Annotated in this window: 44 protein-coding genes, 1 tRNA gene and 1 pseudogene (1 of these 46 cut by a window edge); 24 read left to right on the top strand and 22 right to left on the bottom strand. The window is 69.2% G+C overall.

Annotated elements, in window-relative coordinates; all coding sequences use genetic code 11:
• On the top strand, positions 1-1,062 hold the 3' portion of the coding sequence (locus ABB55_RS24865; RefSeq protein ID WP_054361223.1) for a DUF2865 domain-containing protein. 234 nt of this gene lie to the left of the window's left edge; the window shows 1,062 of its 1,296 coding nt (coding positions 235-1,296); its start codon lies beyond the left edge, outside the window; it ends in the stop codon at positions 1,060-1,062.
• On the opposite strand, the gene gltX is transcribed toward ABB55_RS24865, so the two are convergent.
• From gltX to ABB55_RS24850, 3 genes are all read right to left on the bottom strand, one after another.
• Positions 1,025-2,401 (bottom strand): glutamate--tRNA ligase, encoded by a 1,377-nt coding sequence (gltX, locus tag ABB55_RS24860; protein ID WP_152982179.1) that lies wholly within the window; start codon positions 2,399-2,401, stop codon positions 1,025-1,027. The genes ABB55_RS24865 and gltX overlap by 38 nt on opposite strands.
• 46 nt (positions 2,402-2,447) lie before the next feature.
• The gene (locus ABB55_RS24855) at positions 2,448-2,732 is read right to left on the bottom strand and encodes a hypothetical protein (protein WP_054361221.1); all 285 of its coding nucleotides are present in this window, start codon (positions 2,730-2,732) and stop codon (positions 2,448-2,450) included.
• 200 nt (positions 2,733-2,932) lie between these two features.
• Positions 2,933-4,657 (bottom strand): NAD+ synthase, encoded by a 1,725-nt coding sequence (locus ABB55_RS24850; RefSeq protein ID WP_083463925.1) that lies wholly within the window; start codon positions 4,655-4,657, stop codon positions 2,933-2,935.
• Positions 4,658-4,794: 137 nt separating this feature from the next.
• Between ABB55_RS24850 and ABB55_RS24845 the strand changes: the two genes are divergently transcribed.
• Positions 4,795-5,742 carry a GNAT family N-acetyltransferase gene (locus tag ABB55_RS24845; RefSeq protein WP_152982178.1) on the top strand — a complete coding sequence of 316 codons (948 nt, stop codon included), beginning with the start codon at positions 4,795-4,797 and terminating at the stop codon, positions 5,740-5,742.
• Positions 5,743-5,774: 32 nt separating this feature from the next.
• Here the strand turns inward: ABB55_RS24845 and ABB55_RS24840 are convergent, their stop codons facing one another.
• Together ABB55_RS24840 and ABB55_RS24835 are read right to left on the bottom strand one after the other, a co-directional pair.
• Positions 5,775-6,815: a PAS domain-containing protein gene (locus tag ABB55_RS24840; RefSeq protein WP_152982177.1), complete on the bottom strand. Its 1,041-nt coding sequence runs from the start codon at positions 6,813-6,815 to the stop codon at positions 5,775-5,777.
• 186 nt (positions 6,816-7,001) lie between these two features.
• Entirely contained in the window at positions 7,002-8,402 is a 1,401-nt protein-coding gene (locus tag ABB55_RS24835; protein ID WP_394367251.1) for a class II 3-deoxy-7-phosphoheptulonate synthase, read from the bottom strand.
• 310 nt (positions 8,403-8,712) lie between these two features.
• On the opposite strand from ABB55_RS24835, the gene ABB55_RS24830 reads away from it, so the two are divergent.
• On the top strand, positions 8,713-9,414 hold the full coding sequence (locus tag ABB55_RS24830; protein WP_083463924.1) for a GntR family transcriptional regulator: 702 nt from the start codon (positions 8,713-8,715) through the stop codon (positions 9,412-9,414).
• A gap of 140 nt (positions 9,415-9,554) precedes the next feature.
• On the opposite strand, the gene ABB55_RS24825 is transcribed toward ABB55_RS24830, so the two are convergent.
• From ABB55_RS24825 to rpiA, 4 genes are all read right to left on the bottom strand, one after another.
• Positions 9,555-11,516, bottom strand: coding sequence for a potassium transporter Kup (locus ABB55_RS24825; RefSeq protein ID WP_054361217.1), 1,962 nt, complete (start codon positions 11,514-11,516; stop codon positions 9,555-9,557).
• 295 nt (positions 11,517-11,811) lie between these two features.
• A complete protein-coding gene (gor, locus tag ABB55_RS24820; RefSeq protein WP_152982290.1) occupies positions 11,812-13,206 on the bottom strand; it encodes a glutathione-disulfide reductase in 1,395 nt (464 codons plus the stop codon).
• Positions 13,207-13,442: 236 nt separating this feature from the next.
• Entirely contained in the window at positions 13,443-13,940 is a 498-nt protein-coding gene (locus tag ABB55_RS24815) for a DUF2059 domain-containing protein (protein ID WP_054361216.1), read from the bottom strand.
• A 21-nt stretch (positions 13,941-13,961) separates the two neighbouring features.
• On the bottom strand, positions 13,962-14,651 hold the full coding sequence (rpiA, locus tag ABB55_RS24810) for a ribose-5-phosphate isomerase RpiA (protein ID WP_054361215.1): 690 nt from the start codon (positions 14,649-14,651) through the stop codon (positions 13,962-13,964).
• A 280-nt stretch (positions 14,652-14,931) separates the two neighbouring features.
• On the opposite strand from rpiA, the gene ABB55_RS24805 reads away from it, so the two are divergent.
• From ABB55_RS24805 to ABB55_RS30525, 3 genes are all read left to right on the top strand, one after another.
• Positions 14,932-16,722, top strand: a complete 1,791-nt coding sequence (locus ABB55_RS24805) for a methyl-accepting chemotaxis protein (RefSeq protein ID WP_152982176.1) — start codon at positions 14,932-14,934, stop codon at positions 16,720-16,722.
• Positions 16,723-16,993: 271 nt separating this feature from the next.
• Entirely contained in the window at positions 16,994-17,815 is an 822-nt protein-coding gene (locus ABB55_RS24800) for an ABC transporter permease (protein WP_054361213.1), read from the top strand.
• Positions 17,816-17,970: 155 nt separating this feature from the next.
• Positions 17,971-18,129 carry a hypothetical protein gene (locus ABB55_RS30525; protein WP_160321317.1) on the top strand — a complete coding sequence of 53 codons (159 nt, stop codon included), beginning with the start codon at positions 17,971-17,973 and terminating at the stop codon, positions 18,127-18,129.
• A gap of 122 nt (positions 18,130-18,251) precedes the next feature.
• On the opposite strand, the gene ABB55_RS24795 is transcribed toward ABB55_RS30525, so the two are convergent.
• From ABB55_RS24795 to ABB55_RS24780, 4 genes are all read right to left on the bottom strand, one after another.
• Complete coding sequence (locus ABB55_RS24795) at positions 18,252-18,863, bottom strand: hypothetical protein (protein ID WP_152982175.1); 612 nt, start codon at positions 18,861-18,863, stop codon at positions 18,252-18,254.
• Positions 18,864-19,076: 213 nt separating this feature from the next.
• A complete protein-coding gene (locus ABB55_RS24790; RefSeq protein WP_152982174.1) occupies positions 19,077-20,591 on the bottom strand; it encodes a caspase family protein in 1,515 nt (504 codons plus the stop codon).
• Between the two features lie 103 nt (positions 20,592-20,694).
• A complete protein-coding gene (locus tag ABB55_RS24785) occupies positions 20,695-22,092 on the bottom strand; it encodes a serpin family protein (protein WP_054361210.1) in 1,398 nt (465 codons plus the stop codon).
• A 153-nt stretch (positions 22,093-22,245) separates the two neighbouring features.
• Complete coding sequence (locus ABB55_RS24780) at positions 22,246-23,805, bottom strand: trypsin-like serine protease (RefSeq protein ID WP_054361209.1); 1,560 nt, start codon at positions 23,803-23,805, stop codon at positions 22,246-22,248.
• A gap of 534 nt (positions 23,806-24,339) precedes the next feature.
• Between ABB55_RS24780 and ABB55_RS24775 the strand changes: the two genes are divergently transcribed.
• Entirely contained in the window at positions 24,340-25,224 is an 885-nt protein-coding gene (locus ABB55_RS24775) for an OmpA family protein (protein WP_054361208.1), read from the top strand.
• A gap of 274 nt (positions 25,225-25,498) precedes the next feature.
• Here the strand turns inward: ABB55_RS24775 and ABB55_RS24770 are convergent, their stop codons facing one another.
• Positions 25,499-26,686: a DUF4384 domain-containing protein gene (locus tag ABB55_RS24770; RefSeq protein ID WP_054361207.1), complete on the bottom strand. Its 1,188-nt coding sequence runs from the start codon at positions 26,684-26,686 to the stop codon at positions 25,499-25,501.
• A gap of 211 nt (positions 26,687-26,897) precedes the next feature.
• Entirely contained in the window at positions 26,898-27,527 is a 630-nt protein-coding gene (locus tag ABB55_RS24765; RefSeq protein WP_083463921.1) for a DUF4384 domain-containing protein, read from the bottom strand.
• A 254-nt stretch (positions 27,528-27,781) separates the two neighbouring features.
• Between ABB55_RS24765 and ABB55_RS24760 the strand changes: the two genes are divergently transcribed.
• From ABB55_RS24760 to ABB55_RS24745, 4 genes are all read left to right on the top strand, one after another.
• Complete coding sequence (locus ABB55_RS24760) at positions 27,782-28,969, top strand: hypothetical protein (RefSeq protein ID WP_152982173.1); 1,188 nt, start codon at positions 27,782-27,784, stop codon at positions 28,967-28,969.
• A 244-nt stretch (positions 28,970-29,213) separates the two neighbouring features.
• Positions 29,214-29,289, top strand: a tRNA-Lys gene (locus ABB55_RS24755).
• 1,019 nt (positions 29,290-30,308) lie between these two features.
• On the top strand, positions 30,309-30,815 hold the full coding sequence (locus tag ABB55_RS24750) for a YciE/YciF ferroxidase family protein (protein ID WP_054361204.1): 507 nt from the start codon (positions 30,309-30,311) through the stop codon (positions 30,813-30,815).
• Positions 30,816-31,535: 720 nt separating this feature from the next.
• Complete coding sequence (locus tag ABB55_RS24745; protein ID WP_200912067.1) at positions 31,536-32,930, top strand: alpha/beta hydrolase family protein; 1,395 nt, start codon at positions 31,536-31,538, stop codon at positions 32,928-32,930.
• A gap of 208 nt (positions 32,931-33,138) precedes the next feature.
• Here the strand turns inward: ABB55_RS24745 and ABB55_RS24740 are convergent, their stop codons facing one another.
• Entirely contained in the window at positions 33,139-34,029 is an 891-nt protein-coding gene (locus tag ABB55_RS24740) for a nucleoside hydrolase (protein WP_160321316.1), read from the bottom strand.
• Between the two features lie 619 nt (positions 34,030-34,648).
• On the opposite strand from ABB55_RS24740, the gene pcaF reads away from it, so the two are divergent.
• Positions 34,649-35,854: a 3-oxoadipyl-CoA thiolase gene (gene pcaF / locus ABB55_RS24735; protein ID WP_054361202.1), complete on the top strand. Its 1,206-nt coding sequence runs from the start codon at positions 34,649-34,651 to the stop codon at positions 35,852-35,854.
• Positions 35,855-35,898: 44 nt separating this feature from the next.
• Here the strand turns inward: pcaF and ABB55_RS30010 are convergent, their stop codons facing one another.
• From ABB55_RS30010 to ABB55_RS24705, 6 genes are all read right to left on the bottom strand, one after another.
• Positions 35,899-36,633, bottom strand: a complete 735-nt coding sequence (locus ABB55_RS30010) for an aspartate/glutamate racemase family protein (RefSeq protein WP_054361201.1) — start codon at positions 36,631-36,633, stop codon at positions 35,899-35,901.
• Positions 36,634-36,640: 7 nt separating this feature from the next.
• Positions 36,641-37,945 carry a TRAP transporter large permease gene (locus tag ABB55_RS24725; RefSeq protein ID WP_054361200.1) on the bottom strand — a complete coding sequence of 435 codons (1,305 nt, stop codon included), beginning with the start codon at positions 37,943-37,945 and terminating at the stop codon, positions 36,641-36,643.
• The gene (locus ABB55_RS24720) at positions 37,942-38,532 is read right to left on the bottom strand and encodes a TRAP transporter small permease subunit (protein WP_054361199.1); all 591 of its coding nucleotides are present in this window, start codon (positions 38,530-38,532) and stop codon (positions 37,942-37,944) included. Before ABB55_RS24720 ends, ABB55_RS24725 begins: the two co-directional genes overlap by 4 nt.
• 306 nt (positions 38,533-38,838) lie before the next feature.
• Positions 38,839-39,897 (bottom strand): TRAP transporter substrate-binding protein, encoded by a 1,059-nt coding sequence (locus ABB55_RS24715; protein ID WP_054361198.1) that lies wholly within the window; start codon positions 39,895-39,897, stop codon positions 38,839-38,841.
• 187 nt (positions 39,898-40,084) lie between these two features.
• Positions 40,085-40,972 carry a polysaccharide deacetylase family protein gene (locus ABB55_RS24710; protein WP_054361197.1) on the bottom strand — a complete coding sequence of 296 codons (888 nt, stop codon included), beginning with the start codon at positions 40,970-40,972 and terminating at the stop codon, positions 40,085-40,087.
• Positions 40,969-41,739, bottom strand: coding sequence for a maleate cis-trans isomerase family protein (locus ABB55_RS24705; RefSeq protein WP_054361196.1), 771 nt, complete (start codon positions 41,737-41,739; stop codon positions 40,969-40,971). Before ABB55_RS24705 ends, ABB55_RS24710 begins: the two co-directional genes overlap by 4 nt.
• A 461-nt stretch (positions 41,740-42,200) precedes the next feature.
• Between ABB55_RS24705 and ABB55_RS24700 the strand changes: the two genes are divergently transcribed.
• From ABB55_RS24700 to ABB55_RS31040, 12 genes and pseudogenes are all read left to right on the top strand, one after another.
• Entirely contained in the window at positions 42,201-42,947 is a 747-nt protein-coding gene (locus ABB55_RS24700) for a GntR family transcriptional regulator (RefSeq protein WP_054361195.1), read from the top strand.
• A gap of 327 nt (positions 42,948-43,274) precedes the next feature.
• Complete coding sequence (locus tag ABB55_RS24695) at positions 43,275-45,692, top strand: GcvT family protein (RefSeq protein ID WP_054361194.1); 2,418 nt, start codon at positions 43,275-43,277, stop codon at positions 45,690-45,692.
• On the top strand, positions 45,689-47,272 hold the full coding sequence (locus ABB55_RS24690; protein ID WP_054361193.1) for a trimethylamine methyltransferase family protein: 1,584 nt from the start codon (positions 45,689-45,691) through the stop codon (positions 47,270-47,272). Before ABB55_RS24695 ends, ABB55_RS24690 begins: the two co-directional genes overlap by 4 nt.
• Positions 47,269-48,792 (top strand): HAL/PAL/TAL family ammonia-lyase, encoded by a 1,524-nt coding sequence (locus ABB55_RS24685; RefSeq protein ID WP_054361192.1) that lies wholly within the window; start codon positions 47,269-47,271, stop codon positions 48,790-48,792. The genes ABB55_RS24690 and ABB55_RS24685 overlap by 4 nt, the downstream gene beginning before the upstream one ends.
• Positions 48,793-48,991: 199 nt before the next feature.
• Positions 48,992-50,545 (top strand): ABC transporter substrate-binding protein, encoded by a 1,554-nt coding sequence (locus ABB55_RS24680; protein ID WP_054361191.1) that lies wholly within the window; start codon positions 48,992-48,994, stop codon positions 50,543-50,545.
• An 11-nt stretch (positions 50,546-50,556) separates the two neighbouring features.
• Positions 50,557-51,543, top strand: a complete 987-nt coding sequence (locus ABB55_RS24675; protein ID WP_244472118.1) for an ABC transporter permease — start codon at positions 50,557-50,559, stop codon at positions 51,541-51,543.
• On the top strand, positions 51,540-52,394 hold the full coding sequence (locus ABB55_RS24670) for an ABC transporter permease (protein ID WP_054361190.1): 855 nt from the start codon (positions 51,540-51,542) through the stop codon (positions 52,392-52,394). The genes ABB55_RS24675 and ABB55_RS24670 overlap by 4 nt, the downstream gene beginning before the upstream one ends.
• A 1-nt stretch (position 52,395) precedes the next feature.
• A complete protein-coding gene (locus tag ABB55_RS24665; protein WP_054361189.1) occupies positions 52,396-53,376 on the top strand; it encodes an ABC transporter ATP-binding protein in 981 nt (326 codons plus the stop codon).
• On the top strand, positions 53,373-54,395 hold the full coding sequence (locus tag ABB55_RS24660) for an oligopeptide/dipeptide ABC transporter ATP-binding protein (protein ID WP_054361188.1): 1,023 nt from the start codon (positions 53,373-53,375) through the stop codon (positions 54,393-54,395). The genes ABB55_RS24665 and ABB55_RS24660 overlap by 4 nt, the downstream gene beginning before the upstream one ends.
• A 39-nt stretch (positions 54,396-54,434) precedes the next feature.
• The gene (locus ABB55_RS24655) at positions 54,435-55,436 is read left to right on the top strand and encodes an ornithine cyclodeaminase family protein (protein ID WP_054362282.1); all 1,002 of its coding nucleotides are present in this window, start codon (positions 54,435-54,437) and stop codon (positions 55,434-55,436) included.
• Entirely contained in the window at positions 55,433-56,248 is an 816-nt protein-coding gene (locus tag ABB55_RS24650) for a phosphate/phosphite/phosphonate ABC transporter substrate-binding protein (RefSeq protein ID WP_054361187.1), read from the top strand. The genes ABB55_RS24655 and ABB55_RS24650 overlap by 4 nt, the downstream gene beginning before the upstream one ends.
• 1,144 nt (positions 56,249-57,392) lie before the next feature.
• Positions 57,393-57,671 (top strand): annotated as a pseudogene (locus ABB55_RS31040) (IS110 family transposase); the annotation flags it as partial.

The raw sequence follows: 57,671 nt of genomic DNA, 5'->3' as shown, positions 1-57,671 counted from the left end.
GCGCCGCAATGTCCCGCGATCCAGGCCAAGCTTGCCGAAATGCAGCGCAACCTCGAACAGCTCGAGGCCCGCGCGCGCGGCGCCCGCACCACCAGCGCCGGTGCGCCGCCGTCCGGCGAGGACCGTGCCCGCATCCTGACCGCCATGCGCCAGGCCGGCTGCGGCGCCGGCGGCTCCGTGACGGCGGGCGGCCCGATTCCGCCCGGCACCATCGCGGCCGGCCCCGGTCGCGCGACCCAGAACGGACCGGCCCCGATCGTCGCCGGTCCCGGCGAGCGCTATTTCACGCTGAATGGGCCCGGCGGCCCGCAAACCTATCGCGAGGATGCCAGCGGCCGGGTCACGCGCGTCGACAGCGTGCCGCGGGCGCGGGTTGCCGCGGTGCCACCGTCGCGCCCGGGCGGCGGCTTCTTCAGTTCGATCTTCGGCGAGCGCCCGCCGGGCGTGGCCGATCCGGACGATCCCTATGCGCGCGGACCGGAGCCGATCGACGGCGAAGGCCTGCCGCTCGACGACGGCGGCGCCTACCGCACCCTCTGCGTCCGCATGTGCGACGGCTACTACTTCCCGATCTCCTACTCGACCAGCCGCTCGCGTTTCAGCCTCGACGGCGACATCTGCCGGGCGCGCTGCCCGGGTGCGGAGACGCGCCTCTTCGTCCACAAGACCGGCCTGGACAGCGAGGCGGCGGTCTCCGCCGACGATGGCGAGACGCCCTATACGCGCATCCCCAATGCGCTGCGCTACCGCTCCGAAGTCGTCTCCGGCTGCGGCTGCGGCCGGCCGGATCCGGCGATGCTGCCGGTCAATGCCAGTTCGGACGAAGGCGCCAATTCCGGCTCCAACACCGTCCGGGTCGGCGACGTGCGCGACGACCTGCCAATCCCGCGCGCCAAGCCACGCTATGACGAGGATCCCGATACCCGCCTGAACGCGATCGCCAGCTTCATCCCGGCGCCGATCGCGACGATCCGGCCGCCGGCCTCGGCCGGCCTCGGCGGCGAGGGCAATGCGCCGCGCAGCGTCAGGGTAGTCGGGCCGAAGTTCTTCGCCAACCGATAAGCGGCAGGAGCTTCTTGAGCTCCGGTCCGTGGTCGACCCCGGTCAGGGCCCGGCGCAGCGGCAGGAACAGGTCGCGGCCCTTGCGCCCGGTCGCGGCCTGCAGCGCCTTGGTCCAGGTGCCCCAGGTGGTCTCGTCCCAAGGCTCCGGCGGCAGCATCGCCCGTGCCTGGGCGAGAAATGCGGTGTCGGCCGGCGTCGGCGCGGCCCCGGCCTCGCCTTCCGACGGGGGGACCATCTGCGGCCCTTCCACGACGATCCGCCACCACTGCGCCGCTTCCGGCACGGTGACGAGGTTCGGCCGGACCGCGTCCCAGAAGGCCCCCGGATCGATCCCGCTGGCGCCCGGAATGCCGAGGTCCGCCAGCCGCTCCGCAACCGCCTCGAAAGCGAGGCCGTGAACAAGGCGGGCATTCAGCGTGTCGAGTTCGTGCGGGTCGAATTTCGCGGTCGACATCGAGACCCGCGCCAGATCGACATGGCCGGCCAGTTCGGCGAGCGACCGGTAGGCGTGGATCTCCTCCGCCGAACCGATCAGTACGGAGAGCGAGGCGACGGCCATCGGCTCGTAGCCGGCCGCGCGCAGCGAGCCGATCGAGAGCGAGCCGAGGCGCTTCGACAAGGCCTCGCCAGACACGGTCGAGATCAGATTGTAATGCCCGAAGGCCGGGACCGGGCCGCCGAGCGCCTCGAAGATCTCGATCTGCACGCCGGTATTGGTGACGTGATCCTCGCCCCGGATGACATGGCTGATGCCCAGCGCGATGTCGTCGACGACCGAAGGCAGCGTGTAGAGATAGGTGCCGTCCTCGCGGATCAGCACCGGATCGGACAATGAGGCCGTATCGACGATCTGCTCGCCGCGAACCAGATCGGTCCAGGCGACCGACCGGCCGTCGAGCCGGAAGCGCCAATGTGGGCGGCGGCCCTCGGCGGCGAGCGCGGCATGCTCGGCCTCGGTCAGCTTGAGCGCGGCTCGGTCGTAGATCGGCGGCAGGCCGCGCGCCAGCTGGCGGCGGCGGCGGCGTTCCAGTTCGTCCGGCGTCTCGTAGCAGGCATAGAGCCGGCCCGCCGCCTTCAGGCGTTCGGCCGCCTGATCGTAGAGGTCGGTGCGGTCCGACTGGCTGAGCATCAGGTCGGGCCGGATGCCGAGCCAGGCGAGATCGTCGGCGATCGCGAGCTTCAGATCCTCGCGCGAGCGCTCGCGGTCGGTATCGTCGAAGCGCAGCACGAAGCGGCCGCCCAGGCGCAGCGCGAACAGGGCATTGAACAGGGCCGCGCGGGCATTGCCGATATGGATGCGGCCGGTCGGGGACGGCGCGAAACGAACGGTGACGGTCACGGATGGGATGCCTTGGAGGAGTTTCGCCGCCGGCGATCCTGCGCGATCAGCAGGCCGGCGAACGGGCGAACAGACAGAGGATGGCGACGATCAGGATCACCAGCGCGACATTGTTGAGGCCGGCGAGCCGACTGCGCGGCACCTCGTGCTTGGCGCCGTAGTGGCCGGTTCGGTAGAGGTTCAGCGGGACCAGCATCACGGAATGGCCGGAACCGGCCTCGCGGACGAGTCGGTGGCCGCCCAGGCCGACGATCACGAACAGGAAGCCAGCGAGCAGGAACAGGGCGGCGATCAGCAGGATCGAGGTGGTGCAGGACGAAAGGCCGAACATGGGACTCTCCGGGCGCGGCGCTGCGAGTGCCCGGACGTTAGCACCCTTGCTGCCGAAGAACGACGGCACAGGCAGAATTCGCGCCTGCGCGAAAACGCCTGGGCGAGCGGAAATGCGCGGGCCTCAAAGGCTTCAGGCGATCCTCGCATCGCGGATCTCAGGTCGGGTCGGCCCGATCCTAACCGGACTGGCCGAAGTCCTCAGAAATCGCCGGCATCGCCGCGCGGCAGCCGGGCCTTGACGCTGCGGCCGAAGGCGACCGGCAGGCCGGGATCGCGGAAGCCGTTGGTGATCGGATAGCGCCGGTCGCGGCCGAAATTCTTGCGCGTGATCTTCACGCCCGGCGCCGCCTGCCGGCGCTTGTACTCCGCCACCCGCAACAGGCTCTCGACCCGGCGCACCGTGTCGAGATCGTAGCCGGCGGCGGCGATCTCGGCGATCGGCGTCTCGTTCTCGACCAGGGCTTCCAGGATCGCGTCGAGCACCGGATAGGGCGGCAGCGAATCCTCGTCCTTCTGGTTCTCGCGCAGTTCCGCCGAAGGCGCCTTGTCGATGATGTTGACCGGGATCACCGTGCCGCCCGGGCCGCGCGCCCCCGTCGGCACCTGCGCGTTGCGCCAGCGGGCGAGCGCGAAGACCTGCATCTTGTACAGGTCCTTGATCGGATTGAAGCCCCCGTTCATGTCGCCGTAGAGGGTGGCGTAGCCGACCGACATCTCCGACTTGTTGCCGGTGGTCAGCACCATGGCGCCGAACTTGTTGGAGACCGCCATCAGGATCGTGCCGCGGGTGCGCGACTGCAGGTTCTCTTCCGTGATGCCGCTGGTGGTGCCGGCGAAGAGCGGCGACAGCAACTCCAGGAACCCTTCCACCGCCGGGGCGATCGGCACCGTGTCGTAGCGCACGCCGAGCGCCTCGGCGCAGGCCGCCGCGTCGGTCAGGCTTTCGCCGGAGGTGTAGCGGTAGGGCATCATGATGCAGTGGACGCGCTCAGGCCCGAGCGCATCGACCGCAAGCGCGGCGACGACCGCGGAATCGATACCGCCCGAGAGGCCGAGCACGACGCCCGGAAAGCGGTTCTTGTCGACATAGTCGCGCAGGCCCAGCATGCAGGCCGCCCAGTCGGCCTCCGCCCCCTCGGCGAGGCTCGCCATCGGGCCCTCGGTGCAGCGCCAGCCGTCCCCGTCCCGCTCGTAGACGACCAGCGCCACGGCCTCCTCGAAGGCCGGCATCTGGAAGGCCAGGCTGCGATCGGCATTGAGCGCGAAGGAGGCGCCGTCGAAGACCAGTTCGTCCTGGCCGCCGAGCTGGTTGGCGTAGATCAGCGGCAACCCGGTCTCGACCACGCGCGCGACGGCCACCTGCAGGCGCTCGTCCGTCTTGTCGCGCCAGTAGGGCGAGCCGTTCGGCACGATCAGGATTTCGGCACCGGTCTCGGCCAGGCACTCGGTGACCTCGTCGGTCCAGATGTCCTCGCAGATCGGCACGCCGATGCGCACGCCCTTGACCGTCACCGGCCCCGGCAGCGGCCCGGCGGCGAAGACCCGCTTCTCGTCGAAGGGACCGTAATTGGGCAGGTCGACCTTGTAGCGCACCGCTTCGATGCGCCCGCCCGCCAGCAGCGCCACCGCATTGTGCAGCCGTTCGCCGTCGCGCCAGGGCGAACCGATCAGGACCGCCGGCCCGCCGTCCGCGGTCTCGCCGGCCAGGTCCTCGACCGCGCGCATGCAGGCGGCCTGGAAGGCCGGCTTCAGCACCAGATCCTCCGGCGGATAGCCCGCAATGAAGAGTTCGGTGAAGACGACCAGATCGGCCCCGAGCGCGGCCGCCTTGGCACGGCCCCGGCGCGCCTTGACGAGGTTGCCGGCGATGTCGCCGACGGTCGGATTGAGCTGCGCGATGGCGATCTTCAGGCGGTCGGTCATGGTTCCGGATTTATCGCGCCGGCGCGGGAGCGGCAAGAGCGCGTCGGGGCGATCCGTTAAGGCAAAAACGCGGATCTTCACACGGCGCCGGACGGTTGCGCTATCGGTTGGTGCCGCCGACCGACCGGGACGCCTCGATGACCGCCGCCTTGACCATCGCCCGCGAACCGCGCGTCGATTTTGCCGAGACCGCCCGCATGGCCTCGGCGGCCTTCGGCCAGGCCTTCTCGCCCGCGGCTCTGGAATGGCTCTACCGGGACGCCTTCTCGCAGGGCGCGATCGTCATCGGGGTCTCGGCGCTCGGGCGGAAGGTCGGCCAGCTCGTGCTGCTGCGCCAGTCGATCCGCCATCGCGGCGGCCTGCACCAGGGCGTCCTGGTGGTCGACCAATGCGTCGAGCCCGGCCACCGTTCGGGTCCGCTGATGATCCGGATGTATCGCGAGGGCATGGCCCAGTGCCGCGCGGAGGGCATCCGCTTCATGCTCGGCGTGCCCAATGCGACCGCCGTGCCGGTCGTCGAGCGCTTCGCCAAGGCGCCGCCCTGCCACCGGCTGGAGGCGCGGACCGGCATCGGGCTCGGCTCGACGCGCGCCGTATTCCTGTCGCAGGATCTCGACCGCCTCGGCGGCGCCGAAATTCTGGCCCTGTTCGAGAACCACCTCGCCGACGAGCCGGGCGACGGGATCGTGTGGACCGCCGAGACGCTGCTGCGCCGCCTCGGCAACCCGCGGCACCGCTACGGCATCGAGGCGACCGACAACGTCCTCCTGCTGTCCCGCCGGGCACGGATGAGCGGGCTGCCGGTCCTGTGCATTCTGGGCCTGTTCGCCCGGCCGGGCGCCGAAACCATGGGCAGCGAGATCCGCGCCGCGATCGCGGCCGCATGCCGACGCAGCCGGCGCCCCGTCTTCGTCTATGCGGGGTTGAACCCGGCCATCGGCGCCGTGCCGGGCTTCGCCGTGCCGACCGCGCTGCGCCGATCGCCGCTCACGCTGCACATTCGCGACGACGGTCCCGCCGAGCCCGGCGGCGCAAGCTCGACCCGCCTCGACCGCTACGAGCTGATCGATTTCGACTACGGCTGAACCGGCCGCGGCAGAGCCGGTACGCGGCCCCCCTACCGGTAGAGATATTCCACGAACAGGAGGTCATCGTCAGGCTCGCCCATGCGGGCGATGCGGGCGCCCATCGGCAAGGCGACCGGCAGGATGTCGGCGCGCGGGTCCGGCGGCTGCACCCGAGCGACGGCCATCGGGCCGGCCACCTCGAAGAGATTGCGCACGCGATAGCGCGCGTTGTCGGCCAGATGCAGCATCTGCCGCGCCGGCCGGTTGGCGAATTTCAGGTCGGCCCCCGTCGCCGAGACGACCACCGCCGGATGGGCGAGATTCTCGAGCACGTCGAAGCGGCCCGCAGGCGCGGCCGGCGCGGGTGCACGCGCCGGACCGGCGGCGTTGACGACCAGGAGCCCGCCGCGCGGCCCCTGCGGCCCGAGCCAATAGGGCGTGGCGCGCCACATCGCGCGGCGCCCGTCGGCCAGGATGATCCGGCCGGCCGTCCCTGCACGGCGCGCGAAAGCCTCGGCGACGGCCTTCATCATATCGGCCGGCAACCGCTCCGCGGCCGCCGCCAGTGCCGCCGGCCCCTCCCCGGCCGCCGGTGCGAACATCTGCAGCGCCGCGCCATTCGCCCGGCGCAGGTTCAAGGCCTCGTCGAACAGGATGACGCCGCTGTCGGTGGCCGCCAGGACGCTGTCGAGCAAAGCGCTCGACTGCCGGGCCGCATCGTCGCGCTCGCGCGGGACAGGCGATACCTCGATCACGCCGAAGACGTAGAGATCGCGGTCGTCGCGAACCGCCCGGCCGCACATGCGCAGCGGAATCCGGGCGCCGGCCGGCCCCCGTGCCACGATGTCGAGCCGACGGTCACTGTTGGGATTGGCCAGGAGATCGCGCACATAGCCGAAGAAGCGCAGCCGTTCCGGCTCGTCGTAGAACTGCGCCACCTCGCCGAGCGGCGTCCACCCGTAGCTCTTCTGGACCTTCTCGACGCCCAGTCCCTTCGGCCAGTAGATGCTCTCGCGTGCGCAGTCGAGCATCCAGTAGCCGACGTCCAGCGACAGCGCGATATCCCGGTAGAGCGCTTCCCTGTCGACCATGGCCATGTCCCGTTCCACCGGGAGCCTCGGCCCAAAATACCAATTTTTTACAAATTCAGGAATCTTTATGCGAGGCGTGGGCAAGGCGCCGTGGACGGCCGGAGCCGCCGCGCCTTGCCGCGACGGTTCCGGCCTCTGCGATGTCAACCGCGCCGAGGGCCGTCAGACGCCTTCATGCGGGCCGGATCACTCCGCTGCCGCGAGCAGGGTGCTCGGCCGCATCGACCGATCCTTCTTCAGTTCGGCCGCGATCAGGAACGCCAGTTCCAGCGCCTGACGGGCATTGAGCCGCGGGTCGCACAGGGTGTCGTACTGGTTGCCCAGATCGGCATCCTGGATCGCCACCGCGCCGCCGGTGCATTCGGTGACATTCTTGCCGGTCATCTCCAGATGCACGCCGCCCGCATAGGTGCCCTCGGTGCGATGGATGTCGAAGAAGGCCTGGACCTCCTCGAGGATGCGGCCGAACGGGCGGGTCTTGTGGCTGCTCGACGACGTGATGGTGTTGCCGTGCATCGGATCGCAGGACCAGATGACGTTGCGGCCTTCGCGCTCGACGGCGCGGATCAGGGCCGGCAGGTGCTTGCCGACCTTGTCGGAGCCGAACCGTGCGATCAACGTCAGGCGACCCGGACGGTTCGACGGGTTGAGCACGTCGATAAGTTCGAGCAGGCCGTCGGGCGTCAGCGAGGGGCCGCATTTCAGCCCGATCGGGTTCTCGATGCCGCGCATATACTCGATATGCGCGTGATCCGGCTGGCGGGTGCGGTCGCCGATCCAGAGCATGTGCGCGGAGGTGTCGTACCAGCCGCCCTCGACGGAGTCCTCGCGCGTCAGCGCCTCCTCGTAGGGCAGCAGCAGCGCCTCATGGCTGGTGTAGAAATGCACGCCCTGCAGCTGCGGGACCGTGTCGGCGGTCAGCCCGCAGGAGGCCATGAATTCGAGCGCCTCGGTGATCCGGTCCGCGAGTTCCTGGTACTGTTCGGCCACCGGGCTGTCGCTCAGGAAATCGAGCATCCAGCGGTTGACGCGCTCGAGCTTCGAATAGCCGCCGGTCGCGAAGCCGCGCAGCAGGTTCAGCGTCGCAGCCGATTGCCGATAGACCATGCGCATCCGCGTCGGATCGGGGATGCGGCTTTCCGGCGAGAAGTCGAAGCCGTTGATGATGTCGCCGCGATAGGCCGGGAGTTCGACGTCGCCGCGCTTCTCGACATTGGACGAGCGCGGCTTGGCGAACTGACCGGCAATCCGACCGACCTTCACGACCGGCAAGGCCGCCGAATAGGTCAAAACGACCGCCATCGACAGGAACACCTTGAAGAAGTCGCGAATGTTGTTGGCCGAATGCTCGGAGAAGCTCTCGGCGCAATCGCCGCCCTGCAACAGAAAGGCCCGGCGTTCGCAGACGCGCGCCAGCGCGATCTCCAGCTTGCGGGCCTCGTCGGCAATGGCCAGCGGCGGCCAGGTCCTGAGATCGTCCTCGACGGCGTGCAGGATCGCCTTGTCGGGATAGTCAGGAACCTGGACGATCGGCTTTGTCCGCCAGCTATCCGGGGACCAACCCCTCGCCGCCATTTTGTCGGTCATTACAGCGCACTCCACCCCGGGCCGGCCTGGACGAGCCCCCGTCTTGATTTGGGGCACGCTTATACACGCCGTGGCCCTGCGATGCTACCGCCACCCGTTTTCGACCCGGCCACGGCCGCCGCGCCGCTGCGTCAGCACCGGAGAGACGTCACATAGGCACTTGTCAATATAACGTAATAACACCGAGCCTAGTAGATTTACCGGACCAAAGCCTCATCCGAGCCTGCCAAGTTTCAATTCAGCGTTGACATCGCTATAAACTTTAAGGAATTTACTCTTACAAAATGAACTTAAAAGGGCGTCTCTTGTCATGACTCGTGCGCGTGGGAATACCGATTTTATTCAAGAAAATAAATATGAAAAGAAGTCGGAATCTTGCTATCGCGCCATCCGCAGCATGATTGTGGAAATGAAACTGCTGCCGGGGTCCTTTATCGACAAGTCCGTCCTGTGCCGGGAAATGAACGTATCCCGACAGCCGGTCACGACGGCACTATCACAGCTAGAGCGGGAGGGGCTGGTCGAGGTCCTTCCGCAGCGGGGCAGCTACGTCACCCGGCTCAGCCGGAAGGCGATCGCCGAGAGCCTGGGCATTCGCGCCGCACTCGAAAGCTATGCCACCCGTCGGATGGCCGAGCGCGCGACCGAGGCGGACCTGGCCAAGCTCGACGCCATCGTGGCCGACCTCGACGAGGCGCTCCAGAATCATGACGAGACGAAATACGTGGCTGCCAACCACGCATTTCATCTCGCCATCGCCGGCAGCAGCGGCTTTGGAAAGCTCGTCAATCAGGTCGATATCGGCCTGGCCATGACGGCGCGCGCCGCCCGCATGCTGCCGAGCGACATCTGGCTCAATCAATCCTTCCAGGAGCATCACCGGGACATCGTATCCGCGCTGCGCAAGCATGACGGCGTGATGGCCTGCGACATCGCTGCGGCGCATATCGACACGCTCGGCGAGGCCCTGCTGCGCTATTCCGTCGAGCGGCCCGAATACTTCGTCGACTGAGTTCGAACGGCCGGCTGCGGCGCCGCAGCCGGGGGCGCGCCGCCGACACGGGGGTGCCTGCCGAAGCGGTCCGCCGGCCGCCACCCGACAAACGGCGCGACCTGCCCCGACGGCCTTAAGCTGCCGTGCCGCGCCGGCCTTCAGATGGTGATCTGCGAGCCGAGATCGACCACGCGGCCATGCGGGATGTTGTAGTATTCTGCCGGCTCGGCCTGATTGCGGTAGAGGAAGATGAACAGACCGCGCAGCCAGGTCCACAGACCGCCCTCGTCGCCCTCGACAAGATGGGCGCGGCTGACGAAGTAGCTCAGGTCCTTGCGGTCGATATGGACCCCCATGGTCTCCGTCGCGTTCACGGCGGCCGGCACGTCGGGTGCTTCCATGAAGCCGAATCGGACCTGGACCAGAGCCAGTCCCTCGCCGAGCGTCTCCGCCTTGACCCGGCACGCATCCTCGATCCACGGCGTATCCGTCGTCTGGATCGACAGGAAGACGATCTGCTGATGGCACGCCTTGTTGTGCTTCAGATTGTGCAGGAAGGCGCGCGGCGCCAGCGTCTTGTCCTCCATCAGGTAGACCGCCGTGCCGCGGACATGTTCGACGCGCGGGCTGCGCAAGGCCGACAGGGCGATCTTCAGCGGCACGCCTTCATGCCGGCGCCGGGCGGCGAGCCGGATGCGGCCCATCCGCCAGCCGGCCATCACCAGGATCAGCAGCACGCCCAGCACCAGCGGCAGCCAGGCGCCATGCAGCACCTTGGTGGCGCAGGACAGGAAGAAGGACACGTCGAACAGCATGAAGAAGGCGACCACCGGGATCGCCTTCCAGGCCGGCCAGCCCCAGACCTTGCGCGCGACCAGGAAGGCCAGCATCGAGGTCACCACCATCGTGCCGGTGACCGCGAAGCCATAGGCCTCGGCGAGCTTCTCCGATTTCTGGAAGGCCAGCACGACGGTGATCACCGCCAAGAACAGGACCAGATTGACCGACGGCACATAGACCTGTCCGCGTTCCGCGGCCGAGGTGTGGCGCGTCTCGACCCGCGGCCAGAAGCCGAGATGCGACGCCTGGTGGGTGACCGCGAAGGCGCCCGAGATCACCGCCTGGCTGGCGATCACGGTCGCCAGGGTCGCGAGCACGACCAGGAACGGCTGCATGGCCGGCGGGACGAGATGGAAGAAGGTGTCGTGGGCGCCGTTGACCGGATCGCGCAGGGCATGGGCGCCCTGCCCGAGATAGTTGAGGATCAGCGACGGCGCGACGACGAAGACGAAGGCCTTGCGCACGGCCTGACGGCCGACATGCCCCATGTCGGCGTAGAGCGCCTCGGCACCGGTCACCGCCAGAACCACCACGGCCAGGATGGCGAAGGCGCCCCAGCCGGCATTGAGCAGGAAGGAGAGACCCCAGCGCGGATCGAAGGCGGCCAGCACGACCGGATACTGAACGATCTGCCAGAGACCGAGCACGGCGAGGACGCCGAACCAGATCAGCATGATCGGCCCGAACCAGCCGCCGACCCGCGAGGCGCCGCCGCGCTGGACGGCGAAGAGCGTGGTCAGGATGACGAGGGCGAGCGGCAGCACCAGATGGTCGAGCGCCGGCGCCGTCACCGAGAGGCCTTCGACGGCCGAAAGCACCGAGATGGCCGGGGTGATGACCGCATCGCCGTAGAACAGCGAGGCGCCGATGATGCCGAGCACCGCGATGAAGCCGGCCATGTTGGGCGCCGACTGATGCGCGAGCGCCATCAGGGCAAAGATGCCGCCCTCCCCGCGATTGTCGGCGCGCATGATGAAGGCCGCGTACCAGACGCCGACCACGATCAGCAGCGACCAGATGGCCAGCGACAGGAAGCCGAGCACGTCGGCCTGGATCGGCTGGATGACGCCGATCTTGAGCGCGGTGTCGAGCGTGTAGATCGGGCTCGTCCCGATGTCGCCGAAGACGATGCCCAGGGCGGCCAGCAGGCCCGATTGCGTCGCGCCATGCGCAAGCCCCGGTGCGGCCGCGCCGGCGGCGCCCTGGGTCGGGCCGGCGCCCGCGCCGCCCTGCGGGAGGCCCGGGTCGACCGCGACCGTATCGATGTCGGTATGCGCCATGGGCGCTAATCTCCTTGCCCTGCCGGGACAACGCCCGAACCCGGAAATCGATTGGTCGAGGGGCCGCCGGCCGTGTCGGGCCGGGACCTCCTGTCAAATTTCGCGATGTTCGGTTTTGGGTTCCGCTCGTCAGCTGCGGATCATCTGAACGCTCTCGAGCGTTCCGGCATACGCCTTCCTTTGAGGCTCGTCTCAAGCGCAGCGCTGATAGCAGGCCCGCGCGCGGAAGACAACGCCCCCCGCCTCTGCCTTTCGGACTGCGCCGCTTCGTCTCCGGCCGGTCGACCTCCGGCGGTCAGCCTGCGGCCGCCGGCAGGCGCGCCGGGTGCCGCTCCGACGGGACGCGCATCGTCACCAGTTCTTCCGCGGCGGTCGGATGCACCGCCATGGTGGCGTCGAAATCCGCCTTGGTCGCCCCCATCTTCAGCGCGATCCCGATCAACTGCACCATCTCGCCGGCATCCGGGCCGACGATGTGGCAGCCGAGCACCCGGTCGGTCTCGCCGTCGACCAGGAGCTTCATCAGCATGCGTTCCTCGCGGCCCGACAGTGTCGCCCGCATCGGCCGGAAGGTGGCGCGGTAGACGTCGTAGGCCCGGCCGGTCTCAATGACCGCATCTTCGGTCAGCCCCACCGTGCCGACCTCCGGCGTGGTGAACACCGCCGTCGGGACCAGCCGGTGGTCGACCGTCACCGGACGACCGCCGAACACGGTGTCGGCGAAGGCATGGCCCTCGCGGATCGCGACCGGGGTCAGGTTGAACCGATCGGTCACGTCGCCGACCGCATAGATCGACGGCACCGAACTGCGGCTCTGCGCGTCGACCACCACGGCGCCCTTGGCATCGAGCGTGACGCCCGCCGCCTCCAGGCCGAGACCGGCCGTGTTGGGGCGGCGCCCGATCGCCATCATGACGGTGTCGGCCACGAGCCGGCCGCCCGAGCGCAGGGTCACGTCGAGACCGTCCGCGGTCTTCTCGATCCGGCTGAAGATGTCGCCGCAAATGATGCGGACGCCACGCCTTTCGAGTTCGGCGTGGACATGCCGGCGGACCTCGCGATCGAAGCCGCGCAGAATCTCTTCGCCGCGATAGACCAGCGTCGTCTCGGTGCCGAGACCGGCCATCAGCGAGGCGAACTCGACCGCGATATAGCCCCCGCCGGCGACGACGAGGCGCCGCGGCTGGTGCTCGAGGTGGAACATCTCGTTCGAGGTGACGACATGCTCGACGCCGTCGAGCCGCTCGTCGACCTCGGCCCGGCCGCCCGTCGCGACCAGGATGGTCCCGGCCGTGATCCGCTCGCCGGTGGCGACCAGTTCGACCGCATGCGGCCCGACGACCTCGGCCCGGCTTTCCAGGATGGTGACGCCGGCCTTGGCGAGATTGGACCGGTAGATCCCTTCGAGCCGCGCGATCTCGCGGTCCTTGTTGGCGATCAGCGTCGCCCAGTCGAAGCGGGCCTCGCCGACCGTCCAGCCGAAGCCGGCCGCGTCGGCGAACTCGTCGGCGAAGCGGGACGCATAGACCATCAGCTTCTTGGGCACGCAGCCCCGGATCACGCAGGTGCCGCCGATGCGATATTCCTCGGCGATCGCGACGCGCGCACCGTGCTGGGCCGCGATCCGGGCGGCGCGCACGCCGCCGGATCCCGCGCCGATCACGAAGAGGTCGTAGTCATGGCTCATGATGCGTGCCCCGAACCGGTCCGGCTGCCCCATCGCCCGCCGGCCCCGAGGGGCAGCAGGCCGCCCGGCTCATGCCGACGGCGCGGGAGTGTTCCGCCGGGCGCCGCAGTGCCGGCGCCGGGCCCTCATGTACGGCCGGGCGGAGCGACTTTCACGCTCCGCATGGCAGGTGACCGAAATCCGACGATCGCGACGGTCGCCCCGACCGCTCCCGGCCGGTGCCCCCATCGCGGGGTCGGTCAAAGCGCGTGACCGCGCGCCTTCATCTCCTCGCGAACCTTCGCGACCATGTCCTGGGACAGCTGCTGCTGCCACTTCACGACGAACTGGGCCGAGGCCGCCACCATGGCCTGGGTTTCGTTGGCGAGCTTCTTGCCGACCGCCGAATTGTAGAACTTGGCGATCTCGTCGAGTTCGGCCTTCGAGAACTTGGAGGCCCAGATGCGCTGGATCTCCTTGTCGAGATCGACGCGGCGGGCCGCCATGTCGATGGCGACCTTGTTGGTGACCTCTTCGATGGTCGGCATCAGCGCCGGGTTGGAGCGCTGGAACAGGCCCTTGGTCTGCTGCGCGACCATCAGCAGGATGTTGTCGAAGCCCTCGGAAACCCTCGACGCCTCGATGGCGGCACGGGCGGAGGCGATGTGGTCCTTGGCAAACTCCTGGGCCGCGGCGCCGCTCGAGAGCGCAACGAGAACGCCCAGAACGGCGAGAGGCTTGGCGAGGGTTCGGATCATCGATGTCACTCCGATGGATGGTCAGGGCTCGAGAAGGGAGACCCCGTCCGGTCCCGCCACGACGGCGAGACTGGCGAGGCCGATGAACAGGCCATGCTCCACGCAGCCCGGAATGCCGGAAAGCGCCAATGCGAGCGCTTCTGGCTGCGGAATCCGGCGAAAAGATGCGTCGAGGATCAGATGACCGCCGTCGGTCAGATAGGGCCGGTCGCCGGCCATCCGCAGCTGCACGGGACCCTCGAGGCCGAGGGCCGCGGCGCGCGCGACGATCGCCCGGCGTGTCGCCTCCAGGCCGAAGGGCACCACCTCGATGGGGAGCGGAAAGGCGCCGAGCTCGGCCACGACCTTGGCGCTGTCGGCAATGACGATCATGCGCGCCGAAGCCGCCGCGACGATCTTCTCGCGCAGCAGGGCCCCGCCGCCGCCCTTGACCAGCGCCAGCCGCGGCCCGATCTCGTCCGCGCCGTCGATGGTCAGGTCGAGTTCGGGCAATTCGTCCAGCGTGGCGAGGCGGATGCCGAGCGAGGCGGCCAGGGCGGCCGTGCGTTCCGAGGTCGGCACGCCGACAATGTCGAGACCTTCGGCCACGCGCGGCCCGAGCAGCCGGACGAACGCCTCGGCTGTCGAGCCGGTTCCGAGGCCAAGCCGCATGCCCGGACGGACATGGGTCAGCGCAACCTCGGCTGCCTTCCGCTTCAATTCCGCACTCATGCCATCCGACCGTCTGCCGATCGCCGGCCCGATGCCGGCGGCTCTCCATACTCCAGCCCGTCGCTGCGGGCCAGTGGGTCCGGCTCAGGCCCGGCGCCGGCGCCGTCGGTTCTCCGCATGGATGAAAAATCGGCGGATGCAATTCGAGGAATGCCGTAGCGTCCGGGCCATGATTCTGCAGGCTATGCCGAAATATTAGGCAATACATTCGAATTTGCTTAACTGATCCCTTACCATATCGGTCGACCCTGACTCCGCCTCCTTCTGCCCGGGTCCGTCCATGTTCCGACGATTCCTCGCCTTGCGGTCGCAGTCCACCGCCATGCCCGCAGCCGGTCCCTCGGCGCAGGAGGACACCGGCGCGCCGGATCGCCAGGCTACCACCTCGCAGGCTTCCACCTCCCAGGCTTCCAACTCCCTGGCCACCACCTCCCAGGCCGCGATCGCCGACGTCGTCGCCCTGATCGAGGGGGATCTGAAGCGCGCGGAAGCCCGTCTTGCCGGCGTCGTGCAGGCCATGCTGCAGGCCGCCGGCACCAGCGCGGAGGCCGCAACCGCGATCCGCAGCGATGCCGGACGATTGGCCGGAGAGACCGAGACGGCCCGCAACGACATGGTCGGGCTGGCCGAGGCAATCGGAAGTTTCGCCGCGGCCAACGGCGAAGTCGGCCGCCAGGCCCAGCAATCCGACCGCCTCGTCGCCGAAGCCGAGGATGCCGGGGCCGCGGCGACCCGCAGCGTGGCGGATCTGCAGGGCGCGGTCGGACAGATCCAGTCCGTCGTGACGCTGATCGCCGATGTCGCGGGGCAGACCAATCTGCTCGCCCTCAACGCCACCATCGAGGCGGCACGCGCAGGTGCCGCCGGCCGCGGCTTCGCCGTGGTGGCCAGCGAGGTCAAGGCCCTGTCGGTCGAGACGCGCAAGGCGACCGACGAGATTTCCCGCCGCATCGCCACCTTGCACCAGACCGCCGAGACCTCGATTGCCGCGGTTTCGCGGGTCATCGAGACCATCGGGCGCATCCGTCCGGCCGCTGCCGCAGTGGCCGGCGCGGTCGCCGCGCAGGAGGCGCGGATCGCCGAGGCCAGCCGCAGCGCGACGGAGACCACCGGCTTCACCGAGGGGGTGGCGACGCGGGCGCAATCGATCCGGGCCGCGACCGATCAGGCCGTGCGCGTCGGCCAGGACGTCGAAGCCGCCGGAAACGCGATCGGCCGCTCGGTCCAGGACATGACGCGCCAGCTGGTCACGGTCCTGCGCCAGACGCCGGAGGCCGATCGCCGACGCTTCGACCGATGGCCGGTCGAACGGACCGGTCACTTCCGGGGACGCCACACCGCGACCGTGAAGACGGTCGACCTGTCGCTCGGCGGCGTGCTCGTTGCCGTATCCGGCGAAGCGCCGCGCGTCGGCGAACCGGTCTCGCTCGACATCGCTGGCGTCGGATCGGTCGACGGGCATGTCGTGGCGAACAGCCCGCTCGGCTGCCATATCGCCTTCCGAGCGCCGGTCCCGGCCAGCGTCGCCGCGTGCGTCGTCGCGGTGGCGGCCGAATTCGAGCAGGGGATCGCGCGGGCCAAGCGTGGGGCGGGCGCGATCGGCGAGACGCTGGCGGCCGCGATCCGGCGCGGCGAGCTTTCGTCCGCCGACCTGTTCGATACCGACTATTCGGCGATCCCGGACAGCGACCCGCAGCAATATGCCAACCGGGCGCTGGTCAGCCTCGACCGCCTGCTGCCGCCGATCCAGGAGCCGCTGCTGGCGGAGGATTCGCGCATGACCTTTGCGGCGGCCGTCGACGTGAACGGCTGGCTGCCGGTGCACAATCGGATCTATTCCCATCCGCAGCGCCGCGGCGATCCGGTCTGGAACGCGGCCAACGCCCGCAACCGGCGCATCTTCGACGATCGCGCCGGCCTCCTCGCCGCGCGCAACATGCGTCCGTTCCTGGTGCAAAGCTATCCGCGCGACCTCGGCGGCGGCAAGATCGTGATGATGAAGGAAATCGACGTGCCGATCATGGTCGACGGCCGCCATTGGGGCGGCTTCCGGACCGCCTACCGATACTGACCCGCCGGACCCTGCCGCCGGCGGCCGGCCCGGCCCGATCCCATCATAACCCGGTGATGCGCGAGCGCATTGCCGCGAGACCTGGACGGGCTGACCGTCCGTAAGTCCGCAGAATTGACCGCAGATCTGGCTCGCCGCACTCCGTCCCGGCCAATGAAGTTATCAATTCGGTCATCTTGCGTTATCGAAATCTCATATTTCGATGCTTTGTGCTCAAGTCCTCACATGATAGAAGCGGCACTCGTTTCTTGTACGAGGAGCATCGCATCACATGGGACACGCCAAGAGCCACAAATCTCCTTACGGCTCGCCGGCCTCACTTCTTTACAATAACATCAAGGCACTGTTCCATCGCGAATTGATGATGAGCAGTCGGGGGCGCCTCGGCTTTGCGGGCATCTTCATCGAACCGCTCGCCTTCATCGTCGGAATGTCGCTGCTGCGCTACGAGATGAACCCGGCACCGCCGCTCGGCAGCAGCATGATGCTGTTCTTTCTCAACGGCGTCGTGGTTTTCTACTGCTTCAACCGTACGGAAGCCGACATCTCCGCCTCGATGACCAAGAACAAGGTCATCCTCGCCTTTCCGGTGATCACCCCGTTCGATATCTATGCCACCGAATTCATCATGACGATGTTCGTCATGTTGACGATCTATCATGTCTTCCTGGTCAGCCACAATTTCTTCATTCAGGGCTTCTATCCCGACCAGGTCATCTGGCCGAAAGATATCCTCCGCGTCTACTTCGCCATCCTGATGGCTGGGCTGTACGGTTTCGTTCTCGGCGTGTTCAATGCTTCGCTGGAGGTCTTCTTCCCGGTCTGGGGCAAGGCCTACTCGATCGTCCGGCGGGCCCAGTACCTGTTCTCGGGCAAGATGTTCGTGGTCGACTACATGCCGCCGACCATGCGCGAGATCATCGTCTGGAATCCGCTGATGCATCCGATCGAATTGGCGCGCTCGGCCTTCTACAGCCAGTATGAGAGCAAGTCGGTCGACCTCGGCTACTTCTTCACCACCATGCTGTGCATCGCGGTGATCGGCTTCGCTCTGGAGCGTTTCGCCCGCAAGCGGCTGACGACCGAGTCCTGATCGGCGGCGGGTCTCTCCCCGGGTGCCGGGACATCACGAGGACCCCGCCAATGCGATGGGAGGCGGCGGGTCTTTCGCTGCGCGGCAGCAATCGGCATGGTCGTCTCCAAGGATCGGGCATCGGATCCCGGCCTGATCACTTGAGGGAGACGACGATGACCCGTAAATATGCCGCCCTTGCTTTTGCCGCCGCCGCCATGCTGCTCGCGGCCGCCGGCGTCGCCGAAGCCGGATACTACGATATCTACGGCTTCTATCATCCGACCTGTCAGTGGGTGCCCGACTATTACAGCCAGGTCTGGCTGTGCCAGTGATCCCGACCCCACGGCCATGACGCCCCCGACGGCCGCCGATCCGGCGGCCGTTGCCGTTCGGGCCGCCCTCGCCGCCTCGGCGGCTATTGTCGCGCCCGCGGTCCTTGCCGCGCCGGCTTCGATCAGGCGCCGCCGCCCGCCCGTGATGCGAGGATCTTGGCGCGCAGGTCGCGCACCGTGGCGCCGAAGATCTGCTCCATGACGCCGGTCGAGCGCACCAGCACGGTCCCATAGGGGGACTTGGCCCGATCCAGGAAGCCGCCCTCGGCCGCCGCCACCGCCAGCTTGCGGGCCGTTTCCGTCGACATGACCGTCACCAGGAAGCGCGCGAGATTCGACTGGTCGAGCTGCCCGGGCCGATCGCGCCAGTTCTGCAGCAGCCGCGGCAGGGTATCGGACGTGAACATCGCGTCGAGCAGGCGCTGCTTGCGCAAGCCGAGCCGCCGCATCTTCTCGGCATCCTTGGTCAGCCCGACGATATGGGCATTGTGCACGTCGGCCAGCTGCTCGATCTGCTCGACCTCTTCGATCCCGCGTGCGCGCAGCAGGAAGAAGAATTCCGCGAACTGGTACATGGATTCGATACGCAGCGTATCGAGCACGTCCGGGTCCCGCGACAGGCTCGCCGAAGCCAGCCGCTCCGACAGCGTGGCCCGCGCCCACAACAAGCCTTCGAGCAGGTCGAGATCGGCGGCGATTGCCTGCTGATCGGCAAAGATGTCGTTGTCGCTCATCGCCTCCCCCCGGCCACCGCGTGGAACGGCGGCCGAGCGATCCGGGCCGCATCCCATCCGGCGAATGCGCCGCGAGCCTAGCGCAAGTTCTCGCCGGACGGAAACACTCCGACACGATGCGGCAATGGGAAACAAGGACTTGGGTCGCCGGAGCCGCCGCCCCGGCATCCGGCCGTAAGGGCGCGGCGGCCGAGGACGGCCGCCCGCAGGCCGTCAGTTCAGCACCACGTCCTCGGCAATCTCGTCGTAGAAGGCAGGCTGCTGGACATGCTTGACGCTCTGCGCCAGGTCGCGCACCTCGCGCTGCAACTGCTTGGCGATCTGGAGATGGGTCAGCCCCGGCTTCTGAAGCAAGGGGATCAGACGCCGCGTGAAGATCGAGTTCGGATCGCGGTCGGTCTTGGAGAGCCGATCGAGCGCAAGCTGGCCATAGCCGGCCGACATCAGGACGAAGGTCCCGCTCTGGGATTCGATCCGGCCGAGGCCGCGGGTCGGCGCGCCGCCACGCGCGCCCTCGACCGTAAAGGGGTTCTCCCGGCAGGCGTCGATGATCGCCACCACCTTCGCCCCACCGGCGCGACGCGCGCGCTGGATCAGCGCATCGATCGAGACGGCCTCGTCGCGGATCAGCCCCGCCGCTCCGGCGGAGACCTTCGGCATGTCGACGGGCAGGATATAGCCGGCATTGTCGATCGAAATGCCGTGACCCGCATAATAGATCAGGGCCACGTCGGCATTGCCGATCGAGGCTTCGAACTCGGCCACCAGGCGATTGATCGCGCTTCGGTCGAGATTGGTACCCTTGCGCACGTCGTAGCCGATCGTGGTCAGCACCCGGGCGACCGCATCGGCATCCGAAACCGCCCGCTCGAGGCGGTCGATATGGGCATAGTCGTTGTTGCCGATGACCAGGGCGACCCGCCGGCCGGCCCGCGGCACGACGGTGCCGGCCACCGGCGCGGCGGCGTTGCCGGTGGTCGGCGGCGGCGCCGCGGCCGCGCCGGTTTCCGGTCGCGACGGCCCCGGCGCGGGCGCGTCGGGCGCCTTGGCGACCTGGAGGTCGCCCGGAATGTCGAGGAACTTGGCCGGGGCCGAAATGACCACCGTGCGCATCCCCTGCTTGTAGAGATCCGCCAGATTGGCATCGAGCTTGCCGGCGCGGTTCCAGTCGCGCTGGCCGGCAGCCCGGTCGACGCGACCGTTCAGATTGCCGCGATTGTTCCAGGCGCCGGCATTGGCCGGCTCGGCCGCGACCGCCCGGTCGAGCAGCGCGATCGCCTCGCGGGTGCGGCCGGCATCGCCGAGGACGGTCGCCTTGTTCATCAGCGCGCCGACGAGTTGGGGATCGAGCGCCAGGGCGGCGTCGTAGTCGGCGATCTGCCGTTCGGCGCTCCGGGTCACGTCGCGATGCCACAGGCCGCGCCCGAAATAGGCGCTCGCCGTCGGATGGAGGCGGATCGAGGCGTCGAGATCGGCCTTCTGCCGGTCGCGATCCTTGCGCGATCCGTGGGCGACCGCGCGGTTGAACAGGGCCCGGGCGCGGGTCTCGGCCGAGAGCGTCGCGGTATCCGCAATCCGCGTGCAGGCTTCGATTGCAGCGACGGCATCGCTGCCGCGGCAGCGCATCCAGTCCTCCTGCGCCGCCTGCGCCGCCGCCGGCGCGGCGGCAAGTCCCCAGGGGGCGGTCAACAAGGCTGCAAGGATGACGTTTCGGACTGAAGGGACCATGATCGCACGGGCCTCGGCTCGGTGACGGGGCGTGGTGACGGGCTTGGTGGCGGAGCTTGGTGGCAGGACCGGCCGGCGCGCGCGGGCACCGGCCGGCCGTCGTTCACTTGGCGGCCGCCTTGGGCAGGCCGACATAACCGGCCATCACGACGAGACCGGTCGGCTTGTGGCGCAGCGCGAAGACGAACGGCTTGTCGAAGGTCACGCGCGGCAGGCGCGGGCCGGCGGAACGGGTGACGACCGCAGCCGTCGCCCCGGCCGCCACCGTGCCGGCCTCGTCGACCGCGACGACCGTCTTCTGCAGCATGGCGGAGAGCGACAGGCCGTCGGCGAAGCCGGCCAGGCCCTTCGGCGAGGCGAGGCCGGCGCCGAGACCGGCCTGTTTCAGAAGCGGCAGCAGATCGCGGCTGTTCTCCGCCGAAAAGCCCGGCAGCGAAAGTTCGATCTCGGCCTCGGCGAGGCCCTCGCCGGCGAGCAGCGCGGGTGCCGGCGCCTTGGCGAAGGCGGCGGCGTCGGCCGGAGCATCCGTGGTGGTGACCAGCGTCATGGCATAGCGCGCGTCGCGATAGGGCAGTTCGACCGCCGCGAAGCGGCCCTGCACCTTCATGGCGACCGGCTTGCCGTCGAGCCGCATGGTCGGTACCTCGGCCTTCTTGCCGTCGCCGCCGGTGAAGGGCATCGGCCGGGTATCGGCCGGATCGAACGGCACCGCCCAGCAGTCGCGGAAATGGAAGGCGTTGACGGCGACCATGGCGGTGTTGGCGCCGGGGGTGTCGAGGATGGTCGGGATCAGCCCCTTGGTGGCGTCGGACACGAAGCCGTTGACCGCCTTGACGCCCGCATCGGTCGTCAGCGCGACCGAGCGGACCGGGACGCCGGCTTCCGCCAGCAGCGTTTCGGCGATGCCCGGCTTCAGGCCCAGCCCCTCGTCGACGAACAGCGCATCGGCGGCGGCGAGCGGCCCGGTGCCGGGCTTGTCGGCGCCCAGACGGCGCAGTGCGCGGCGCAGGTCGGCCGCCTTGGCGGGGGTCTTCTCCCCGCCGAGAACCTTCTCGATGCCCTTGCGCATCGGCTCGTCGGCACCGAGTTCGAGCGCGGTCAGGACCGCGGTCAGACCCGTCGGCGAGACGGTCACGGTCTCGGCCGAGCCGGCCGGCGAGAGCTTGGCCAGGAGCCCGAGGGCGAGGCCGGTCTGAGAGGCGCCGATGGCCTTCTCGGCGGCGCCGATCGGCCAGGCGACCGATCCGCTCGGGCCGCCCGCCGCACAGCCGGGATCGGATGCGGCGGCCGTCGTGGCCGGCGGGGCTGCCGTGGTCGCCGGTGCCGGCGCGTTGGCGGCGGGCGCCGGGGTCGCGGCAACGGACGGGGCCGGGGCTGCAGCGGGAGCCGGCGCGCCGGCCGGCGGCGGTGCAGCCGCGGCCGGCGTCGCATCGTCGGACAGGCCGGCGGAGGTGCCGGCGATCAGGAGGGCTCCGGCAAGCCACAGCGATGTGCGGTTCATGAGTCGTCTCCGTCGGGGGCCAAACGGTCGGACCTGATCCGCCGCGGCTCTGTCTTCATCTCGGGGCCAGACAAGCGGCCGGCCCTGCCCGATCTGCGGGCCAGGGTCGGCGGACCGGCGCAGCGCCCGTTCCGGGACGCCGCGCCGGGCGGCTCACTGGACGATCTCGTATTCGAACTCGGACACCGCACGGTCGGTCGGCGCCTCGACCTTGACGGCCTGGATGCCGCGGGTGCGGACTTCGCGATCGACCAGCTCGGCCAGCATCTGGTCGAGATTGGGAATGTCCGAGCCGTCGGCATAGCGGCCGAGCACGTCGTCGACCTTGACGCGCTCGGGCAGGACCAGCGCGATCAGACGGTTCGGGCCGACCGGCGGGGTGACCTGGAAGCGGAAGCCCTGCTGGCGCTGCTTGGCGGAGGGGACCCCCAGGAGCCGGCCGGCGTCGATGCGGGCGATCGCCCCATTCTCCTGGCCGCTCGGCATGCCCTTGGAGGGGAAGATCTGGTAGGAGCGGCCATTCGAGTCCTGGTTGAACAGGGCAAGCCGGCCGCTGACCGAAGAGATCACGCGGATATCCAGGAACTGGCCGACCTTCAGCCGCGGCCCCTGCACGATCTCGACCTTGACCTGAGCATTCTGGCTCGGCTTGTCGGTCGTCTGGGCACCCTGCGTGACGGTGCCGAGCGCCTGCTCGGTGCCGGCCACGACCGGCTTTTCCGGCCCCTGCTGGACCTGGAAATCGGCATCGCTGACCCGCTCGCGGATCCAGCGCTCGAAATGGCCGACCGAGGCATAGACGCCCGGCAGGTTCGGCCGGCCGCAGCCCTTGCCCCAGCTGACCACGCCGACCTGCAGGAACTCGCCGTTGCGGCCGGGCACGAACATCGGACCGCCCGAGTCGCCCTGGCAGGAATCCTTGCCGCCCTTGTCGTAGCCGGCGCAGTAATTGGCGTTGGTGATCCGATCGTTGCCGTAGACCTCCTGGCAGCGGTTCTGCTTCACCACCGGAACGTCGACCTGCATCAGCTGGGACGAGGCGTCGCCGCCCTCCGAGGTGGCGCCGAAGCCGATCACGGTGCCCTTGCGGTCCGGCACCACCAGCTGGCCCATCAACGGCCCGCTGGCCAGGCTCTGGCGCGGCGATTTGGCGGCGCCGGCCAGGCGCAGCAGCGCCACGTCGTTCAGGGTTTTCGAGCCGTCATAGTCCGGATGGGCGACGATCTCGGCGACCTGCACGTCGTTCTTGCTGCCGCCGTTCAGATCGTTGGTGCCTTCGCGGATGAAGAAGCTGGCATTGCTCTGCTTCTTCATGGCGGCGGCGCAATGCGCCGCAGTCAGGATCCAGCGTTCGGAGATGACCGTGCCGCCGCAGAAGTTGAACGGCTTCTCGCCCTGGCGCTGGATGAAGATCGCCGCCATGCTGGGCCACTTGCCGGCTTCCGCCTGGCTGCCGTCGAGAATGCGGTCGGTGCGCGTCCGGCTGCGCGCCAGGTCGTCGATGCTCGGCTCCTCATCGAAATTCGAAGCCCGGCCGAGCCCGCGCATCGGGTCGGCCTGCGCCATGCGCAAGAGACCCGCATCCGCTTCGGCCGCCACGCCGGTGCGCATCGAGATCGCCTCGCCTGCGGCAAGGCCCGTCACCAACGCGACGCCCAGCATCGCCGCCTTGCGGGCGCGCCGGCCCGATCCCAGAACCTGCTTCACGTCCATCTGCGTCCCCCCGGTCTCGATTGGAGGCCTGAATTCTGTCCGGAGCCGGCACGACCTCCGCGCCTCCCCGCTGCGCCAGACTATGAGCCCAAACCCGCGCAACCGGCAAGGCGAGGCCCATAGCTATAGAACAAACAAAAACGCCATGGCCATGCGCCGAAATCGTCAAACGGTTCACTCTATTTCTTCCGATCGACGGATTCCGCACGCTCATGTAGCGTGGCTTCGTCATGAAAATACGTATCAATGGCGTATTATTCCGATCTCATGATCTCACGCAGGGTCAATTTACATAAGATTCGACAATTCGATCCAGTTTTCACGATCCATTGCTTTCAATGAATGCGACATGATTGCCCGAATAGGTTCGACGACCCGGACGATCGTATCCGGCGCCCCCCGCCAATCGAAATGTCACCCTGCAAAGGCGGCGCGAGGGCGGTCGGCTTGCCGGCGGGGGCGATGTCCGTAAGGCTATTGTCATGCCGGCAGACGGTATCATCCAGGAGAGAGACCATGCAGAGGCGACTTGGCTTGGCGGGAATCGCGCTCGGCGCCCTCGTCATGGTGCCGGAACCGGCCGACGCGGCCGACTGCCGAGACGGGCTCGAGCGTTTGTCGACCGCCGTCAAGGCGGGTTCGCGCGACGAGGCCCTGGCGCAGTTGGTCCCCATCGATGCGGCCTGCCCGGCGGAGGTCGCCACCAAGGCGCGACGGGCCTATGGCGCCATGCTGCTGCGGGCGGTCGACGACATGTCCGCGCGCGGCGCCGGCGACGATCGAATCCGCCCCCTGGTCGAGCAGGCGGCCGAGCATGGTCGCCTTTGGGATGCCTGGTGGCGGCTCGCCGACCTCGATCTTCGGGCCGGCCGCTATGCGGCTGCCGATCGCGCCTATCACCAAGCCATCGACAGCCACGTGGATCAGGTCGGCGGTACGTGCGGAGGGGCCGAGAGGCTGCAGCATCTGCGCGCTCGTGCCGAAGAAGCCTATCTCCTCGCCAACAGAGAAGGACAGGGCGGCGGCCTGCGCGCCTGGCCCGACACCCCCTGGCCCTTCAGATGCGGCCATTGGCGCAAACAGGCCCCCAGCCTCCTGTTCCGCTTCGGCTCCGCCGCGCTCGAGCCTGCCGCCCGTCGCGATCTCGATGCGATCGCTGCAAAACTGCGTGCCTTCGAGAAGCCGCTCGTCCGGATCGAGGGCCATACCGACTTCCGCGGTAGCGATTCTTACAATCTCGCCCTGTCGCAGCGGCGCGCTGCCGCGGTAGCGCGCCACCTGATGGCCACCGGAGTCGCGGTGCGGTTCGAGGTCGTCGGCCGGGGCAAGCGCGCGCCCCGATCCATCAAGGGCCCCGACGTCTATCCGCAGGACGCCATCGACAGGCTCAACCGGCGGGTGGAGGTTTCTTTCTGGTGACGGGGGCGGTGGTGATGGGGCGGTGGTGATGGAGGCCGCCGTGAGCCGGCCCCAGCCGCCCCATCGGCACAAATGCAAGCGAGGCCGGCGACAGTTGCGTCGCCGGCCTCGCTTACTGTCTTCAAGGCCCGGGGCCTTCCGCACCGTCTCCGGGTCGGAGGCCGCCGGTCTCAGTCCGAGCTCACCGGGCAACCGGATCGCCGGTCACCGCGGGCCTTTTGGTCACGGCGTGACCGTCGTCAACCGAGCGACAATCGTCACCGGGCGACCGTCGTCACGGGGTGACCTGGATGGTGACGCGGGCGAGGCCGAGCTGGGGGGCGGGCTTGGTCGGGACGACGGCGAGGTCGCGGTCGAGGGCGGCCTTGTCGGCTTCCGCGAAGGGCTCGCCGGCGGTCTTCACCGGCGTGATCGGGCGCGGGTCGCTGGTGCACAGCGCCGTCACCGTCTCCAGCGCCGGGCCGGTCGCCACCACCGTCTGCGGTGCCCCGCCGCCCGACACGAACAGCGTCTGCCCGGGCTGCACCAGCGGGTTCGGCATCAGCGCGGTCGGGAACAGCTGGCGCACCTGGCCGTTCGAATTCGCCGAAACCACCGTCAGATGGCACGGCGCCACCGAGGTCACCGCGATCACCAGCGGCTCGCCGACCCGGTAGCTCGCCTTGTCGGCCGCCAGCATCAGCGGGAAGGTCGGCACCGCCGACGGCGCCACCGCCACCGGCACCACCACGCCCGGCGCCCCGCCCGGAACCGCCACGCCCGGAACCGGGACCGGCACGCCCGGATTGGGCACCGAGACCACGCCCGAGACCCCCGCCGGCGCCGGCGGCGTCGGCACGATCAGGATCGTCCCCGGCATCGGCCCGCCCGGCAGCCGGCTCGGGATCGTCCGGATGATCTGGTTGGCGATCGCCACCCGCGTCTCCTCCGGCGGCTTGGCCGCCACCACCGCCAGGTCGCGGTTCAGCGCATCGACATCGCCCGTCAGGCTGCGGAACATGCCCGAACCGGCCAGTTCCTTGTCGGCGAAGATCTGCACCGGCTTGGAGGTCGCGATCACCTTGATCAGTTCCGCGCCCGTCTGGCCGCCCACCGTGATCTTCGCGCCGCTGCCCGGCGCCGGGATCTCGAGCGTCTCGCCCGCCCGCACCCGGTTGTCCGGCTGGTAGGCGTTCGGGAACAGCTGCGTCACCCGCCCCGAGGCGCCGACATTGACCACCGTCACGAAGGCGTCCTCCGACACCTTGACGCCGAGCCGCACGCTCTCGCCGACCGCATAGGTCGCGTCGGCCCGGTCGAGCAGGGTCAGCACCGTCAGCGGGCCCGGCCGCGGCTTGACCGCCTCGTAGGCCTGGCTCTGCACGACCGACAGGTCGCGCACCGTCTGGGCCGAGGCCGGCACGGCCGCGGCGCTGGCGAGAAGCAGGGCCGCGAGCCCCGCGACGGCGATCGAATGGCGCATGGAACTCTCCTTGGGATGCGGGCCGGCGCCGCGCGCCGCCCGGATGGTCTCGGAAACGTTGGAACGGAAGCGATGGAACGGACGCGATGGATAGAAGGCGATGGACGGTTCGGCTGGACCGAGGCATCCCGGAACCGGATCGGAACCCGGTCCCCCGCTCCGCCGGCCCGCCGGACAGTCCCGGCAGGCCTGCCGGCCCGCCGGAGCAGCCTCACTCGGTGACGCGGATGACCAGCTGGGCGAAGCCCCAATGCTCGCGCGGGAAGACGCCGAGCTTGCCCTGCAGGGTCGGCAGCAGGCTGTCCCGCGTGATCTGCAGTTCCGCCGGATTGGCCGTCGTCGACCCGCCGAGGAAGCCCTGGAAGCGCTTGCGCGTCGCCACGAACAGCACCGTCTCGTCGCCCGCCGGCGGTGCCGCCACGATCGCCAGCCCCCGCCGCGGCAGGTCGACCGGCACCCCGGCCTGGAGCCGCAGGTTCTCCGCCCACAGCTGCACCCGCCCCGACGCGCTCATCACATAGACATGGCCGAAGCCCGCATGGGTCGACACCACCTTGAACCGGATCGGATCGCCGATCCGGATCACCGGCGAGCCCGACGGCACCAGCGACACCGTCACCGGGCCCGACACGCCCGACCCGCCACCGCCCGCCTCGGGACGCGGCCGCGGCCGCTCCGGCTTGGTCACCACCGTCAGGTCGCGCGCCGCCTGCGCGGAGGCCGAAACCGGCGCCACCAGCGTCGCCGCCAGGGCCGCCAGGCCGAAGGCGAAAGCCCCGAAGGCCGGGACCCCGAAGGCCGGGCCTGCAGCCACCCGACCCGAAATGCTCATCCGACCCATGGCGTCCCCTCCCCCGAACGGCGCCCCGACGGAGCGTCAACTCTTACATTCACGACACTAGAAGCCCCGCCCCGACTTGTTAAGCCTCGCAACCCCGAACCATCTTGCCACCCGACAATCCGTTGGGAAGGGGGGTGCCCCCCCGCCGGACCGCCGGCCGCTCGGCCCGGCTCCCCCCGCCCGAGGTTGCCAAACCGGGGAGCCGGCCTTACCAACCCGGCAGCGTTCCTCGACCGGCCGGAGCTTCCAAACCGATGCCCAGACTCGTCCTTCACATCGGGATGTCCAAGACCGGCTCGACCTCGATCGAGACCACCTTCGACGCCTCCCGCCCGATCCTGGAACGGCATGGCATCGACTATCTGGACATGGGCCAGAACCATTCCCGCCTGATGACGGTCGTCGCCACCAACAAGGTCGAGCCGCTCAAGGGCGACGTGGTCCGCATCCTCGGCATCGAGCGGCGCGACACCAACTACGACGCCGCCACCGTGATCGGCGCCGTGCGCGACCGCCTGGCGAACCCGCGCGCGCCGACCGTGGTGATCAGCGGCCAGGGTCTGTTCCGCTACAGCCGCGAGAAATGCCTCGCGCTGCGCGATTTCGTCGGCCCGCATTTCGACGAGATCCGAGTCGTCGCCTATCTGCGCGACCCGACCAGCTGGGCCTCCAGCCGCGCCCAGGAACTGATGAAGCGCGGCATCACCCAGACCCAGCTCGCCCGGGAACTCGACAAGCGGCCGGAGGACGCGCAGCTGCTGCCGCACTACCGCGCGAGCGTCGAGGCCTATTGCGAGGCCTTCGGCCGGGACCATGTCGACCTGCGGCTGTTCGACCGCAAGGCCTTCGTCAAGGGCGACCTGCTGGCCGACTTCTGCGCCGCGATCGGCGCCGATCCGGGGCTGGCCGAGGCACTGCAGGGCAGCTTCAGCAATCGCGGCGCGCCGACCGAGGCGCTGCTTCTCCTGCAGGCCCACTACGACATAGTCGAAGACCGCCTGCGCGCCGCCGAGGGCGCCCCGCCGCGCGCGGCCGCGCCGAGCCTCGAGGCGCTGACGCAAGCCGCCGAGCGCTACCGCCATCCGAGCAGCAGCTTTCCGATCCGCCAGGCGATCCGCAACATCCGCGGCACACGCTGGTCGCTGCCGAAGCCGATGCTGGATACCATCTGGCGCCATTCCATGGACGACATCGAATGGCTTCGGCGCCATCTCGGCCAGCCGGAGCTGTTCGCCGCGGCCTACCCGCCCGCAGAGGCGCCCGCCCCGGCCTGGTCGCCCGAGACCCTGGAGGACCTCGCCCGCGCACTCGACGAGGCGCTCGGCGACGTGATGGTGCCGGAGAACCGCCGCACCCGCCTCCCCGCCCCCCTGCGCGGCGCCCAGAAATACTGGCACCGCGTGAAGCGCCTGTTCCGCCGCAAAGGCCGCCGCCAAAGCTGACCTGCCCGCCGCCCCTGCGGCTGAATCCCGGCCGTCTTGGCGGTGCCCCCGCCGCGCGATCGCCGCCGCCGCCGCCGTCCCGCCGCCCCGGCAAAACCGCCCGGGCGGCCCGATCCCCCCGCATTTCCAGGCGCTTGCAGTTTTCCACCGGGGAAGCCGGATTAGGTGTTGCACAGCCCGAAGGGTGTCGCTATACGGATGCCCACCGCAGACGGGCCGGCCGACAAGGCCACACCGAAACGGCGGGCGCGTAGCTCAGTTGGTAGAGCAGCTGACTCTTAATCAGCGGGTCACAGGTTCGATCCCTGTCGCGCCCACCACCCCCCTCCCGGAAGATATCGTACGGTCGAAACAGTCCGCCCCAAGGGGCGACGGGGCGGTGACGTGAAGCGTCAGACCGGCGAGAGGGCCGCGCATGCACGGCCGGCGTCGGCTTGTCCTGCGCGCATTCGGCTTGCCCCGCGTCTCACCGAGCGTCGACAGACATCCGAGTTCCTGTGGCGCCGGCGCATGACGCGGACGCTGCCCTGATTCCCATCCGTCGGCCCGATGGTTCGCTCGAGGTGGATGGACCCCACCCGTCTCCCGCGTCCGAATCCCCCGCAATTTGATTTCGTGGGCAAAACCTGACACCTGCGGGGCGCAAATGTCGGCTCCTGGTCACCAGGGGCCCTGGGCGCCTGAAGCATTATGCGATCGGGACCGTGCATTCGGCCGCTCGCCCCAGCACCGCCTAACCTCAAGCTGAAGCATTATCCGCCCGCGCATTCGAGTCCAATCGCTTCTCCCGCAAGGAACCGAAGCCGATCGGCCGCGTTCTTCTGTCTCCAAACCATAAAGATGGGAGAACATCATGGGACGCGGCATTCTGTTGTGGCTCATCGGAATTCCGATTCCGATCATCCTGCTTCTGTTCCTGTTCATGCGATAGGGGCGTCCCTCGGGCCCCGCAGGCGCCGGCCTGAGCGAAGCCGAGGGCAAAATCCAAGCCGAAGCCGATCGGGCCGGTGCCAGAGAGACCAAAGTCACGGCCGGAGAAGTCCGCCGAAACGGCGCAAGAGGCTTGTGCCGCCATTCCTCCACCCCGGCGTCCGCCGTGCACCGGCGGCCTCATGGCGAGCGCGGCCGCCGCCCCGGACGGGACGACCGCGCGATCGCGCCGACGCCATGCCGGCCGCCGTCGAGCCCCGCCCGGCGCCGGCCCGACCGAACGGCGCCAGCCCGACCGAACGCCGATCGCCTGACCGAACGGCCGGGGCTTCGGGTGCGGCCAGGCGAGGACGCCATCCCTTGCGACATCAACACTGCCCCCAACCTCAACCAACCGGAGGACACCATCATGGTCTCCAAGACCCTCGACGATCTCTTTTTGGACACCCTCAAGGACATCTACTACGCGGAACGGAAGATCCTGAAGGCGCTGCCGAAGATGGCGCGCGGCGCAACGTCGCCGGAACTCAAGGCAGCCTTCGAGAAGCATCGCGACGAGACCCAGGGCCAGATCGAGCGGCTGCAGCAGATCTTCGAACTGCTCGGCAAGCGCGCCGTCGGCAAGACCTGCGCGGCGATCGAAGGCATCCTCGAAGAGGGCGAAGACATCCTCGAAGAGTACAAGGGCTCGCCCGCCCTCGATGCCGGCCTGATCTCGTCCGCCCAGGCGGTCGAGCACTACGAGATGACCCGCTACGGCACGCTGCATCGCTGGGCGCAGGATCTCGGCATGTCCGAGGCGGCGAAGCTCCTCGCCGAGACGCTCGCGGAGGAGAAGTCGACCGACAAGGCCCTGACCGGACTGGCGGACACTTCCGCCAACGCGAAGGCGAAGGCGAAAAAGGCCGCCGCCTGACCTGCCGGCGGTGGCGCGACGGGCGGCCGCGTGCCGGCGGTCCGCTTCTCCGCCCCCGCCCTCCCGGCGGAACCGACAGGCCCGATCCCGCCGAGGATCAGCGCCGTGGCGACGTCTGCCGACGCCGCCACGGCGTTCGAATGTCCGGCACGATGCGGTCGACGCCATACCGGCCGCTGAACCGGTGCGCGAGCGGGCGACCTCGGCGTCGCCACATCGATGCAGCGCCATTTGCGCAGTCGATTCCGTTGCGGCCGCCTGCGCGAAGGCTCCGACGGGACCGGTTTGGGTGCTTGATTATCCCTTTGAGATATATTGCTTTCTGAATTTTCGGAAACAATCCGGATGGCCGAACCTACATGCGTCTATTTGACGCACTCGAAGCGCCCGACGCCCGACCGCGCGCGTGCCAGGGCGTAATCCCCTCGGCTTGCTGGACAATCCCTGTTCGTTGGAGCGTCCCCGACCGACACGCCCCGCCCGATGCCGGCACCGCCGGCCCGACATGGCGGTAGCGCGGAGGCCGACAAGAGCACAATCGGTAACCGGCCTTCCCTTACGATCGCTCGCAAGGACCGCCCCGGCAACGGCCCGCCGATCCGGGCGCCTCGAGGCGATCGGCGGCCGCCGTTCGCTCCGCGCCGGACACCGGCATCACCGTCGATGGGAATGCGCGGGACCATGTCTTCGAGCCCAAAACCGAGAACAGGACGAACCTACATGACGGCATCCTCCACACCGCTTCCGCAGACCGGATCCGCTGCCGAACCGACCCGCGGGCGGGCGCCGCTCTCGGGCAGCCGGCGCGACCTGCTGAAGGGCGCCTGCGCGGTCGTCGCCGGCCTGTCGATGGCCGGGCCGGCCCGCGCCGACGGCAGCACCAAGGCCAAGGGGCTCATCGACGCCACGGCCCGCGTCACGGCTGGCCGCCTCGATGCCATGGTGGCCGAGGCCTTCCCGCACTTCAATCGCCCGGTCATCCTGCCCGCCTTCGACAGCCGCAAGCACGGCGCCCGCTACGATGTCGACCTGCATCGCCTCGTGACCACGATGACCGTTCCGGAGACCGGCGAAGCGGTCAAGATCAGCGGGCTTCTGGCCTTGCCGGTCGGCGTCAGCGGCCCGCTTCCGGTGCTGTCCTGGCAGCATGGCACCATCCTGTCCTTCGATCAGGTGCCGTCCAACATGGTCCTCCTGGCCGATCCGGCCTATCGGATGAGCGACGAGAAGGATTCGCTCGAAACGCTGTTCAACATCCAGCGCTTCGCCGCCCAAGGCTATGCGGTGATCGCCGCCGACTATCTCGGCAAGGGTCCGTTCCGTGCCGGCCGCGGCGAGGCCTATGCGGTCAAGGATGCGACCGTGCGCACCTGCCTGGACATCCTGGAGGTGGGTCTCGAAGCGATGAAGTCGCTCAAGGCGGAGCCCGGCCGGCTGTTCCTGAACGGCTGGTCGCAGGGTGCCCTCAACACCCAGTGGCTGCACCAGGAGTTGCGCCGTCAGTCGCGGACCATCACGGCCTCGGCCGTGCAGAGCCCCTTCAATGATCTGACCGAATCCTGGCGCTACTGGGCCGGCGCCCAGACCTTCCCGCCGCTCGAGGGCGCCAAGGACTATCCGGCCGCGCCGAACTGGATCTCGCTCTGCATGATCATCGCGCTGGGCAGCTACCAGCAGTATTATGGCCTGGACGGACTGATCAAAAGCGCGACCCGGCCCGAATTCCACGATCTCGCGCTCAAATACTGGGCCGACTACGCCCTGGACTTCGATCGCTCCAAGCCGTTCCCGACGGGCGAGACCCTGCTCGTGCCCGGGTTCTTCGACCGCTTCACGGACGATCGCAACAGCGCCTTCCTGCGGCAGATCGGACTCAACATCGCCAATGTCCAGCGCTACGACGCGCCGATCCGGTTCTACTACGGATTGGCCGACGAGGCGATCCGGCCGGCCATGTCGCGCCGTGCCTTGGCGGCGGGCGGCCGGTTTGCCAGCGGAGCGGCCGTCGCGGGCGCCAGCCATCGCGGCACCTTCCTGGCTTCGCTCTATGGCGACGGGACGACGCTCGATGGTCAGGAGAATGTCGTCGAGTGGTTCGCCAGCCTGAACAAGTAGCGCCGGGCGCCTGAACGCCTCCGAAGCCGGCCGCGGTCGATCTACACGGATCCGAACGCGGCCGGTTTCGGTGTTGCGGTTGCCGGGCCGACGGACGGAACCGCCGACCGGCCCGGACGGAAAAAGATCCCCCAAAAAACGGCAGGCCCGGCGACCTGGACGGTCGGGGCCTGCACGGGAGAAGCGATAACCGTCGGGTTCGATCGGCCTATTTGTAGGTGACGGCCCGGTTGGTGTCGTCGGTCCACATCCGGCGCATGGAGGCCAGGGTCGCCTCGTCGGAATCGCCCACGAGCCGCGGCTCGAAATGACCGCCGACCGGAACGAAGGCCTCCGGGTGCAGGAGATAGAGCGATGCGCTCTGGTCCCAGAGCAGGGAGAGGCCGCCCGGTCCGCCGGCTTCCTTGGCGACCTTGACCGGATCCCAGGTATCGCGCTTGCCCAGGAGCGCGGCCTTCAGGGTGCCCGGAAGACCGGCATCCTTCAAGCCCTCGACCATGGCCAGGGACGGTTCGTAGCGCACCGGCTTGTTGCGCGGCACGTCGACCCAGATGCCCTTGTAGGACTTGATCTGCCGCGTCGCCAGTTCACAGGCCGGCATATCGTATTCGCAATTGAAGGAGAAATTGCCCGGCCTTTGCGCGGGGTCTCCGATCGGCTTGCCCATGCTGACGACATGGGCGATCTTGGTCGACAGTGCCGGGCTATACTTGGCGAAGGACGAGTAGCTGCCGATCATCACGAAGTCGACCGTCTTGCAGGACGACGTCGCGGCGACCAGCGCCTCCACGAAGTCCGGCTTGTTGGCGGCGATCGGCGGCGCGACGGCGAGGAAGTTGTTCGCCCGGTTCATGGCGTTTCGGAAATACTGCAGCCACGGCCAGGTCTTGGCGATATCGGCCGGATCGCGGTCGCTGTTCGCCCCGGCGATGACGGGAATCGCGCGCTGGCCCGGCTCCGCGATCAGGCGCGACAGGGCGGCGGCCCCGGCCTCGGCCCGCGTATAGCCCTCCGACGTGATGATCGCCGCCACGTGGCGGTTTCCGATCACGATCGGGATCGCCATCATGTCGTCGATATCGAAGTCGGTATCGATCACCGTGCAGTCCGCGCGCGGCGTGACATCATTCGCGACCGGCTGCCCCATCTGCGATTCAGGCTGGCATGCCGCCAGCAGCGCCGCGACCAGTCCTCCCAGTACTGCCAGTCCCGCCCGTTTCCCTAGACGCATCGAACACCCCCTCTTTGTATCGCATTCAAGTTCAAATAGCTGTACACGAGCAGCATATCGCCGTTGTCTCGACGGATGATTCCTATCCGCGGCCGCTTAATTTTGATTTTCGCTGCGGAAGATCGGAAAAGACAACAGAATTTTCGTTACGTCATCATTACCCATTCATTGCCAAAAGGCTGCAGGTCTGGCTGCAACCGGACCGCAGGGCTTGGGCGTCCGCTTCGGTCGCGATGCCGTCCGAGCGCCTCTCGATCGGCGAAGGGACGATCGCGTCGCGACCGCGATCGGTGGCCGGGACCGCGCGCTTCGGGTTTCCGGACGGGCCTCTTGCGAACGCGCATGACACCCTGCTTCGCCGGACGGATTGACGATGCGACGCCGATCCCATACCGCACTGCAAAAGCGTGGGCGGGCCGGAACCGTCGAGGCTGCGATCGTCGGGGCTGCGTCCGAGGCGGCAGCGCCGTCGCAAGGGAGGGATCACATGGCCGAGGTCTTCATCTGCGATTTCGTGCGCACCGCCATCGGCCGCTACGGCGGCTCGCTCGCCCGCGTGCGTACCGACGATCTGGCTGCCGCGCCGATCCGCGAACTGGCGCGCCGGAACCCGGTCCTGATCGAGGCGACCGAGGAGGTCTTCTTCGGCTCGGCCAACCAGGCCGGCGAGGACAACCGCAACGTCGCCCGCATGGCCGCCCTGCTGGCCGGTCTCAACCCGTCCGTTCCCGGCGTCACCCTGAACCGGCTGTGCGCCTCCGGCCTCGACGCGGTCGGCACCGCAGCGCGCGCGATCAAGGCTGGCGAACTCGATCTCGCCATTGCCGGCGGCGTCGAATCGATGACCCGGGCGCCGCTGGTCATGGGCAAGGCCCAGGAAGCCTTCCAGCGCTCGGCCGAGGTGTTCGACACGACCATCGGCTGGCGCTTCATCAACCCGGTCATGAAGGCGCAGTACGGCGTCGATTCCATGCCGGAGACCGGCGAGAACGTCGCCGAAGAGTTCCAGGTCTCGCGCGAGGCGCAGGACGGCTTCGCCCTGCGCTCGCAGCAGCGCACCGCGCGCGCCGCGGCGGCCGGCTTCCATGCCGGCGAGATCGTCGCCGTGTCGGTGCCGGGCGGCAAGGCCGGGCCGGTCGCCTTCGAGCGCGACGAGCATCCGCGCGCGGACACGACGCCCGAGACGCTCGCCCGCCTGAAGCCGATCGTGAAGGCCGGCGGCACGGTGACGGCCGGCAATGCCTCCGGCGTCAATGACGGCGCGGCAGCGCTGGTGCTCGCCTCCGCGGCGGCGGTGGAGAAATACGGCCTCACCCCGCGCGGCCGCGTGCTCGGCCTCGCCTCGGCGGCGGTGGCGCCGCGGATCATGGGCATCGGCCCGGCGCCCTCGACGCAGACGCTGATGGCGCGGCTCGGCCTGACCATCGGCGCCTTCGACGCGATCGAGCTCAACGAGGCCTTCGCATCGCAGGCGGTCGCGGTGCTGCGCATGCTCGGGCTCGCCGAGGATGCCGAGCACGTCAATCCGAACGGCGGCGCCATCGCGCTCGGCCACCCGCTCGGCATGTCCGGCGCGCGCCTCGCCGGCACGGTGCTGCGCCAGCTGGAGGCGAGCGGCGGCCGGGTCGGCCTCGCCACCATGTGCGTCGGCGTCGGCCAGGGCGTCAGCCTGGCGATCGAACGGGTGTCCTGAGCGGGGGCGCCCTTCCGGCACCCTGCCCCCGGTCCCCGCCGGCGTCAGCCGATCAGGCGGGCGATCGCCGGATCGACGCCGGACAGCGCCCGGCCGGTCAGGCCGGCATAACTGCCGGTCCGGGCCTTCAGCGGTCGCATCCGGATCAGCGCCTCCAGCATAGGCAGGCCGGCCCGGATGCCGTCGAGCACCGGGACCGGGACCCTGTCTTCTATCCGGAACGAGGCACCGGCCATGACGGCCCCGAGCAGAACGACCACCTCGGCCCCCTGCCCGGCCAGCGCGCAAGCCGCCTCGGCGAGGTCCGCGTCGAGCGCGCTCGTGTCGCCGGGCTTGTAGGCGGCGGTGGTTTCGAGATTGGTCCAGGCGGCGATGCGGCCGGACAGCCCGTAGCGGGCGACCAGCTCGCGGTAGATCGGCTGCACCCGCGCCCCGAAGGAGACGAGGCCGATCGAGCCGCCGAGCGTGCAGGCGGCGAGCAGCGCCGCCTCGGTCATGCCCAGCACGGGAACCGGCAGCATCTCGCGCAGCGCGCCGAGCCCGGTATCGTAGGAGACCGCGATCAGGACGCCGTCGATGCCGTCGGCATGGCGGGCCGCGAGGTCGACCGCGGCGTGCTCGCCGATCGCGCATTCGGTGCGGCTCGCCATGATGGCGGCCCCGAAGGCGCCGGTCGCGGCGACGATCTCGGTGCCCGGCGAGGCCAGCCGGCGGGCCGCCTCGGCGGCCCGCTCGGTCACGAAGGCGGTGGTGTTGGCATTCATCACCAGAAGGCGCATCGCCGCCTCACTTGTAGAATTGCTGCGGCAGCCAGAGCGCCAGGCCCGGCCAGGCGACCAGGATGACGACCAGCAACAGCATCATGAAGAGATAGGGCAGCGTGCCGACGATCACGTCGGTGATCAGGCCGCGCCCGCGGATGCCCTGGACGACGTAGAGGTTCATGCCGACCGGCGGGGTGATCAGAGCCAGTTCGGCCATCAGCACCAGATAGATGCCGAACCAGACCGGATCGATGCCCATCTGCAGCGCGATCGGGAAGACGATCGGGATGGTGCCGATGACCATGGCGAGCGCGTCGAGGAAACAGCCGAGGATCAGGTAGAAGACCGTCATCACGATCAGGAAGACGGTCTGGTTGGCGCCGAGCCCCTTGATCATGGCGGCCAGCGCCTGCGGCACGCCCATCACGCCGAGCACGAAGTTCAGATAGAAGGCGGCGGCCGCGATCAGCATGATCATCGCCGTCACCGAGACCGTCGATATGAAGCACTCGTGCAGCATGCGGAAATTGAGCCGGCCGACGCTGGCGGCGAGCGCCAACGAGGCGATCACCCCGACGGCGGCGGATTCGGTCGGAGTGGCCCAGCCGAGATAGATCGAGCCCATCACCAGGACGAAGATGATCAGCGGCGGCATCAGGTCCTTGAGCCGGGCGATCTTCTCGGCCAGGGGCGCCGGCGGCAGCCGCTCGCCGGCGAGCGACGGCCGCAGCCGGCACAGCACGATCGTGACCAGCATGAACAGGCCCGTCAGCACGATGCCGGGGATGACGCCGGCGGCATAGAGCTGGCCGACCGAGGTGTTGGTCATCGCGCCGTAGATGATCATGTTGATCGACGGCGGGATCAGGATGCCGAGCGTGGCGCCGGCGGCGACCGTGCCGAGCACCAGCCGGTCGTCGTAGCCGCGGTTGCGGAAGGCCGGCAGCGCGACGGTGCCGATCGTGGCGGCAGTTGCCACCGACGAACCCGATACGGCGGCGAACATGGCCGAGGCGCCGATATTGGTGTGCAGCAGGCCGCCCGGCAGCGGCGACAGCCAGTCGCCGAGCGCCTTGTACATGCGGTCGGTGAAGCCGGCCTTGACCAGGATCTCACCCAGCAGGACGAAGAGCGGGATGGCGACCAGGACGAAATTGTTGGTCGCGCCCCAGAACTGGTTGCCGAAGGCGAGCAGGGCCGGCGTGCCGAGATAGAAGATGGCGCCGAGCGCGCCAATCGCGAACATCACGAAGGCGATGTGCAGGCCGATGGCCATCAGGCCGATCATCAGGAAGAAGCCGAGCGTGGCGCCGGTCGCAGTGATCATGACGGGGTCCCTTCGCGGGCGCGCCGCGCCTCGAGTTCGGCTTCGACTTCCTCGTCGACGGTGGCCGGGCCATAGAATCGGTTGAGGCGCTTGCGGTCGCCGGCGAAGAGCAGCAGCGCGTGGACCGCGAAGGCGAGCGCGAAGATCGCGAGCAGGAACTGGCCGAACACCCAGGCGCCCTGCGGATAGATCAGCGGCGTCTGCAGCGGGCTGTCGGCGACGCTCATGAAGAGCTGGCTCTCCCGCCAGACCGAGACGGCCTGGAAGAAGGCGAACACCGCGAAGACCGCGAAGGTGACCATGGCGGCGACGTTCAGCACCGCCTGCCAGAAGGCCGGCATGCGCAGCAGGAACACGTCGATCCGGGTATGGCCGCGATGGGCGAGCGTGTAGGAGGCGCCGATCGCGGCCGTGATGGCCAGCGCGAAGCCGCCGAAATCGTCGACGCCCTGCAGCGAGAAGGCGAACCATTTGCGGCCGATCACCTCGACGCCGATCGCGACGGCGAGGAGCAGGATGCCGTAACCGCACAGAATGGCGGCGAGCCGCGCCACCGGCTGGATGACGCGCGTGATGGGATTGTCCATGGGGCCCTCCAGGGGCACGGCTCGGAGTGATGCGGAGAGGGCAGCGGGGTCTCCGGTTCTGCGCCGGAGAACGGTGGTGCGGCCGGCGGCGGATCCATGCCCCCCGCCGGGCGGTCCGGGAAACAGCGCCCAGGACACCGTCCGGTCGGCCCAATACCCGGGCGGGCAGCGGGCCGAGCGGGTGGCGGTCGGTCGGGTGGCGGGCCGATCGGATGCCGGCCGATCGGATGCCGACCGATCGGATGCCGGCCGGTCGGGGGTGGGCCGCCGGCGCGACATCACGGCGCCGCCGGCCCGGTACTGCGGTCAGTCGATCTTGAAGCCGCGGGCGGCGCCGACGGTCTTGTTCCAGGTCTCGGAGCAGCCCGGATCGACGCGGTTGCAGGCTTCCTTCCAGATCGGCAGGACCACCTTGGTCACGGCGTCGTCGAGCTTCTTCTGGTCGGCGGCGGAGACTTCGACCAGCGTCATGCCGGCCTTGGTGCCCTCCTTGCAGGGCTCCTTGCCGATATTGCAGTTGGCCGCATCCTCGTTGGCGGTCACCGCCAGGGCCCACATCTGGTCTTCCATGGTCTTGAACGCCGCGGCGATCTTGGCCTGTTCGGCGGGCGAGAACTTCTTCCAGTAGTCGAGATTCATGAAGTGGCCCTGCACCGAGCCGGAGACCGACAGGGGCAGGAAGTGGCTGGTGACCTCCGGCCACTTGCCGGAATTGCCCGAGGTCGGCGAGGTCACGCCGCAATTGGCGACGCCGCGCTGCAGCGCCGGATAGACCTCCGAGAACTGCAGCGTCACCGGCGTGGCGCCGAGCGTCTGGATCAGCGCCGCCATGGACGGGGTGAAGGAGCGGACCTTCAGGCCCTTCATGTCGTCGAGCGACTTGATCGGGGCGTTGCAGTAGAAGACCTGCGGCCCGAACGGCCACAGCGTCAGCACCTTGGCGTTGAACTTCTCCTGCAGGCGCTTGTCGAACGCCTCGCGGTAGGATTCCACCGCCTTCTTCAGGTCGACCATGTTGGTCGAGACGCCGATCAGGTCGAGCCCCTCGAAGAAGGGATCGTCGCGCGAAGCCATGCCGATCTGCACGGACATCACGTCGAAGGCGCCCGAGCGGAGCAGGCGCAGCGCGTCCTGCGCCTTCACGCCGACCACGTCCATCGGGTTGTAGTTGACCTCCAGCTTCAGGCCGGTGGTGGTCGGCAGGGCCGTGAAGAAGGGCTTCTCGATATTGTCGACATGCTTGGAATTCGAGGAGAAGTTCCCGGCGATGCGGATCGAGGTCGGCGCCTCGGCCGCCGCCGGCAGGGCGGCACCGATCAGCGCGGCGGCAAGGCCGGCGGCAAGCAGGGACAGGGACTTCGACATGCGCGGGAACCTCCGGGTGGAACGAGGCGGTTGAAATGCAATGGCGGGGCCACGCCGATCCGGCGCGGTCGACGGCAAGGACGGCGTCGGCGCGACGCCGGCCGGGCGGCCCTGACGCCCACTTTCTGGGCAGATGCCACTTTCGTACCCGCCTGCGGATAAGGCAAAGCGGTCGAGCCGCAACGGATCATGGCGCACGGCGCGGATCCTCCTCGATGACGGCGGCGATCTCGGCCGGGGTGGCCAGCCAGACGGCATCGCCGGCACCGGCGATATGCTCGAGCGCGCGGGTCAGCGCGCGCAGCCGGAACGGCTGGCCGGAAATGAAGGAGTGGACCACGATGCTCATGACCAGCGGCTGATGCGCGGCAGCGGCTCGCATCTCGTCGAAGGCATCGACGATCATCCACTCGAAATCCGCCGCGCTGGCGTTTCGGCCGATCACCGTGGAGCTGTCGTTCAGTTCCAGCCCGTAGGGCAGCGCCAGGATGCGGTCGTCGCCGGCCTTGAGCCAGACCGGGCGGTCGTCGAGATGCAGGTCGAGCAGGTAGCGGTAGCCGGCACCGCGCAGCGAGGCGAGCGTCGTCGGCGTGTGGGCGAGCCACATGCTCGACCAGCCGCCGGGCCGCCGCCCCTCCTCCGCCTCGATCCGGTCCGCGACGGCGCCGACATAGGCTGCCTCCTCGTCCGGCCCCATCCCGGCGAGGCTGTGCGAATTGGTCAGCCCGTGGCCGATCATCTCCGCGCCCGCCGCACGGGCATGGGCGATCAGGTCCGGGGCCGTGTCGTAGACGGCGGTGTTGAGCAGTACGGCCGGCCGGATGCCGAATTCGGCGAGCCGATCGATCAGCCGGAAGGCGCCGACCCGGTTGCCGTAGTCGCGCCAGGAGCGGTTGACCCAGTCGGGCGCCGGGGTGCCGGCGATCAGGTTCTCGGTCTGGCCGCTATCGGGGGTGTAGTCCTCGATGCCGAGGCAGACGAAGAGCGCCAGCCGCGCGCCGTTCGGCCATCGGAAATCCGTGAAGCGGGTGATCGGCACGTAGCCATAGCGATCGTTCGGGAAGGCGGGCTTCATGATGGGCGGCCTCCGACGAACATCCGGCCCCAGGCAGCCGCGCCGGGGCGCGTGTCGATGCCGACGGCGACGAGACCGGCCCAGACCCCGGCCAGCGTCGTGTCGTAGACCGGCAATCCGATCGCGGCCTCCAGGGCGGCGACCTGAAAGGCGGCCGGGAAGTTGGTGCACAGCGTCAGCACCGCCTCAGGCCGCGCCGCGGCCACCTGCCCGACCATGGCGGCGATCTCGGCCGGCGGCACGCGCATGAAGGCGAGATTGTCGGCGACGCCGGAATGGGCCTCGGCGACGACCCGGTAGCCCTCCGCTTCCAGCACGGCGCACAGGCGTTCCTGCTCGTCCCGCCGATAGGGCGTGACGACGCCGACCCGGGTGATGCCGCGCCTTTGCAGGTCCGCGTCGATCGCCAAGACCGAGGTGGTCGCCGCGATGCCGGTCTCGCGCGTGATCGCCGCGGCCAGATCCCGGTCGTGGGCAAAGCCGATGCTGGCGCCCTTGCTGCCGTTCCAGACGATCGCCTCGACGGACGCATCGCCGAGGAGCCGGGCCGCGCCGAGCATGCCGTCGAGATTGTAGCTCGCCGGGAACGGGTCCTTGGAGCCGCGCACGGGCGAGCGGGAATAATGCGCGGAGATGTCCGGAAAGCTCTTCAGCACCGCCGCCGTCACCCGCTCGACGACAAGATTGGCCGAAGGCGTGATCACCCCCATCGCCCGCGCGGGCAAGGCGAGCATCGGCGCGACCGGATCGGGAAGCGCAGCCGTCATGCCCGCCGCCTTGTCCGGCCGTCGCCCGAACGGTCCGGACCCGAGAATGCGACCGAAACGCCCTGCCGCCCGCACCCGGCGAGACCGACCGGCGCCCGGCCCCATCCCCCGAGCGGCACGCCGCAGCGGAGCGACATCGACGGCGCCGGTCGGGGATCGAGGGTCATCTGGTCTTGCATCACGGGGTCAATACCGGTGCCTTGCGGGTGGAGATTGCGGAGGGAGACCGCGGGTGAGGACCGCGGGTGGAGACCATCCATGGAGTCCGGTCGCCGGACGGCGCCGCCTCCATGTCGCCGACAATGTCTCATAGGATTGTCGACAATCCGAGCCATTAATGTGGGCAGTCTCATCACCGATCTGCACATATGCGGGGCACGTTCGTCGACGGAGGGCGCGCAACCGTTGACAATCGAAGGCTTCGGCGGCACCGCTGCTCGAACACAGTCAGGAAACCTGCGATGTCCAAACCCCGGTCCGCCGCCCTTGCGCCGGATTCTGCCGCGGAGGCCGGCGACGATCGCGGGCTGCCCGAGGACGCGATCTACGAGCAGATCCATCACGCCGTCGCCCGGCAGGACCTCGCCCCCGGCACGCGCCTGCGCGAGGAGGAACTGCGCCGCATCTTCAATGTCAGTCGCACGCGCATCCGCAACGTGCTGACGCGGCTCGCCTATGCCGGCGTCGTCACGCTGGAGCCGAACCGCGGCGCCTCGGTCGCCCGGCCGACGCCGAAGGAGGCGCATGACAATTTCATCGCCCGCCGCGCGGTGGAGGAGGCGATCGTCCGGCTCGCCGCCGCCCGCGTCACGCCGGCCGACCTGGCGCGCCTCGAAGCCAATATCGACGCCGAGTGCGCCGCCCGGCAGGCGGGCGATCAGACCGCGATGGTCTGGCTCTCCGGCGAGTTCCACACGCTCCTGGCCGAGATCGCCGGCAACACCATCCTGGCCCGCATCCTGCGCGATCTGATCACCCGCGAGGCCCTGGTCATCGCCACCTACGAGCGCCAGGGCAAGCCGAGCTGCTCGCATGAGGAACACAGCGCCATCCTGGCCGCTCTGCAGCGCCGCGACGCCGATACGGCGGCGCGGCTGATGCTCGAACATCTCGGCAATGTCGAAGACCGGCTCTATTTCGATCCCCCGGAGCGCGACACCGACCTCTCGCGCATCTTCGGCCGGCTCGAAAAGGGCGGCGCCGGCTAAACGCCTTCCATCATTGCGGTATCCCGGCCGCCCTCGTTTGCGCAAATTGTGGGCAGCCCCCGATTTGACCAGACCGGCTGGCGGATATGCCATCATGGGCTAAGCCCCGGCATCTCCGTCGATCCTGGTCGACAGGGGCGAGCGCACCGGACGGCCTGCTGCGCTTCGTCACCGGCGATGATCATTCAAGCGTTGCGCGGGCCACACGCACGCCTCACGCTCGGCGGGTCGTCCATCGGAAGAGAGCGCCATGCCGCTGCCGATCGCCTGCCCGAAACCGCCGTTTTCGCCGCGGCGCGCGCCCTCCGGCCCGCGGATGGACGCCCGATGAGAAGCCATGCCCGTGCGGTCGTGATCGGGGGCGGCGTGGTCGGCGTCTCCGTGCTCTATCATCTGGCCAAGATCGGCTGGACCGACGTCGTGCTTCTGGAGAAGAACGAGCTGACCTCGGGCTCGACCTGGCATGCAGCCGGCGGCGTCACCACGCTGAATTCCGACGCGAACGTCTCCAAGCTGCAGAAATACACCTTCGATCTCTATCGCGAGCTCGAGCAGGTGACCGGCCAGTCCTGCGGCATCCATCACAACGGGGGCATCTATCTCGCGGCCTCCGACGGGCAGATGGATTTCCTCAAGCTGATCCATTCGCGCGCCCGCACGCTCGGCATGGACACCGAGATGATCTCGGTCGCCGACGCCAAGGCGCGCAACGTGCTGATCGACGAGCGCCATTTCACGGGCGCGCTCTGGCGCGAGGACGGCGGCTATGTCGATCCCTGGCTGGTGACGCAGGCCTATGTCACCGCCGCGCGCCAGCTTGGCGCCGAGGTTCAGCGCTTCACCAAGGTCGAGGCCCTCGTCCAGCGGCCCGACCGGACCTGGGACGTGGTCACCGACAAGGGCACCATCAACGCCGAGCATGTCGTCAATGCCGGCGGCCTTTGGGCGCGCGAGGTCGGCCGGCTGGTCGGGCTCGAACTGCCGGTCCTGGCGATGGAGCACATCTATGTCGTCACCGAGCCGGTGCCGGCACTGAAGGGCCTGCCGCGCGAGATCATCAACACCTCCGACTTCACCGGCGAGATCTATCTGCGCCAGGAAGGCGAAGGCGTGCTGCTCGGCACCTACGAGCAGGCCTGCAAGGTCTGGGCGCCGAAGGTGACGCCCGACGATTTCCACGGCCGCCTGCTGCCCGACGATCTCGAACGGATCGCCCCGGAACTGGAACGCGGCTTCCGTCACTTCCCGGCTCTGGCCGAAGTCGGCATCAAGAAGGTGGTCAACGGCCCCTTCACCTTCTCGCCCGACGGCAACCCGCTGGTCGGCCCGGTCGAGGGCCTGCCCGGCTTCTGGTGCGCCTGCGCGGTCATGGCCGGCTTCAGCCAGGGCGGCGGCATCGGGCTGGTGCTGTCGCGCTGGATGGCCGAGGGCGATCCCGGCCAGGACGTGCTGGCCATGGATGTCGCCCGCTACGGCCACTTCGCGACGCCGCGCTACACCTCGATCAAGGTGCAGGAGAACTACCGCCGCCGCTTCCGCCTGACCTATCCGAACGAGGAGATGCCGGCCGCCCGCCCGCTGCGCCGCTCGCCGGTCTACGGCGCGCTCGACGCCGCCGGCGCGGTCTGGGGCAACAATTTCGGCCTGGAATCCCCGCTCTGGTTCGCCCCCGAAGGCGTCGCCAAGACCGAGACTCCGACCTACCGGCGCTCGGAGGCCTTCGGGCCGGTCGGCGACGAATGCCGCGCCGTGCGCAGCGCGGTCGGCCTGACCGAGATCACCAATTACGGCAAGTACGAAGTCACCGGCCGCGGCGCGCGCGCCTTCCTGGACCGCGTCTTCGCCTGCCGCATCCCCCGCCCCGGCCGCATGGCGCTCGCCCCGATGCTCAGCCCGCGCGGGCGCATCATCGGCGACCTGACCATCGCGTGCCTCGCCGAGGACCGCTACCTGATCGTCGGCTCCGGCTTCGCCGAGCGCTTCCACATGCGCTGGTTCGCCGGCCAGACCCCGCCCGACGACGTGTTCGTCCGGGCCGCCTCGTCGAGCTATGCCGGCTTTGCGCTGTCGGGCCCGAAGGCGCGCGACGTGCTCGGCGCGCTCGCCGATTTCGACGTGTCGGCGGAGGGCTTCCGCCTGTTCGGAGTGCGCGAGGCCCCGGTCGGCCTGTCGCCGGCCATCATCCAGCGCTGCGGCTTCACCGGCGAACTCGGCTACGAGATCTGGGTGACGCCCGACTACCTGCCGCAGCTCTACGACGACCTGACCGCGGCGGGACAGGATTTCGGACTTCGGCTCTATGGCGGCCGCGCCGTTTCCTCGCTTCGGCTGGAAAAGAACTACGGTTCCTTCAACAAGGACTTCCGTCCCGACTACACTGCCGCCGAGACGGGCCTCGACGCCTTCGTCGATTTCGCCAAGACCGTCGATTTCACCGGCCGCGCCGCCGTCCTGGCCGAGCGCGAGACAGGGCCGAAGCGGCGCTTCGTCACGTTCAAGGTGGATGCCCCGCATGCGGACGTGGTCGGCTACGAGGTGGTGCTCAAGGACGGCAGGCCGGTCGGCCATGTCACGTCGGGCGGCTGGGGCCATGCGGTCGGCTGCAGCCTGGCGATGGGCTATGTGCCGACGGCGCTCGCCCGAGACGGCGAGACCTTCGCCATCGACATCCTGGGCGTCGAATGTCCCGCGGTGATCACGGCGCGGCCGCTCTACGATCCCGAGGGCGCGAGGCTCCGGTCATGAGCGTGACTTCGGGCGACGGGCAGCCGGCCCCGAGCGAAACCGCCGCCCCGTCGGGCCGCCGGCGCGATCGTGGCGGCCGGGCGACGCGATCGGCGGGCGCACCGGATTTCACCCCGATCCCGCGTCTGCGCGTGCCGTGGGCGCCGCTCGACATCCTGTCGGCCGAGCAGATCGAGCGTGTCCTCGACGGCGCCTACCGGGTGCTTGCCGAGACCGGCCTCGAGATCCGCAGCCCGGAGGCGCGGACCATCTACGCCCGGGCCGGCGCCCTGGTCGACGACGAGACCCAGATCGTCCGCCTCGGCCGCGACATCGTCGAAGCCGCGCTCGCCCATGCGCCGGCCGAATTCGTGCTGCATGCCCGCGATCCCGCCCGCCACCTGCATGTCGGCGGCAACACGGTCAATTTCGGCCCGGTCAACGGCGCGCCGAACATCACCGACCGCGAGGGCGGCCGGCGCTACGGCGACATCGCCGCCTTCCGCGACATCCTGAAGATCACGCATCGGCTCGGCATCCTGCACTGGCAGGGCGGCATCGTGGTCGAACCGACCGACCGGCCGGTCCCGAGCCGGCATCTCGACTGCTACCTCGCCCATGTCGAATGTTCCGACATCGTCTGGGCCGCGCGCGGCGTCGGCCGGCCGCAGGCCGAGGATGCGCTCGCCATGTCGGCCATCGAGCATGGCTGCTCGATCGACGACCTCGCCCTTCGCCCGACCCTGATGACGGTGACCAACGTCAACTCGCCGCGCCGGGTCGACGAGGAGATCCTGGCCTCGATCATGACCCTGGCCGCCGCCGGCCAATGCGTCGTGATCACGCCGTTCACGCTGATGGGCGCCATGGCGCCGGTGACGCTGGCCGGTGCGCTCGTGCAGCAGACGGCCGAGCAGCTGGCCGTCGTCGCGCTCTGCCAGCTGGTCCGCCCCGGCGCGCCGACGGTGCTCGGCGGCTTCACCTCCAATGTCGACATGCGCACCGGCTCGCCGGCCTTCGGCACGCCCGAATATGTCCGCGCCTGCCTCGCCACCGCGCAGCTCGGCCGCCGCCTCCGGCTGCCGGTGCGCACCAGCGCGGTCAACGCCTCCCCGGCGGTCGATGCGCAGTCGACCTACGAGACCTTCTTCTCGCTGCAGGCCGCCATCCTCAGCCACAGCCACCTGATCAACCATGCGGCCGGCTGGCTGGAAGGCGGCCTGGCCGCCTCGATGGAGAAGATCATCGTCGATGCCGAGATGCTGCGCGGCTGGGCCGAGATCCTGAAGCCGCTCGCCTTCTCGGACGACGAGCTCGCCGTCGACGCCATCGCGGGCGTGCCGGCCGGCGGCCACTTCTTCGGCGCCGCCCATACGCTCGCCCGCTACGAGACCGCCTTCTACCGTCCGCTTCTGTCGGACTGGTCGAACTACGAGAACTGGCGCGATGCCGGCGCCCGCGACGCGACCGTCAGGGCCACCGACATCTGGAAGCGCGCCCGCGACGAATGGGTCGCGCCGCCGCTCGATCCCGCCATCCGCGAAGCGCTCGCCGCCTATGTGGCGCGCCGGCGCGAAGAGCTTGAAAGGACTGCCGCATGACCGGGATCGGCGACGCGCCGCTCACCCTCGCCGATGTCGAGCGCCTGGTCGCCGGATCGGCACCGCTCGCGATTTCCGACGCCGCACGCGCCCGGATCGAAGCGGCCCGACAGGTCGTCGATACCTATGCGGCCGGCACCGTTCCGGTCTACGGCCTCAACACCGGCCTCGGCGGCAATATCGGCTTCCGCATCGACCGCGATGCCATTCCGGACTTCCAGGCGCAGCTGGTCGTCGGCCGCAATGTCGGCCTCGGCAACTTCCTGCCGGAGCCGATCTGCCGGGCCGGGCTGCTGGCACGGATCGCCGGCGCGACCAAGGGCGGGGCCGGGCTGTCGCTCGGCGTGATCGAGCAGATGACCGCCCTCTTCAACGCCGGCGTCTCGCCCGCCATCCCCGAAATCGGCTCGATCGGCGCCGGCGACCTCGGCATTGCCGCCCATCTGGGCGCGGCGCTGATCGGCCGGGGCGAGGCCTACTATCGGGGCGAGCGGTTGCCGGCGGCGGTGGCACTGGCGCGCGCCGGGCTGACGCCGATCGCGCTGGAGCCGAAGGACGGCATCGCGCTCTGCAACGCCTCGACCCCGATGGTCGGCTTCGGCGTGGTGACGCTGGCCGAACTCGGCCGCCTCCTCGCCACCGCGATCGCCGTCTCCGCCCTGGCTTTCGAGGCCTATGGCGCCAATCCGCGCATCTTCGACGCGCGCATCCATGCCGCGCGTCCGGCCGCCGGCCAGACGCACGCCGCCGCTCTCTATCGCGCCCTGCTCGACGGCAGCCCGCTGGTCGCGGCGCCGCGCACGGTGCAGGATGCCCTCTCCTACCGCTGCCTGGCCCCGATCGTCGGTTCTGCGCTCGACGCCTATGCGCATGCGGTCCGCGAACTGGAGATCGAGCTCAACGGCGAGGTCGACAGTCCGCTCGTCCTGACCGAGGCCGGCGAGATGCTGTCGAGCCCGAATTTCCATACGCCCTCGATCGCGCTGGCGGTCGACGCCATCACCATAGCGCTGTCGCATCTGGCCGCCGCCGGGGCGATGCGGGTCGTCAAGCTGATGAACCCGACCCTGTCGGGACTGCCGAAGTATCTCTCGCCCGTCGGCGGTCCCTCGGCCGGCTTCGTGCCGATGCAGAAGACGACCGCGGCGCTGGAGGCCGAAATCCGGCTCGGCGCGGCCCCGGCCAGCCTCGGCGCCATGCCGGTCTCCGACACGGTCGAAGACGTGGCGCCGATGACGCTGCTCGCCTTCCGCAAGCTCGCCCGCCAGATGGAGGCCTTCCGGCTTCTGGTCGCCGTGGAGGCGACCGTCGCCGCCCAGGCCGCCGATCTGCGCACCGACTACGGCCTGTCGCCCGCCGCCGCCGCGCTGCATGGCGTCATCCGGTCGGTGGTGCCGCGGCTGGAACAGGACCGGGAAACCGGTCCGGACGTGATGGCGGTCTGCCGCCGCCTCGCCGAGCCGGCCATCGCCGCGGCCATTGCCGAGCGCGTCGGACGGCTGGTGCCGTCAGGCGCCTGAGAACCCGCGCGCGGTTCGCGCCGCGCCGGCGGAATTCGCATATCGGCCCGTCGTCCTTGTGACGCCGGCCCCTATCTCATCCGGCGCCGGGCCCCGTGCCTGCCAAGCCCCCCTTCCGGGTGGCGGCAGCAGGCGGGCCCCCGGCGCCAAGCTTCCGACGCCCACCGCCCTTCGGCGGCACGACACAGGAGACAGCGCGATGTCCATCACGATCGATCGACGCACGTTCCTCGCCGGGACCGCCACCGCCGCCCTGACGGCGGCGTGGGGTGGCCCGGCGCTCGCCCAGCAGGGCCCGCGCGACAAGATCACGGTCCGCATCGACCGCGATCTGGCCAATCTCGACCCGGCCTACCGGACCGGCCCGTGGGACGCCAATGTCTGCCGCGTGGTCTATCAGCGGCTGATGAAGCAGAAGGTCAATTCGGCCGAGCTCGAACTCGACGCCGCCGAGAAGATCGACCAGCTCTCGCCGACCGAGATCGGCTTCACGCTGAAGCCCGGCCTGATGTTCACCGACGGCTACGGCGAGATGACCGCCGAGGACGTGAAGTTCTCCTTCGAGCGCATGGGCCTGCCGCCCAAGGAGGGCCAGAAGGAGAGCCCCTACAAGGCCGACTGGGGCGGCCTCAAGGCGGTCGAGGTGACCGGCAAGTACACCGGCAAGATCGTGCTGGAGAAGCCGCGCGCCAACATCTTCACCACCGTGATCGGCGACGTATCCGGCTGCATCGTCTCCAAGGCGGCGGTCGAGAAGCTCGGCGCCGACTATGCGACCAAGCCGGTCGGCACCGGCCCCTACCGGCTGACCGCCATCGAGCGCCAGCGCGGCGCGACCCTGACCCGCAACCCCGCCTACAAGGGCCCGGCCCCCGCGCTGCAGGAAATCGCGATCCGCTTCATCTCCGATCCGCGCACCACCGATCTGGCGCTGCGCTCCGGCGAGATCGACTTCGCCATCCTGGCCCCGGCCGTCGCCGAGCCGCTGAAGTCGGTCGCCGGCCTGACCGTCTCCGAGCAGCCATCGATCGCCTATGTCTGGCTCGGCATGAATGTCGAGAAGGGCCCGCTCGCCGATCTGAAGGTGCGCCAGGCGATCCGCCTCGGCCTCGATGTCGATCAGATGCTGGCCGCCGGCTACAACGGCAAGGCGCCGCGGCTCAACACGCTGCTGCCGCCGCAGATCTTCGGTCACTGGAAGGAAGCCCCGGTCTACAAGCGCAACGTCGCCGAGGCCAAGAAGCTGCTCGCCGAGGCCGGCGTCTCCGGACTGAAGCTGAAGCTGACCATCCTCAACCAGCCGGCCTACCAGAACATGGCCCTGGTCGCCCGGGCCCTGCTCGCCGAGATCGGCGTGACCATCGAGGTCGACGCGCAGGAAGGCGGCACCTACTGGAATGCCGGCAACGGCGACAGCGGCAAGAATCTCGACCTGTTCCTGCTGCGCTTCAACGGCAAGCATGACCCGAACTTCATCATGCAGTGGTTCGTGTCCGGCCAGACCGGCACCTGGAACTGGCAGCGCTGGCAGAACAAGGACTACGACGCGCTGTTCGCGGCCGCCGCGGTCGAGCTCGATCCGGCCAAGCGCGGCGAGATGGTCGTCAAGGCGCAGCAGCTGATGGACCAGTCGGCTGCCTTCGTCTGGCTGACCAACGAGGTCAACGTGCTGGTGCATCGCAGCTGGCTGAAGCCGGCCGGCGTGCCGGGCTGGCTCGACTGGCAGTATGACAGCTGGGGTCTCGGCGCCTGACGGCCGCGGCGGTGACCCGGCTCTTCAAGGACGAGCGGCTCGGCTATGTGGCGAGCCGCCTCTTGACCACCGTCCTGATCGTGTTCGGGGCGATGGTCTTGCTGTTCGCCCTGACCGCGCTCGTGCCGGGCGATCCCGCCAAGTCGCTGCTCGGGCCGCAGGCCTCGCCCGAGCTGGCGAAGCGCTTCATCGCCGAGATGGGGCTCGACCAGCCCCTGCATGTCCGGCTCTGGCGCTTCTTCGGCGCCGTGCTGACCGGCAATCTCGGCGTCGACGTGATCTCGGGCAAGCCGGTGGTGCAGCTCGTCGCCTCCGTCCTGCCCTACACGGTCATCCTGACCTTCTCGGCGATCGGGCTCTCCGTCCTGATCGGCGTGCCGCTCGGCATCCACGCCGCGACCCATCGCGGCTCGGCGAGCGACACCATCCTGGCCTTCGTCTCGGTCGCCTTCATCGCGGTGCCGAGCTTCGTCATCGCGATCTTCCTGCTCCTGATCTTCGCCATCTGGCTCGACTGGCTGCCGGTGCTCGGCACCAGCCGGTCGGGCGAGTTCCTCGACGAGGCCCGGCGCATGATCCTGCCGACGCTGGCGCTCGCCGCCGGCTGGATCGGCTTCATCGCCCGTCTGGTCCGATCCTCGATGCTGGAAGTGCTCGGCGAACCCTATATCCGCACCGCCCGCGCCTATGGCCTGTCGGAGCGGCTGATCACCTACAAATACGCGCTGAAGAATGCCTGCATCCCGACCATCGCCATCCTCGGCCTCGGCATCGGCCGGCTGCTCGGCGGCGCCGTGCTGGTCGAGATCGTGTTCGCCCGGCCGGGGCTCGGCCGGCTGGTCTACGAGGCGGTTTCGGAACGCAATTTCCCGGTCGTGCAGGGCGCGGTGCTGGTCGTGGTGGTGCTGTTCGTGGTCGTCAATCTGATCGTCGACCTGTCCTATTCGGCGATCGATCCGCGCATCCGGCGCAGCTCCGGCCAGGGGGCAGGCGCATGAACACCCTCGCCGCCATCCTGGCCACCCTGCGCCGCGCGACCGGCTCGATCACCGGCGCGGTCGGCTTCACGATCTTCGTCCTGGTCATCCTCGCCGCGCTGTTCGCCCCGGTGATCGCGACCCACGATCCCGACGCGCTCGACGTGATGAACCGCTTCGCGCCGCCCTCCGCCGCCCATTGGCTCGGCACCGACCATCTCGGCCGCGATCTCTTCTCCCGCCTGATCCACGGCGCGACCATCGCGATGAGCGTGGCCCTGTCGGCGATCGCGCTGGCGCTCGCTGCCGGGACCGTGCTCGGCATCCTGGCCGCCTATCTGTCGGACCGCGGCGAGCGGGTGATCCTGATCCTGTTCGACGTGATTGCCGCCTTCCCGAGCCTCGTGCTGGCGCTCGCCATCGTGGCCGTGTTCGGCCCCTCGACCGGGGTCGTCGTCGCCATCGTGGCCCTGACCATGACGCCGCATTTCGGCCGGGTCGCCCGCGCGCAGGTGCTGACGCTGAAGAACGCGCCGTTCCTCGAAGCCGAGCGCATCCTCGGCGCGTCGGGCGCGCGCATCGTCTTCGTCCATCTCCTGCCCAACATCATGGGTCCGCTGGTCGTGCTCGCCTCGATGGACATCCCCGTGGTCATCACCATCGAGGCCGGGCTGTCCTTCCTCGGCCTGGGCGTCCGCCCGCCGCTCGCCAGCTGGGGCACCCTGATCCAGGACGGCTACCAGTTCCTGTCGGACAGCTGGATCCCGGTCGTCGTCTCCAGCCTGGCGCTGGCGCTGGCGACGCTCGGCTTCACCCTGTTCGGCGAGGCGCTGCGCGACGCCGTCGATCCGCGCATCGGCCGGGAGCGCTGACATGGCCGAACCGCTCGTCGCCATCCGCAACCTGAAGCTCGAAGCCGGCACCGCCCGCGGCCGCGCCGCGATCCTGCGCGGCATCGACCTGGAGATCGGCCGCGGCCGCATTCTCGGCCTGGTCGGCGAATCCGGCTCCGGCAAATCGAGCCTCGCCGCCTGCCTGATCGGGCTGACCCCGGCCAACACCAGCGCCATCTCCGGCGAGATCCGCTTCGACGGCCAGAACCTGGTCGGCCTCGACCCGACCGCCTTCGCGCGCCTGCGCGGGCGCCGCATCGCCATGATCTTCCAGGATCCGATGACGGCGCTGAACCCGCTCTTCACCATCGGCACCCACCTCGTCGACGTGCTCCGGCACCGCGATCCCGGCCTCTCCCGGGCGGCCGCGCTCTCCGAGGCGACCGCCATGCTGGTCAAGGTCGGCATCGCCGATCCGGAGGCCCGCATCGCCGCCTATCCGCACCAGCTCTCCGGCGGCATGCGCCAGCGCGTCATGATCGCCATGGCGCTCCTGATGCGGCCCGACCTGCTGCTCGCCGACGAACCCACCACCGCGCTCGACGCCACCGTGGAGGCGCAGATCGTCGAACTGCTCGCCGCGCTCAGGCGCGAGGTGTCCGGCTCGATCGTGTTCATCTCGCACCATCTCGGCCTCGTCGCGCAGCTCTGCGACGACGTGGCGGTAATGTATGGTGGCACCGTCGTGGAGACCGGCCCGGTCGATGCGGTGCTGACCGACCCTCGCCATCCCTATACCCGCGCGCTGATCGCCTGCGAGATCGACGAGGACGACGCGCCCGGCGGCCGGCTCCTGTCGATCCCCGGCGAGGTGCCGGACCCGGTGCGACCGATGACCGGCTGCATCTTCGCGCCGCGCTGCGCCCATGCCGTCGAGACCTGCAGATCGGAGGTTCCCGAACTCCGCACGTCCGGCGACGGCCGGCGCGCGGCCTGCCTTCGCTTCGAGGAGCTGCCATGACCGATCCGGCCGCGCCCCCGCTGGTCAGTTTCGAGGATGTCTCGGTCGTCTTCGGCGGCCGTGTGCATGCGCTCGACCATGTCGACCTGACCATCGCCCGCGGCGAGGTCCTCGGCCTCGTCGGTGAATCCGGCTCCGGCAAGACGACGCTGTGCCGGACGCTGATCGGCCTGACGCCGTTGACGACCGGCTGGATCCGGATCGGCGGGGCGCCGCTGATCGAGACCATGGCGGCCGATCCGCTCGGCTTCCGCCGCCGCGTGCAGATGCTGCTGCAGGATGCGGTCGCCTCGCTGTCGCCGCGCCTGACCATCGGGCGGACGCTGGAGGAGCCGATCGCCATCCACGGCCTGCCGCGCGAGGCCGCCCGCCGGCGGCTGGACGGGCTCCTCGCCCGGCTCGGCCTGCCGCGCGACATCGTCACCAAGTTCCCGCACCAGATCTCCGGCGGCCAGGCCCGCCGCGTCGGCGTCGCGCGGGCGCTGATGGTCGAGCCGGACCTGATCGTCGCCGACGAGCCGACCGCCGGGCTCGACGTCTCGGTGCAGGGCGAATTGCTCAATCTCCTGATGGATCTGCGCCGCGACCTCGGCCTGACCTATCTGCTGGTCAGCCACAATCTCAACGTCATCCGCCGCGTCACCGACCGCACCGCGGTGATGTATCTCGGCCAGATCGTCGAGACGGCGCCGACCCGCGACCTGTTCGATCGCCCGGCCCATCCTTACGCCGCCGCGCTGGTCTCGACCAATCCGGCCATCGATCCGAAGCGCCGGCGCCGGCCGATCGTGCTCGGCGGCGAGATTCCGAGCGTGGTCGATCTGCCGTCGGGCTGCCGCTTCCACACCCGCTGCCCGGTCGCGCAGCCCCGCTGCGCCGTCGACGTGCCGGCCGAGCGCGAGGTCGGCCCAGGCCGCCGCGTGCGCTGCCATTTCCCCTTCTCGCTCGCCCCGACGGCCGCCGCGGACGCCCTGCTGGTGGCGGCAGACGCCGCCACGGCCGCCGCCGCCACGCCCTGACAGTCCCAGGAGATTTCCGCGATGTCCGCCCCGGACGCCATGCCGCCGATCTATATCAGCTACCTGAACCGCCTCGACGTGGCCGCGCTGGCCATGACGGATGCCGAAATTCTGGCCGCGATCGAGACGGCACTCGCCGCCCAAGGCCGCGGCGAGGCCGTGATCGAGCCGCGCGTGCATCTCGAACCGGGCGTGGCGAACGGCCATTTCAACGTGCTGCGCGGCTCGCTCGGCGGGTCGATCGATGCCGCCGGCGTCAAGGTGGTCGGCGATTTCGTCGACAACTACAAGAAATCCCTGCCCTCCGAGCTGGCCGTGCTGACCCTGTTCGACCGCTTCGACGGCCGCCCCAAGGCGATCCTCGATGCCTCCGGCATCACCGACATGCGCACCGGCGCGGTCACGGCGATCGGGGCGAAATATCTCGCCCGCAAGGGCTCCAAGGTGCTCGGCCATATCGGCGCGCGCGGCACCGCCTATTGGAACGTACGCCTGCTCGACAGCCTGTTCGACTTCGACGAGATCCGCGTCCATTCGCGCCGCCCGGAGAGCCGCGACGGCTTCGCCGCCAAGCTGGCGGCCGACCTCGGCAAGCCGGTGGTGGCGACCGAGGACTGGCGCTCCTGCGTCGCCGGCGCCGACATCGTCGTCGAGGCCTCGCGCCTGGATGCGCCGCAGCCGCTCCTGAAGACCGACTGGATCAAGCCCGGCGCCTTCGTGGTGCCCTACGGCACGATGAGCGCGGTCGAACTGTCGCTGACTGACATCATGTCCAAGCTCGTCGTCGACGACTGGGGCCAGTGCAAGGGCGGCAAGTTCGGCTCGCTGCGCGCCCATGTCGAGACCGGCCGGCTGTCGGAGGCGACGCTGCATGCCGAACTCGGCCAGATCGTCGCCGGCCTGAAGCCCGGCCGCGAGCGCGACGACGAGACCATCCTGTTCTGGCATCGCGGCCTGTCGCTGTCCGACATCGCTCTCGGCCATGCCATGCTGGCCAAGGGCGAACGGCTCGGCATCGGCCAGCGGTTGCGCTTCGCATGAGCCGCTTCATCGCCAATGCCCGCATGTATGCGGTGACGCCCGAGGCTGAAGCAGCCTGGCGCGCGCTGATCGAGGCGATCGTCGCCGAGGCCGGGCTCGATTTCGACTATCTCGCCTACCCGGCGCCGCAGCCGCTCGAGGTATTGTGGCGGCGCGGCGATCTCGGCGCGGTGCAGATGTGCGGCTACCCGATCGCGCTCGGCCTCGCCGACGTGGTGCCGATCGCCGCACCCATTCCGGCCGCGCCCTGGGCCGGCGGCCGGCCGGTCTACCGCTCCGATCTGATCGTGCGCCGCGACGCGCCCTACCGCACGCTGGAGGACACCTTCGGCGGGCGCGCCGGCTGGACCGTCGAGCATTCGCATTCCGGCTTCAACGCCTTCCGCCACCATCTGCTCGGCTACCGCAGCCCGGACCGGCCGGCGCTTTATGGCAGCATGGCCGGCAATCTGGTCACCGCGCGGCGCATCCTCGACAGCGTGCTCGACGGCACCATCGACATCGGCCCGCTCGACGCCTATTGGCACGACCTGATCGCCCACCACCGCCCGGACCTGACCGCCGGCATCCGCGTGCTTGCATCGACCGATCTCGCCCCGATCCCGGCCTTCGTCGCCGCCCTGTCCCTGCCGACTGAGGCCGTCGAGAGCCTGAAGCACGCCTTCGCGGCCGCCGCCACCCGCCCCTGGTTCCCCGCCCCCGCCGCCACCCTGCGCCTGACCGGCTTCGCCCCCGTCACCCAAGCCGATTTCGCCACCACACTCGCCTGGGACCGCGCCGCCCATGCCGCCGGCTACCCGTTCCCGGCCTGAACCGCACGGTCATTGAGCCGTCCTGTTTGCCAATCCCGATCCTCCCGTTCGCATCCCCGGACAAGGCGCGCGAGCGCCGCCGATCCGGGGCCTACTCGCCCCGCAGCGGCATCGGAATTCCCATAAAAAACAAAATCTTGCGGCGAGTCGCCAGCAGAGTGGGTCCCGGCTCACCGCTTCGCTCCGGCCGGGAATACGCTGAGAGATTGGGCGCCCATCTCTGGATCTCGGTGCGCGGACCGCCTGCGGCTCCGGGCGGGAATGCGGCGCGAGAGGGTGCGTCGGCTGCCAGATCCCTGGGCACGCCAAGATCTCTCCGCGGATCCCCGGACAAGGCCCGAAGGGCCGCCGATCCGGGGCCTACTCGCCCCGCGACGGCATCAAGATCGTCAATCGAAACAAAATCTTGCGGCATGTTGGCAGCAGAGTGGGGCCCGGCTCTCCGCTTCGCTCCGGCCGGGAATGCGCTGAGAGATTGGACGTCCATCTCTGGATCTTGGTGCGCGGACCGCCTGCGGCTCCGGGCGGGAATGCGGCGCGAGAGGGTGCGTCGGCTGCCAGATCCCTGGGCACGCCAAGATCTCTCCGCGGATCCCCGGACAAGGCCCGAAGGGCCGCCGATCCGGGGCCTACTCGCCCCGCGACGGCATCAAGATCGTCAATCGAAACAAAATCTTGCGGCATGTTGGCAGCAGAGTGGGTCCCGGCTCTCCGCTTCGCTGCGGCCGGGAATGCGGTTGGGGGATTGTCGATCCCCCTGTCGAAGGCCGCGCATCGTCCCCGGAACGATGAGCATCGCCCCGGACACCGATCCCCCCACAATCCATCTCATCGCGCACCGATCCCCGTCCCCATCGCACGGCGCATCGAGCCCCGCCTCGATCCCGCAGCCTATCGATCCCCGCCCCGATCTGACGGCGCATCCCCGGACAAGGCGCGCGAGCGCCGCCGATCCGGGGCCTACTCGCATCGCAACCGCGTCGGAATGCCCATGAAAAACAGAATCTTGCGGCACGTGGCCAGCAGAGTGGGTCCCGGCTCTGCGCTTCGCTTCGGCCGGGAATGTTGATGTGGATGGCTCCCTCCTGCGGCATCTGAGTGCCAGAGTGTGTCTTGCAACGGACACGATGGATAGGAGCCATCCATGAGCGAGATTATCAGAATTGGGGTCGACTTGGCCAAGCTGGTTTTCCAGATGCACGGTGTCGACGCGGCGGATCGGGCGCTGCTGCGGCGGCAGGTGAAGCGGGCGCAGTTCATCGGGTTCCTGGCGCAGCTGCCGCCATGCCTGGTGGTGATGGAGGCCTGCGGTTCGGCTCACCACTGGGCACGCCGGATCGCGGCGCTCGGTCACGAGGTCCGACTGGTGCCGGCGGCCTATGTGAAGCCCTACGTCAAGCGCAACAAGAACGACGCCATCGAC

Source organism: Prosthecodimorpha hirschii, from assembly GCF_001305515.1.
GTDB lineage: Bacteria > Pseudomonadota > Alphaproteobacteria > Rhizobiales > Ancalomicrobiaceae > Prosthecodimorpha > Prosthecodimorpha hirschii.
This window is presented reverse-complemented; position numbering and strand designations above follow the sequence as displayed.

Coding starts and splice junctions, on each gene's coding strand:
- ABB55_RS24690 (WP_054361193.1), top strand. CDS start 45,689: ATGAGCGTGACTTCGGGCGACGGGCAGCCGGCCCCGAGCGAAACCGCC.
- ABB55_RS24745 (WP_200912067.1), top strand. CDS start 31,536: ATGACGGCATCCTCCACACCGCTTCCGCAGACCGGATCCGCTGCCGAA.
- ABB55_RS24685 (WP_054361192.1), top strand. CDS start 47,269: ATGACCGGGATCGGCGACGCGCCGCTCACCCTCGCCGATGTCGAGCGC.
- ABB55_RS24765 (WP_083463921.1), bottom strand. CDS start 27,527: ATGGGTCGGATGAGCATTTCGGGTCGGGTGGCTGCAGGCCCGGCCTTC.
- ABB55_RS24660 (WP_054361188.1), top strand. CDS start 53,373: ATGACCGATCCGGCCGCGCCCCCGCTGGTCAGTTTCGAGGATGTCTCG.
- ABB55_RS24715 (WP_054361198.1), bottom strand. CDS start 39,897: ATGTCGAAGTCCCTGTCCCTGCTTGCCGCCGGCCTTGCCGCCGCGCTG.
- ABB55_RS24680 (WP_054361191.1), top strand. CDS start 48,992: ATGTCCATCACGATCGATCGACGCACGTTCCTCGCCGGGACCGCCACC.
- ABB55_RS24795 (WP_152982175.1), bottom strand. CDS start 18,863: ATGAGCGACAACGACATCTTTGCCGATCAGCAGGCAATCGCCGCCGAT.
- ABB55_RS24760 (WP_152982173.1), top strand. CDS start 27,782: ATGCCCAGACTCGTCCTTCACATCGGGATGTCCAAGACCGGCTCGACC.
- ABB55_RS24855 (WP_054361221.1), bottom strand. CDS start 2,732: ATGTTCGGCCTTTCGTCCTGCACCACCTCGATCCTGCTGATCGCCGCC.
- ABB55_RS30525 (WP_160321317.1), top strand. CDS start 17,971: ATGACCCGTAAATATGCCGCCCTTGCTTTTGCCGCCGCCGCCATGCTG.
- ABB55_RS24850 (WP_083463925.1), bottom strand. CDS start 4,657: ATGACCGACCGCCTGAAGATCGCCATCGCGCAGCTCAATCCGACCGTC.
- ABB55_RS24785 (WP_054361210.1), bottom strand. CDS start 22,092: ATGAACCGCACATCGCTGTGGCTTGCCGGAGCCCTCCTGATCGCCGGC.
- ABB55_RS24830 (WP_083463924.1), top strand. CDS start 8,713: ATGACTCGTGCGCGTGGGAATACCGATTTTATTCAAGAAAATAAATAT.
- ABB55_RS24815 (WP_054361216.1), bottom strand. CDS start 13,940: ATGATCCGAACCCTCGCCAAGCCTCTCGCCGTTCTGGGCGTTCTCGTT.
- ABB55_RS30010 (WP_054361201.1), bottom strand. CDS start 36,633: ATGCGCCTTCTGGTGATGAATGCCAACACCACCGCCTTCGTGACCGAG.
- ABB55_RS24705 (WP_054361196.1), bottom strand. CDS start 41,739: ATGACGGCTGCGCTTCCCGATCCGGTCGCGCCGATGCTCGCCTTGCCC.
- ABB55_RS24770 (WP_054361207.1), bottom strand. CDS start 26,686: ATGCGCCATTCGATCGCCGTCGCGGGGCTCGCGGCCCTGCTTCTCGCC.
- ABB55_RS24725 (WP_054361200.1), bottom strand. CDS start 37,945: ATGATCACTGCGACCGGCGCCACGCTCGGCTTCTTCCTGATGATCGGC.
- ABB55_RS24845 (WP_152982178.1), top strand. CDS start 4,795: ATGACCGCCGCCTTGACCATCGCCCGCGAACCGCGCGTCGATTTTGCC.
- rpiA (WP_054361215.1), bottom strand. CDS start 14,651: ATGAGTGCGGAATTGAAGCGGAAGGCAGCCGAGGTTGCGCTGACCCAT.
- ABB55_RS24800 (WP_054361213.1), top strand. CDS start 16,994: ATGGGACACGCCAAGAGCCACAAATCTCCTTACGGCTCGCCGGCCTCA.
- ABB55_RS24670 (WP_054361190.1), top strand. CDS start 51,540: ATGAACACCCTCGCCGCCATCCTGGCCACCCTGCGCCGCGCGACCGGC.
- ABB55_RS24665 (WP_054361189.1), top strand. CDS start 52,396: ATGGCCGAACCGCTCGTCGCCATCCGCAACCTGAAGCTCGAAGCCGGC.
- ABB55_RS24750 (WP_054361204.1), top strand. CDS start 30,309: ATGGTCTCCAAGACCCTCGACGATCTCTTTTTGGACACCCTCAAGGAC.
- ABB55_RS24780 (WP_054361209.1), bottom strand. CDS start 23,805: ATGGACGTGAAGCAGGTTCTGGGATCGGGCCGGCGCGCCCGCAAGGCG.
- ABB55_RS24805 (WP_152982176.1), top strand. CDS start 14,932: ATGTTCCGACGATTCCTCGCCTTGCGGTCGCAGTCCACCGCCATGCCC.
- ABB55_RS24700 (WP_054361195.1), top strand. CDS start 42,201: ATGTCCAAACCCCGGTCCGCCGCCCTTGCGCCGGATTCTGCCGCGGAG.
- ABB55_RS24720 (WP_054361199.1), bottom strand. CDS start 38,532: ATGGACAATCCCATCACGCGCGTCATCCAGCCGGTGGCGCGGCTCGCC.
- ABB55_RS24710 (WP_054361197.1), bottom strand. CDS start 40,972: ATGAAGCCCGCCTTCCCGAACGATCGCTATGGCTACGTGCCGATCACC.
- ABB55_RS24655 (WP_054362282.1), top strand. CDS start 54,435: ATGCCGCCGATCTATATCAGCTACCTGAACCGCCTCGACGTGGCCGCG.
- ABB55_RS24650 (WP_054361187.1), top strand. CDS start 55,433: ATGAGCCGCTTCATCGCCAATGCCCGCATGTATGCGGTGACGCCCGAG.
- ABB55_RS24790 (WP_152982174.1), bottom strand. CDS start 20,591: ATGGTCCCTTCAGTCCGAAACGTCATCCTTGCAGCCTTGTTGACCGCC.
- ABB55_RS24825 (WP_054361217.1), bottom strand. CDS start 11,516: ATGGCGCATACCGACATCGATACGGTCGCGGTCGACCCGGGCCTCCCG.
- ABB55_RS24695 (WP_054361194.1), top strand. CDS start 43,275: ATGAGAAGCCATGCCCGTGCGGTCGTGATCGGGGGCGGCGTGGTCGGC.
- ABB55_RS24840 (WP_152982177.1), bottom strand. CDS start 6,815: ATGGTCGACAGGGAAGCGCTCTACCGGGATATCGCGCTGTCGCTGGAC.
- pcaF (WP_054361202.1), top strand. CDS start 34,649: ATGGCCGAGGTCTTCATCTGCGATTTCGTGCGCACCGCCATCGGCCGC.
- ABB55_RS24835 (WP_394367251.1), bottom strand. CDS start 8,402: ATGACCGACAAAATGGCGGCGAGGGGTTGGTCCCCGGATAGCTGGCGG.